This is a genomic window from Emticicia fluvialis (assembly GCF_024793945.1).
In the GTDB taxonomy this organism is placed as follows: Bacteria; Bacteroidota; Bacteroidia; order Cytophagales; family Spirosomataceae; genus Emticicia; species Emticicia fluvialis.
Map to the genome: position 1 here is coordinate 115,344 of NZ_JANUSD010000007.1, position 57,671 is coordinate 173,014.

The 57,671-nt window shown below is 40.5% G+C and carries 46 protein-coding genes, 2 tRNA genes and 1 riboswitch (2 of these 49 cut by a window edge); of the genes, 14 read left to right on the plus strand and 34 right to left on the minus strand.

The features are described from left to right. Nucleotides 1–831, minus strand: partial view of an efflux RND transporter periplasmic adaptor subunit gene (locus tag NZ848_RS09970; protein ID WP_259015370.1) — the 5' portion only. It extends 270 nt beyond the left edge of the window; 831 of the gene's 1,101 nt are visible here — the first part of the coding sequence; its start codon is at nucleotides 829–831; its stop codon lies off the left edge, out of view. Between the two features lie 251 nt (nucleotides 832–1,082). Here NZ848_RS09970 and NZ848_RS09975 point away from each other — a divergent pair, with 251 nt between their 5' ends. Continuing rightward, nucleotides 1,083–1,556: a lipocalin-like domain-containing protein gene (locus NZ848_RS09975; RefSeq protein WP_259015371.1), complete on the plus strand. Its 474-nt coding sequence runs from the start codon at nucleotides 1,083–1,085 to the stop codon at nucleotides 1,554–1,556. Nucleotides 1,557–1,615: 59 nt separating this feature from the next. On the opposite strand, the gene NZ848_RS09980 is transcribed toward NZ848_RS09975, so the two are convergent. From NZ848_RS09980 to uxuA, 6 genes are all read right to left on the minus strand, one after another. After that, a complete protein-coding gene (locus NZ848_RS09980) occupies nucleotides 1,616–2,077 on the minus strand; it encodes a regulatory protein RecX (RefSeq protein ID WP_259015372.1) in 462 nt (153 codons plus the stop codon). A 4-nt stretch (nucleotides 2,078–2,081) separates the two neighbouring features. Next, nucleotides 2,082–3,905: an ABC transporter ATP-binding protein gene (locus tag NZ848_RS09985; protein WP_253530901.1), complete on the minus strand. Its 1,824-nt coding sequence runs from the start codon at nucleotides 3,903–3,905 to the stop codon at nucleotides 2,082–2,084. A 208-nt stretch (nucleotides 3,906–4,113) separates the two neighbouring features. Beyond that, nucleotides 4,114–5,490, minus strand: coding sequence for an MATE family efflux transporter (locus tag NZ848_RS09990; RefSeq protein WP_253530903.1), 1,377 nt, complete (start codon nucleotides 5,488–5,490; stop codon nucleotides 4,114–4,116). Nucleotides 5,491–5,751: 261 nt separating this feature from the next. Further along, complete coding sequence (locus tag NZ848_RS09995) at nucleotides 5,752–6,420, minus strand: bifunctional 4-hydroxy-2-oxoglutarate aldolase/2-dehydro-3-deoxy-phosphogluconate aldolase (protein ID WP_253530906.1); 669 nt, start codon at nucleotides 6,418–6,420, stop codon at nucleotides 5,752–5,754. A 31-nt stretch (nucleotides 6,421–6,451) separates the two neighbouring features. Next, on the minus strand, nucleotides 6,452–7,459 hold the full coding sequence (locus NZ848_RS10000; RefSeq protein ID WP_259015373.1) for a sugar kinase: 1,008 nt from the start codon (nucleotides 7,457–7,459) through the stop codon (nucleotides 6,452–6,454). Nucleotides 7,460–7,525: 66 nt separating this feature from the next. Further along, on the minus strand, nucleotides 7,526–8,722 hold the full coding sequence (gene uxuA / locus NZ848_RS10005; protein WP_259015374.1) for a mannonate dehydratase: 1,197 nt from the start codon (nucleotides 8,720–8,722) through the stop codon (nucleotides 7,526–7,528). A gap of 258 nt (nucleotides 8,723–8,980) precedes the next feature. On the opposite strand from uxuA, the gene NZ848_RS10010 reads away from it, so the two are divergent. The 4 genes from NZ848_RS10010 to NZ848_RS10025 all read left to right on the plus strand — a co-directional run bounded on the left by NZ848_RS10010 (nucleotide 8,981) and on the right by NZ848_RS10025 (nucleotide 15,282). Continuing rightward, nucleotides 8,981–9,058 (plus strand) — tRNA-Val (locus NZ848_RS10010). 216 nt (nucleotides 9,059–9,274) lie between these two features. Continuing rightward, complete coding sequence (locus tag NZ848_RS10015; protein ID WP_259015375.1) at nucleotides 9,275–10,813, plus strand: type I restriction-modification system subunit M; 1,539 nt, start codon at nucleotides 9,275–9,277, stop codon at nucleotides 10,811–10,813. Beyond that, nucleotides 10,806–11,978: a restriction endonuclease subunit S gene (locus NZ848_RS10020; RefSeq protein WP_259015376.1), complete on the plus strand. Its 1,173-nt coding sequence runs from the start codon at nucleotides 10,806–10,808 to the stop codon at nucleotides 11,976–11,978. The genes NZ848_RS10015 and NZ848_RS10020 overlap by 8 nt, the downstream gene beginning before the upstream one ends. A 76-nt stretch (nucleotides 11,979–12,054) precedes the next feature. Then, complete coding sequence (locus NZ848_RS10025) at nucleotides 12,055–15,282, plus strand: type I restriction endonuclease subunit R (protein WP_259015377.1); 3,228 nt, start codon at nucleotides 12,055–12,057, stop codon at nucleotides 15,280–15,282. A 28-nt stretch (nucleotides 15,283–15,310) separates the two neighbouring features. On the opposite strand, the gene NZ848_RS10030 is transcribed toward NZ848_RS10025, so the two are convergent. From NZ848_RS10030 to NZ848_RS10110, 17 genes are all read right to left on the minus strand, one after another. Continuing rightward, nucleotides 15,311–16,615 (minus strand): TolC family protein, encoded by a 1,305-nt coding sequence (locus NZ848_RS10030; protein WP_259015378.1) that lies wholly within the window; start codon nucleotides 16,613–16,615, stop codon nucleotides 15,311–15,313. A gap of 10 nt (nucleotides 16,616–16,625) precedes the next feature. Then, on the minus strand, nucleotides 16,626–18,065 hold the full coding sequence (locus tag NZ848_RS10035) for an HlyD family secretion protein (protein WP_259015379.1): 1,440 nt from the start codon (nucleotides 18,063–18,065) through the stop codon (nucleotides 16,626–16,628). Further along, nucleotides 18,065–20,278, minus strand: a complete 2,214-nt coding sequence (locus NZ848_RS10040; protein ID WP_259015380.1) for a peptidase domain-containing ABC transporter — start codon at nucleotides 20,276–20,278, stop codon at nucleotides 18,065–18,067. The genes NZ848_RS10035 and NZ848_RS10040 overlap by 1 nt, the downstream gene beginning before the upstream one ends. A gap of 117 nt (nucleotides 20,279–20,395) precedes the next feature. Beyond that, nucleotides 20,396–21,577 carry a TlpA family protein disulfide reductase gene (locus NZ848_RS10045; protein ID WP_259015381.1) on the minus strand — a complete coding sequence of 394 codons (1,182 nt, stop codon included), beginning with the start codon at nucleotides 21,575–21,577 and terminating at the stop codon, nucleotides 20,396–20,398. 74 nt (nucleotides 21,578–21,651) lie between these two features. Continuing rightward, nucleotides 21,652–22,833: a TlpA family protein disulfide reductase gene (locus NZ848_RS10050; protein ID WP_259015382.1), complete on the minus strand. Its 1,182-nt coding sequence runs from the start codon at nucleotides 22,831–22,833 to the stop codon at nucleotides 21,652–21,654. A gap of 74 nt (nucleotides 22,834–22,907) precedes the next feature. Then, entirely contained in the window at nucleotides 22,908–24,089 is a 1,182-nt protein-coding gene (locus NZ848_RS10055; protein ID WP_259015383.1) for a TlpA family protein disulfide reductase, read from the minus strand. Between the two features lie 81 nt (nucleotides 24,090–24,170). After that, entirely contained in the window at nucleotides 24,171–24,368 is a 198-nt protein-coding gene (locus NZ848_RS10060) for a hypothetical protein (RefSeq protein WP_259015384.1), read from the minus strand. 27 nt (nucleotides 24,369–24,395) lie between these two features. Continuing rightward, on the minus strand, nucleotides 24,396–26,009 hold the full coding sequence (locus tag NZ848_RS10065; RefSeq protein ID WP_259015385.1) for a vitamin K epoxide reductase family protein: 1,614 nt from the start codon (nucleotides 26,007–26,009) through the stop codon (nucleotides 24,396–24,398). A gap of 367 nt (nucleotides 26,010–26,376) precedes the next feature. Continuing rightward, nucleotides 26,377–27,777 (minus strand): TlpA family protein disulfide reductase, encoded by a 1,401-nt coding sequence (locus NZ848_RS10070; RefSeq protein WP_259015386.1) that lies wholly within the window; start codon nucleotides 27,775–27,777, stop codon nucleotides 26,377–26,379. A gap of 791 nt (nucleotides 27,778–28,568) precedes the next feature. Continuing rightward, complete coding sequence (locus NZ848_RS10075) at nucleotides 28,569–29,675, minus strand: glycosyltransferase family 2 protein (RefSeq protein WP_259015387.1); 1,107 nt, start codon at nucleotides 29,673–29,675, stop codon at nucleotides 28,569–28,571. Between the two features lie 2 nt (nucleotides 29,676–29,677). Beyond that, nucleotides 29,678–30,130, minus strand: a complete 453-nt coding sequence (locus NZ848_RS10080; RefSeq protein ID WP_259015388.1) for a TlpA family protein disulfide reductase — start codon at nucleotides 30,128–30,130, stop codon at nucleotides 29,678–29,680. 42 nt (nucleotides 30,131–30,172) lie between these two features. Beyond that, nucleotides 30,173–31,294 (minus strand): TlpA family protein disulfide reductase, encoded by a 1,122-nt coding sequence (locus tag NZ848_RS10085; RefSeq protein ID WP_259015389.1) that lies wholly within the window; start codon nucleotides 31,292–31,294, stop codon nucleotides 30,173–30,175. Nucleotides 31,295–31,602: 308 nt separating this feature from the next. Beyond that, complete coding sequence (locus NZ848_RS10090; RefSeq protein ID WP_259015390.1) at nucleotides 31,603–33,003, minus strand: TlpA family protein disulfide reductase; 1,401 nt, start codon at nucleotides 33,001–33,003, stop codon at nucleotides 31,603–31,605. 182 nt (nucleotides 33,004–33,185) lie between these two features. Beyond that, the gene (locus NZ848_RS10095) at nucleotides 33,186–34,580 is read right to left on the minus strand and encodes a TlpA family protein disulfide reductase (RefSeq protein ID WP_259015391.1); all 1,395 of its coding nucleotides are present in this window, start codon (nucleotides 34,578–34,580) and stop codon (nucleotides 33,186–33,188) included. Nucleotides 34,581–34,916: 336 nt separating this feature from the next. Further along, nucleotides 34,917–35,186, minus strand: a complete 270-nt coding sequence (locus NZ848_RS10100; protein ID WP_253530992.1) for a hypothetical protein — start codon at nucleotides 35,184–35,186, stop codon at nucleotides 34,917–34,919. A gap of 28 nt (nucleotides 35,187–35,214) precedes the next feature. Then, nucleotides 35,215–36,834 carry a vitamin K epoxide reductase family protein gene (locus NZ848_RS10105; RefSeq protein WP_309600826.1) on the minus strand — a complete coding sequence of 540 codons (1,620 nt, stop codon included), beginning with the start codon at nucleotides 36,832–36,834 and terminating at the stop codon, nucleotides 35,215–35,217. Further along, complete coding sequence (locus NZ848_RS10110; protein WP_259015393.1) at nucleotides 36,831–38,189, minus strand: glycosyltransferase; 1,359 nt, start codon at nucleotides 38,187–38,189, stop codon at nucleotides 36,831–36,833. Before NZ848_RS10110 ends, NZ848_RS10105 begins: the two co-directional genes overlap by 4 nt. Nucleotides 38,190–38,502: 313 nt before the next feature. On the opposite strand from NZ848_RS10110, the gene NZ848_RS10115 reads away from it, so the two are divergent. Then, nucleotides 38,503–38,898 carry a helix-turn-helix domain-containing protein gene (locus tag NZ848_RS10115; protein ID WP_253531000.1) on the plus strand — a complete coding sequence of 132 codons (396 nt, stop codon included), beginning with the start codon at nucleotides 38,503–38,505 and terminating at the stop codon, nucleotides 38,896–38,898. 145 nt (nucleotides 38,899–39,043) lie between these two features. Here the strand turns inward: NZ848_RS10115 and NZ848_RS10120 are convergent, their stop codons facing one another. From NZ848_RS10120 to NZ848_RS10130, 3 genes are all read right to left on the minus strand, one after another. After that, nucleotides 39,044–39,571 carry a hypothetical protein gene (locus NZ848_RS10120; RefSeq protein ID WP_259015394.1) on the minus strand — a complete coding sequence of 176 codons (528 nt, stop codon included), beginning with the start codon at nucleotides 39,569–39,571 and terminating at the stop codon, nucleotides 39,044–39,046. Nucleotides 39,572–39,706: 135 nt separating this feature from the next. Continuing rightward, complete coding sequence (locus NZ848_RS10125) at nucleotides 39,707–39,955, minus strand: hypothetical protein (RefSeq protein ID WP_259015395.1); 249 nt, start codon at nucleotides 39,953–39,955, stop codon at nucleotides 39,707–39,709. Between the two features lie 9 nt (nucleotides 39,956–39,964). Beyond that, nucleotides 39,965–41,401 (minus strand): NADP-dependent isocitrate dehydrogenase, encoded by a 1,437-nt coding sequence (locus NZ848_RS10130; protein WP_259015396.1) that lies wholly within the window; start codon nucleotides 41,399–41,401, stop codon nucleotides 39,965–39,967. Between the two features lie 93 nt (nucleotides 41,402–41,494). Here NZ848_RS10130 and NZ848_RS10135 point away from each other — a divergent pair, with 93 nt between their 5' ends. The 4 genes from NZ848_RS10135 to NZ848_RS10150 all read left to right on the plus strand — a co-directional run bounded on the left by NZ848_RS10135 (nucleotide 41,495) and on the right by NZ848_RS10150 (nucleotide 45,196). Next, complete coding sequence (locus NZ848_RS10135) at nucleotides 41,495–42,412, plus strand: LysR family transcriptional regulator (RefSeq protein WP_259015397.1); 918 nt, start codon at nucleotides 41,495–41,497, stop codon at nucleotides 42,410–42,412. A 133-nt stretch (nucleotides 42,413–42,545) separates the two neighbouring features. Then, a complete protein-coding gene (locus NZ848_RS10140; RefSeq protein ID WP_259015398.1) occupies nucleotides 42,546–44,198 on the plus strand; it encodes a M20/M25/M40 family metallo-hydrolase in 1,653 nt (550 codons plus the stop codon). 35 nt (nucleotides 44,199–44,233) lie between these two features. Next, on the plus strand, nucleotides 44,234–45,058 hold the full coding sequence (locus tag NZ848_RS10145) for an aminotransferase class IV (protein WP_259015399.1): 825 nt from the start codon (nucleotides 44,234–44,236) through the stop codon (nucleotides 45,056–45,058). A gap of 67 nt (nucleotides 45,059–45,125) precedes the next feature. Continuing rightward, a tRNA-Gln gene (locus NZ848_RS10150) sits at nucleotides 45,126–45,196 on the plus strand. 67 nt (nucleotides 45,197–45,263) lie between these two features. Here NZ848_RS10150 and NZ848_RS10155 read toward each other — a convergent pair. Further along, the gene (locus NZ848_RS10155) at nucleotides 45,264–47,831 is read right to left on the minus strand and encodes a PAS domain S-box protein (RefSeq protein ID WP_259015400.1); all 2,568 of its coding nucleotides are present in this window, start codon (nucleotides 47,829–47,831) and stop codon (nucleotides 45,264–45,266) included. A gap of 369 nt (nucleotides 47,832–48,200) precedes the next feature. Between NZ848_RS10155 and NZ848_RS10160 the strand changes: the two genes are divergently transcribed. Then, entirely contained in the window at nucleotides 48,201–48,572 is a 372-nt protein-coding gene (locus NZ848_RS10160; protein WP_253531028.1) for a hypothetical protein, read from the plus strand. Nucleotides 48,573–48,645: 73 nt separating this feature from the next. Here the strand turns inward: NZ848_RS10160 and NZ848_RS10165 are convergent, their stop codons facing one another. The 5 genes from NZ848_RS10165 to NZ848_RS10185 form a co-directional block, all read right to left on the minus strand. Next, entirely contained in the window at nucleotides 48,646–49,569 is a 924-nt protein-coding gene (locus NZ848_RS10165) for a helix-turn-helix domain-containing protein (protein ID WP_101724631.1), read from the minus strand. Nucleotides 49,570–49,882: 313 nt separating this feature from the next. Beyond that, on the minus strand, nucleotides 49,883–51,046 hold the full coding sequence (locus NZ848_RS10170; RefSeq protein ID WP_309600827.1) for an acyl-CoA dehydrogenase: 1,164 nt from the start codon (nucleotides 51,044–51,046) through the stop codon (nucleotides 49,883–49,885). Nucleotides 51,047–51,180: 134 nt separating this feature from the next. Beyond that, on the minus strand, nucleotides 51,181–52,125 hold the full coding sequence (locus NZ848_RS10175) for an N-acetylornithine carbamoyltransferase (RefSeq protein WP_259015401.1): 945 nt from the start codon (nucleotides 52,123–52,125) through the stop codon (nucleotides 51,181–51,183). 141 nt (nucleotides 52,126–52,266) lie between these two features. Then, a complete protein-coding gene (locus NZ848_RS10180) occupies nucleotides 52,267–53,598 on the minus strand; it encodes an APC family permease (RefSeq protein ID WP_259015402.1) in 1,332 nt (443 codons plus the stop codon). 239 nt (nucleotides 53,599–53,837) lie between these two features. After that, on the minus strand, nucleotides 53,838–56,033 hold the full coding sequence (locus NZ848_RS10185) for a TonB-dependent receptor (RefSeq protein WP_259015403.1): 2,196 nt from the start codon (nucleotides 56,031–56,033) through the stop codon (nucleotides 53,838–53,840). 111 nt (nucleotides 56,034–56,144) lie between these two features. Beyond that, nucleotides 56,145–56,242, minus strand: a riboswitch (TPP riboswitch). A gap of 149 nt (nucleotides 56,243–56,391) precedes the next feature. Between NZ848_RS10185 and NZ848_RS10190 the strand changes: the two genes are divergently transcribed. Genes NZ848_RS10190 through NZ848_RS10200 form a run of 3 tightly spaced genes read left to right on the plus strand, consistent with a single transcriptional unit; the run spans nucleotide 56,392 to nucleotide 57,654 of the window. Beyond that, the gene (locus NZ848_RS10190) at nucleotides 56,392–56,688 is read left to right on the plus strand and encodes a muconolactone Delta-isomerase family protein (protein WP_101724636.1); all 297 of its coding nucleotides are present in this window, start codon (nucleotides 56,392–56,394) and stop codon (nucleotides 56,686–56,688) included. A 52-nt stretch (nucleotides 56,689–56,740) separates the two neighbouring features. Further along, the gene (locus tag NZ848_RS10195) at nucleotides 56,741–57,163 is read left to right on the plus strand and encodes a barstar family protein (protein ID WP_259015404.1); all 423 of its coding nucleotides are present in this window, start codon (nucleotides 56,741–56,743) and stop codon (nucleotides 57,161–57,163) included. Beyond that, nucleotides 57,160–57,654, plus strand: coding sequence for a GNAT family N-acetyltransferase (locus NZ848_RS10200; protein WP_259015405.1), 495 nt, complete (start codon nucleotides 57,160–57,162; stop codon nucleotides 57,652–57,654). Before NZ848_RS10195 ends, NZ848_RS10200 begins: the two co-directional genes overlap by 4 nt. A gap of 2 nt (nucleotides 57,655–57,656) precedes the next feature. Here NZ848_RS10200 and NZ848_RS10205 read toward each other — a convergent pair whose 3' ends face one another. After that, a protein-coding gene (locus NZ848_RS10205; RefSeq protein WP_253531054.1) for an aldehyde dehydrogenase family protein crosses the window boundary here: on the minus strand, nucleotides 57,657–57,671 show its end. It continues 1,461 nt past the right edge of the window; 15 of the gene's 1,476 nt are visible here — the last part of the coding sequence; its start codon lies off the right edge, out of view — the gene reads right to left on this strand; its stop codon occupies nucleotides 57,657–57,659.

The following is a 57,671-nucleotide window of genomic DNA, read 5'->3' on the forward strand; positions in this document are numbered from 1 at the left end:
TTTATTAAGCTTGGGGTAAAGTTTCGTTACCCTTGCTTTAAATACTTTGTTCTTGTACACGTCTATTTTCACCAGTACCTCCTGCCCGGGTTTTACTTTTGAAAAATCACCTTCATCAATGGCCAGTTGGGCATAAATTTCATTGGCGTCGCCTATTAATGCTATTTGTTCTCCTCTGCGCACCAGTTCTCCCTGTTTTTTATAAATCTCGTAAATCTTGCCTGCCTCAAAGGTTTTTATTCTGTAATTATCGCCTTCACGTGCATTTACTCTGAAGTTTGACTGCGAGTTCTGCAGGTCTACATATAACTGGCTTCTGGTTCTTTGCAATGCTTTCTGGCGAGTAGTAATTTCTGTTTTAGAGGTCTGATACGCCAACTCAGCCCGTTCATATTCTACGCGGGTGGTAGCGTTGCGGTCGTATAATTCTTTCTGACGAAAATAATTTACAGAGTCATTCGCCAGTTTGGTTCGGGCGCTCTGTAGCTGAGAGGTGAGCTCTGCCAGTACCGGAGAATTGGCACCGTAGTTAGTCTCTGACTGACGCAGAATATTGCCGGCTGCTTCCAGACGGGCGTCTTGAGAGATACTTTCCAACTGAAAAATCAATTGGTTCCTGGTAACCAGGTCTCCTTCAAATGCAGTCTGACGAATCAGAAAACCATCAGCATTGGCTGTAAGCCTGTATTCATTTTTCGGGTAGATATTCCCCGAGGCATATACAGCCTCAGTTAATGATTTATACGCAGGCGAGGTGGATTTCTCATTGCCGTTGTTGCAGGCAGCTATAAAAACCTGGATAAAAACCAGATAAATGAAAATCTTTTTCATGTGATGATGTCAATACAACTATTGATTGTCTTAAACCTTTTGAAACCCGTTTGCAGGTCCACTTTACAAATAGATAAGTAATATACAAAAGCATCAAGAAAACATGAACGAAACGGAAGAAAATAATAGTGAGACCCGTCTGTTTAACATTAATGAAAGGAAATTATTAAGCTGATTAAGAGACTACGTTTTGGTATTTTTTCGTTAAGTGATAGATTAAAACGTTTTTACTCACTAAAAGACCTTTATTAATGAATATTTCAGCATTTCGCAGAGTAGCGGTATTGTTGGTTTTGGCTACAGTTTTGTTTGCAGTAACTAATTGTTCTAAAAAAGATGAGCCAACGGGGCAAAGTACGGGTATAGAAGGAAGATGGAAGTTTACAGCCGTTTATACGAAATCTGGCAATGCAGCCGAAGTTGATAACTTTGGTTTAATAGTAGCCGCTTATCCCTGTTTTGCTAAAATTGAAATTACTTTCAAGTCTGATGGTTTTATATCAGCAAATGTGCCAACCGAATGTAAGGCAGTGGTAAATGACTTTGTGGGGAATGTAGACGGGAAAAAATACGAAGTAAAGAACGGGAAAATTACCATTCTGGATGGCTCGACCGTTATTCTGAATATGGACGTTACTTTTAAAGGTAACCAGATGGACTGGCTGGAAACCACCACATCGGGTGGCACTAGCAGTTCAACCAGACTAGTTTTAACAAAACAATAGAAACTGGCAGAACGTTAAATTTGAGGGCCTGGCATCTGGTAAATAACAGGCCCTCAAATTTAAGAAGCCATAGATTTGTTTATTGCTTCCCAAACCAGATCACTTTCATAACCTTTGCCTATGGCGTAGCGTGCCAGCTTTTGTTTCAGTATCTGTGGGTGTTTTTCGGTGCGTAGTTCGTGCCGTTTCTTAGAAATCAGCTCATTGAGCGTAGCCAGATAGTCATCGTCTTCAATTTCAGCCATGGCCTCTCTGATGGCGTGGGGCGATAATTTCCGGGCTTTCAGTTCATGCAGTATCTTTTTTCTGCCCCAATGTTTAACTCTGAACTTGCTTCCGGCAAATATTTTGGCAAAACGGCCTTCGTTCAGGTAATTCTCTTCTATCAGATACACAATTATTTCTTCGGCTTCGTCTCCATACACGCCCCATTGCTGCAAGCGCTCACGCACTTCTGCTTGTGTGCGTTCCTGATAAGCGCAGTAATTTGCAGCCTTCACGAGCATATCCTTCCGAATCATGGCTTTAAAGCGTCTGTAACAAACTCAGTTTCTTATAAAATCCGTTCTCAATTTTCAACAATTCTTCATGGCTGCCTCTTTCAATAATTTCGCCTTTATGCACTACCAGAATCTCGTCGGCACTTTGTATGGTGCTTAATCTATGCGCAATAACCAGCGTGGTGCGGTTCTGCATCAGCTTCGTGAGGGCATCCTGCACCAGTTTTTCTGATTCTGTATCTAAGGCCGAGGTGGCCTCGTCCAGAATCAGTATAGGCGGATTCTGCAGAATGGCTCTGGCAATTGACAATCGCTGGCGTTGCCCGCCCGAAAGTTTGGTGCCTCTGTCGCCGATTACAGTCTGGTAACCCTCCGGTTGCTGTATTATAAAATCATGTGCATTGGCTATTCGGGCCGCTTGTATTACTTCTGCCTCTGTAACTGTTTTTCCGAAAGCAATGTTATTAAAAATGCTATCATTAAATAAAACGGCTTCCTGAGTTACTATGCCCATTAATCCACGAAGCGACTGCTGCGATACACGTTTCATAGACAGCCCGTCAATGAGTATTTCCCCGGCTGTCGGGTCATAGAACCTTGGCACTAAATCGGCAATGGTAGATTTACCACCCCCTGACGACCCCACCAAAGCGATAGTTTTACCTTTAGACAAGCCAAAATTGATGTTCTTCAATACCTGAACCGTACCATCATACGAAAAGTCTACATTCCTGAATGTTACGCTCTCGTTGAAATCTGTTATATCAACCGGGTTTTTATCATTCACCACTTCCGAGTGGCTGTCAATCAGGTTCAATACTCTTTCACCTGACGCCAAACCTCTTTGTGCTGAACTAAAGGCATTGGATATTTCTTTAGCCGGACGCATAACCTGAGAAAAAATGCCAATGTAGGTTATAAACTCTGCTGCTTCCAGTGTCGATTCGTTTGATAGAATCAATGACCCCCCATATAATAAAATACCTATTACCACAAAAACCCCCATGATTTCAGAAAACGGTGAGGCCATCTCTCTTCTGGAAGCCAGACTAAAAATTGATTTACGATAAGCCTGGTTTTCTTCTTTAAATTTGTTTGTTACAAAGTTTTCGGCCACAAAGCCTTTTACCACGCGCATGCCGCCAAACACCTCGTCCATCAAACTAATCAGGTTACTCAGTCTTCTTTGCCCTTCGCCTGCATTGTGCTTCATTTTCTTTACCAGCGTAGAAATAAAAATGCCTGAAACCGGAATAACTAATAGCGCAAAGAGTGTGAGATTCCACGAAATGGCAAATAAAGTTACTATATACGACAAAAACAGGAAGAACTCTTTGGTAGCAGCCGAGAAGGTATTGGCAATTGAGTTTTCAACCTCTTGTACATCGGTTACAATACGTGATATCAGATTCCCCTTACGTTCGTTGCTAAAAAAGCCCAGATGTAGATGTATGGCCTTGCTGAATACGGCCTGCCTTAGGTTGGCCACCATATTAGACTTGAAGTTTTCGAGGAGCCTGACACTGATGTACTTAAATATGTTTGACAAAACTATGGTAACACCCACGGTGCCACAAACAAACTGTAAGGCGCCCTGCTTACCGTTTTCTTTCAGGAAAGTAGCAAAGAAAAAATTAAACTGCTGAATGGGGTTGATGCCAGTGGGTGGCTTCAGCATACCCTTCATCTCTTCAGGGCTTACCTGGTTAAAAAGAACTTTTAACAGGGGTATTAACAATGTAAAATTCAATACGCCGAAAACACTTGCCAACAGGGAGGTTATAAGAAAAGGAACGATGAAGTTTCCTAATGGACGAGCGTATGAAAGTAATCTGAGGTAATTCTTCATTGAGCACACATCGGCTACCGCCGTGAATTTCTAAATATTACAATTTTAAAGGCAGCAAAGTTCGGAAAGATACAGTGATAAAACTAAGGATTAGATTAAAAAGCAGTAGCTGAAGGCAATGCACCCCGGGTTAAAGCAATAAAAAACAAAATTACCGGTTAATTAATCTTATAAAAAACAAATGCCCGCCTGACGACGGGCACTCGTGCTACACCTGCATGGTTTTCCATTTACCTCTTCTGAATACAAAGATGGCAATTACTGCCAGGATGGATTCGCTGATGGCAATTGACCAGAAAACCCCCGATGGCCCCCATTTGAAAGTAATTGCAAAAAGATAAGCCAGAGGTATTTCAAGCGCCCAGAAGCAAATCAGATTCATGATAGTGGGCGTTTTGGTATCGCCGGCTCCGTTTAATGACTGCCCGATAACCATTCCAAAACCAAAGAATACATATCCCAGACAAATAATCTGCAAACATAAAACGCCTACTTCTATTACCTTCGGGTTATCATTGAAGATTCCGATAAACTCTCGGGCAAAAACCGAGAAAATGATGCCTACCAGAAGTAGAAAACCCATGTTATAAAGCGCGGTTCGCCAGACAGATTTCTCTGCCCTATCGGGTTTACCTGCTCCCAGATTCTGCCCTACCAGGGTAGAAGCCGCGTTAGACATACCCCAGGAAGGTAAAATGGTAAATACAATAATACGTATGGCTATGGTATAACCTGCCACTACATCGCTTCCAAAACTTGAAAGAATACGGGTCAGGAAAATCCAGCTGGCCGATTGTATCAGGAATTGGCCTGTACCGCCGGCGGCGATGTTAATCAGACTTCGGATAATTTCAGTATTAGGTTTAAACTGATCTCTGTCAATCTGCATATTACCATTGCCTTTAAAAATGGCATATAGCTGATAAATTACCCCAATGGTACGGCCGATACTGGTAGCTATGGCTGCCCCCTCTACGCCAAAGCCAAGAACGGGAATCAGCAGGGTGTCCATACCAATATTAATAAAATTGGCCAGAATGATTGATCTCATGGCCGTTGAGGCGTCGCCTGCGCCGCGTAGTGCGCCACTTAATGTGTACAAAAGTATGATAGACGGGCTACTGGCAAAAATTATCCGGGTAAAGCCTGCCCCCTTTTCAATCAGATGGGCGTCGCCTCCCATTAAACGTAAGATGTCTTCTGCAAAAGTAAAGCCCAGAATACCCACCGCTACACCAAATATTAACGAAATAATAATTACCTGCGCCATAGCCACACCGGCCCCTTTTTTGTTGCCTTCGCCCACACGGCGCGCCACAATGGCCGTAGCCGCAGTGCTTAAACCAATGGCTACCGAATAAATTAATGTTAGCACAGACTCAGTAAGCCCTACCGTTGCCACCCCTTCAACACCCACATAACGGGCCACAAAAAACGCATCAACAATAGCAAAGAGCGACTCGCCCACCATTTCCAGTATCATGGGTACCGATAATAGAAAGATTGCCCTGTTAATGTTTAACTCCGTATAATTTTGTTCTTCGCCACGAATGGCTTGTATCAATAATTTGAAAAATTTCCGCATGAATAAAACAGTTTATTGCCGTTTCAATACCATACCACCCCCGGCGGGAGACATAGAATAGAAAAATGAAAAAGAAAAAATGAATATAGCGCTACAACAAGTTATGAAGATAACTTATGTAAAAAACAAGAAGATAAGAAGATGTTCGCAATTAGCGAACCACAGCGGTAAATGACATGGGCTTTTTAATTTTTGTGCCGCAAAGATATATTTTTACGCTCACCACGCAAAATGTTTCAGAAAATAAAATACTACGCCATTTCAGGCCTTAACTTCTTTAATAATCTGTAGTGCATTGGCAACAATGCTGGTAACCTGTGCAAAATCTTTGGTTGCCAGCACTTCTTTAGGTACTAGTTGAGATCCGATACCAACGGCTGTTGCACCCGCGCCAAACCAGGTTTTCAGGCTTTCGGCGGTTGGCGAAACGCCTCCGGTAACCATTACCTGTACATCAGGCATTGGGGCTTTAAGGGCTTTTACAAATGCAGGCCCCAAAACCTCGCCGGGGAATATCTTGATAAATTCGGCACCGGCCTGGCGGGCGTTATAAATTTCTGTAACGGTCATTACGCCTGGCATCCAGGGTATACCCGCTTCTACACAAACGGCCCCTACTTCGGGGTTCATAATAGGCGCCACAATAAAATTGGTGCCGATTTCAATATATTTTTTTGCCGTAGCCGCATCATAGATAGTACCAATCCCCAGAATCATCTCGGGCATTTCGGTCTCTGCAATGCTGACAAGCTCTTTAAAATTATTAAATGAATTTTCGGTACGGTTCGTAAACTCAAACACACGCACGCCTGCCTGGTAGCATGCCCTTAATACCCCAAGACAAATGTCGAGGTCGTTATGCGTAAACAATGGAACAAGGCCTGTGGCGCTAACCTGCGCTAAAGTTGTGTTTTTATCGAATCGTGCCATATCTGTAACTCAAATTTCTAATGTAAGTTTATTATCTTTTCAATCGACCGGATTTGTCGCCACTCATAACGGCTTCTACTTCGGGCACTGTTACCAGATTCTGGTCTCCCTCAACGGTATGTTTCAGGGCTCCTGCAGCTACCCCGAATTGCAGCGATTTCAGGTCGTCTTGTAATACCTGTTGTCCGTAAATAAATCCACCTAAAAAGGCATCACCGGTACCTATTCTGTCTACAATGTGGGTAATATCCTGATAATCGGTTTCTATCAACTCTTCACCATTCCACATTTTTGCATTGTATTGGTTGTGTGATGCGCTCACCTGCACGCGGTCGGTATCTATCACCTTTTTCACGTTCGGATAATTCTCCATCAGTAGTTTACAAGCCTCCACAAACTTGCCTTTCTCGGCCGTTACTTTCAACGAGAAAATTTCTTCTATGTTCTTTCTGCTGGCCAGTATAATATCAGAGTACGAGGCCAGTTCAGGCAGAATATCCTGCGGCGTTTTGCCATACTTCCATAAGTTGCTGCGGTAATAAATATCAGACGAAACCGTGATACCCAGCTTTTTGGCGGTTTTAACGGCCTCCAGGCAAGCAATAGCTGCTCCTTCTGACAAAGCAGGAGTAATACCACACCAGTGAAACCAATCGGCGCCTTGCAGAATCTCTTCCCAGTTAAACCAGCTCGGGTCAAGATTGGCAAAGGCAGAGTCCATGCGGTCGTAAACAATCTGGCTGGCGCGCATTACGGCACCTGTTTCCAGAAAGAATACGCCTACACGGTCTCCTTCCAGTTTAACATGAGTGGTATCAATGCCTAAAAAACGCAGATACGCCTTCGCTTTTTGCCCCATCAGGTTGTTAGGAAAACAGGTAACGTGGGTGGCATCAAAACCGAACTTTACCAACGAGGCCCCCACATTCATTTCAGTGCCGCCAAAGGTAGCATTGAATGATTGAGCCTGCTCAATTTTCTGGAAATTGGGAGTTGATAACCGTAGGAGTATCTCACCGAATGTAACTATTTTAGGCATCTGTATTTGTGCTGAATCTTTTTAAAATCTTTAATTATCTGCAATACCCAACAAAGGTAAGCAATATTAGCTACTGAACGAAGAACGAATAATTCCTAATTCAAGGCCTCTTAACTCAGCCAGGCCACGCAAACGGCCAATGGCAGTATAGCCGGGGTTGGTGCGCTTAGCTGCGTTCAGGTCGTCAAGCATTTTATGGCCGTGGTCAGGTCTGAATGGCAGCCTTATGTCTTGTCTGCCCTCATCTATTCTTCTTTTTTGCTCGGTAAGCAGGGCTTTCATTACTCCATACATATCAACATCACCAGCCAGGTGGTCAGCTTCATGGAAGTTCCCTTCGGCATCCCGTTTGGTTGCTCGCAGATGGATAAAGTTTACTCTGTTACCCAATCTTTCTACCATACCCACCAGGTCGTTATCGGCTCTTACGCCATAGCTGCCTGTACAAAAACACAAGCCATTGTATTTGCTCTCGGCTGCTGCCAACAGTTGTTTAGCGTCAGCTTCAGTACTCACCACACGTGGTAAACCTAAAATCGGATACGGAGGGTCGTCCGGGTGAATAGATAATAAGACACCGTTTTCTTCGGCCACCGGAGTAATGGCCTGAATAAAGCTATACAGATTCTTGCGGAGTTCTGCCTCGCCCACATACTTGTAGGTATCAAGTGTATCGCGGAAAGCATCAATCGTGAAGCTTTCTTCACTGCCCGGCAGCCCGGCTATGATATTTCTGGTAAGCCGATGAATGTCAGTATCGCCGGCTTTATCAAACCATTCTTTGGCTTTTTGCAGCTGATTCTCTGAATAAGACTGTTCGGCATTGGGTCTTTTAAGGATATACACCTCAAAAGCGCAGAACTCGGTCATGTCAAACCTCAGGGCTGTTGAGCCGTCGGGCATCGGGAAGTCGAGGTCGGTGCGGGTCCAATCCAGTATCGGCATGAAATTGTAGCAAACCGTATCAATGCCGCAAGCGGCCAGATTAGCAAGGCTCTCTTTGTAGTTTTCGATATACTGTTTGTAATTGCCGGAAGCCTTCTTGATATCTTCATGCACAGGTACGCTTTCTACCACCGACCACGTAAGCCCATGTTTTTCTATTTCTGTTTTTCGGATTTCAATTTCAGATTTTGTCCAGACTTGTCCGTTAGGAATATGATGCAGAGCAGATACGATTCCCGTTGCTCCTGCCTGTTTCACATCTGACAAACTCACGGGGTCATTTGGGCCGAACCAACGCCAGGTTTGCTCAAGAGCCATAAGATTAAAGGTTGAAATGGTAAGCTACAAAATTATGTTTTAGGGGCGGAGTCTTCAAATAATATTTTGATAAAAATAAGTACTTTTTTGACGGCAATAAAAACTGACGTGATTGAACACCCGGCCATTTTTAAACAAAATAAATATGAAATATGATTTTATAAAGAAATTTAAAATTTTTAAACTTTTTTTTGGCGAGGATTTGGATAATTAAAAACAAACCTGCACCTTTGCAGTCCCAAATCACAACGGGGATATGGGAGTTTAGCTCAGCTGGTTCAGAGCATCTGCCTTACAAGCAGAGGGTCACAGGTTCGAATCCTGTAACTCCCACCAAAAAAGGTCTGGAAGCATCGCATTTCCGGACCTTTTTTTTGCTCCATTCTCCCCGGCTTGTTGCTCAAATGCCGGTTTTTAAGTTTACTCTCCACCCTCACCTGTATATCTTGGCGGTATCATCAGCATTGCCTCAATACTTTTATAGATACGTCATTCGCACAATCAGAAATAAAATTTTAATTTAGCGGGATATAACCAACTGACACCAGCCCGATGAGTAAACAAAAAGTAGCAGCCGAAGAACCCCTGGAAAAGCAATTGTGGAAAGCTGCAGACAAACTCCGTAAAAACATTGATGCCGCCGAATATAAACACGTAGTTTTAGGGCTTATATTTTTAAAGTATATTTCTGATGCTTTTGAAGAGCGGTATGCCGTGCTGAAAGCCGAAGAAGCAGAGGGCGCAGACCCCGAAGACCGCGACGAATACAGTTCGGAAAACATATTTTTTGTGCCGCAGGAGTCGCGCTGGAGTAATTTACAGGCCAATGCCAAACAGCCGGAAATTGGCAAAATGGTAGATAACGCGATGGATGTGATTGAAAAAGAAAATCCGTCGCTGAAAGGCGTTTTACCCAGGGTATATGCCCGGCAAAACCTGGACCCCACCAGCCTGGGCGAACTCATTGACCTGGTGAGCAACATTGCTCTGGGCGATGCCAAAGCCCGAAGCGCCGATGTGCTGGGCCATGTTTTTGAGTATTTTCTGGGTGAATTTGCACTGGCCGAGGGCAAAAAGGGTGGGCAGTTTTACACCCCGCGTAGTGTGGTAGAGCTGCTGGTTGAAATGTTGGAACCCTACAAAGGCCGCGTGTTCGACCCCTGCTGTGGCTCTGGCGGTATGTTTGTGCATTCTGAAAAATTTGTAACCGAGCATCAGGGGCGCATCAACGATATCTCTATATACGGGCAGGAAAGCAACCAGACCACCTGGCGGCTGGCTAAAATGAACCTGGCCATCAGGGGTATTGACAGCTCGCAGGTACAATGGAACAACGAAGGCTCGTTTCTGAACGACGCCCACAAAGACCTGAAGGCCGATTATATCATTGCCAACCCGCCTTTTAATGTGAGCGACTGGGGCGGCGAACAGCTACGTACCGACGGCCGCTGGCAGTATGGCACCCCGCCCACAGGCAATGCCAACTTTGCCTGGATGCAGCATTTTTTATACCACCTGGCGCCAAGCGGGCAGGCAGGGGTTGTGCTGGCCAAAGGCGCGCTGACCTCTAAAACATCAGGCGAGGGAGACATCCGCAAAACATTAATTGAAAAAGGCTTCATTGACTGCATCGTAAACCTGCCGGCCAAGTTGTTTCTGAACACCCAGATACCCGCCGCGCTGTGGTTTATGAGCCGCAACCGCAAAAACGGCAAGTACCGCGACCGCAGCCAAGAGATACTGTTTATTGATGCCCGCAACCTGGGGTACCTCATTAACCGCCGCACCCGTGAGCTATCTGCCGACGATATACAGAAAATAACTGCTACCTACCACAACTGGCGTAACCCCGGCGGTAATTATGAAGACATACCCGGTTTTTGTGCCGCTGCCCCCCTTAGCAAAGTGGCCGAGCTGGACTACGTGCTGACACCCGGCCGATACGTTGGCCTGCCTGATGATGAAGACGATTTTGATTTTGCCGAACGCTTTAGCACCCTGAAAGCCGAACTGGAAGCCCAACTGAAAGAAGAAGCCCAACTGAACGAAATCATTGCCGCTAACCTTTTAAAAATTAAAATCAATGAGTGAAATATCAAACAAGATTCTTTCGGAAATTGGTTGTAGTTTCTTATCAGGATTTGCTTTTAAGAGTTCTGATTATGTAAATAAAGGAATACCTCTAATAAAAATAGGTAATATTCAGAATCGAGTGGTAACAATTGATACCAATGGAAATTATGTACCTGAAGAATTGGTTAATTTTCAAACTCAAAGATATCTTTTAACGAATGATGATCTTTTGATTGCAATGACTGGACAAGGAAGCGTTGGAAGAGTTGGAAAACTAAAACTTCGTAAAGGTGATAAAGCCTTCCTGAATCAACGTGTAGGAAAATTCATTTGTGATGAAGTCCATCTTAATAAAGACTACCTTTATTATATTTTAACAACAGATAAATTTCAAGATTATCTTTTTAATACTGGTGCGGGAAGTGGTCAACCAAATTTAAGTCCGGATTTGATTTTACAAACAGAAATTCCTTGGATTGAATATTCCGAACAAACCGCCATTGCCTCCATCCTCAGCAGTTTAGATGATAAAATAGACCTGCTGCACCGCCAGAATGCCACCTTAGAAAAAATGGCCGAAACGCTTTTCAGACAGTGGTTTGTTGAAGAAGCAAAGGAGGAGTGGGAGATGGGAAGTATTTATGAATTAGTTGAAATTGTTTATGGCTTCCCTTTCAAATCAAAATACTTCAATTCAGAAAAAAAAGGGTTGCCATTAATTAGAATTAGGGATTTGAAAGATGGGCAATCTAATGTTTATACTGAAGAAGTTTGTGATTTAAAATTCAATTTGGAAAATGGAGACTTAGTTGCAGGAATGGATGGTGAATTTAGACTTTATATTTGGTCAGGAATAAGATCTGCACTCAATCAAAGAGTATGTAAGTTTGTTCCGAAACACAAATACGTTCCTGACTTTTTCATTTTCTCCTTAATGAAACCCTATTTACATTATTACGAAAACACAAAAGTTGGAACAACAGTAATTCATCTAGGAAAGGCGGACTTCGACGATATTAAGATTTCAATTCCACCCATATCATTACTCGTAAAATTTGGAGAAGAAACAAATGAATGGTTTTCTAAAGTGAAAAATAACAATAACCAAATCAGAACCCTCACTGCCTTGCGAGATACCTTGTTACCCAAACTGATGAGTGGTGAAGTAAAAGTAGAATATTAGACGAACGCCCAAAACCTGTAACACCGGGCTGAAAATAAAGTACAGCGCAGGGCTGGTCTATAAATATAAATGCAGCATGACTAAATTAACAGAAACCCATATAGAAAACCTGGCCATTGAGCTGCTCTGCCAGCTCGGTTATGCGTATATCTATGCACCAGACGTAGCACCTGACAGCCCAAACCCCGAACGGGAAAGCTACTCACAGGTTTTGTTAATGAGCAGGCTGCAAGCGGCTGTTCAGACAATCAACCCCGGCATACCGGTTGATGCACAGGCCGAGGCCATCAGGGAAATCCAGCGGATAGCATCGCCGGATATGCTCACCAACAATGAAACGTTTCATCGGTTCCTCACAGAGGGCGTACCCGTTACCGTACGTATAGGCGGTGAAGACCGGGGCGACAGAGTATGGCTGATAGATTTCAAAAACCCGGCTAATAACCAATTTGTGGTGGCCAGCCAATACACCATTGTTGAAAACAACCACAACAAACGCCCCGACCTGCTGTTGTTCGTCAACGGTATTCCGCTCGTATTGCTCGAACTCAAAAACGCCACCGATGCCAACACCACGCTGCATTCGGCTTTCAGGCAGGTAGAAACCTATAAGGCCCTTATACCAGGCTTGTTTACCTACAACGGCTTTGTGGTTATATCAGACGGCCTCGAGGCCAAGGCTGGCACCGTTTCATCGGGTTTCAGCCGGTTTATGGCCTGGAAAACAGCCGACGGCAAAGCAGAGGCCTCGCATTTGGTAAGCCAGTTAGAAACCCTCATACAGGGCATGCTGAATCCGGCCACCCTCATTGACCTGATCAGGCATTTCATTGTTTTTGAAAAATCAAAAAAAACCGATACCGCAACGGGCATTACGTCTATTACAACCGTAAAAAAAATAGCGGCGTATCACCAGTACTATGCCGTAAACCGGGCGGTAGAATCTACCCTGCGGGCAAGCGGATACAGCCCTGCGCCCTACCAGACAGGCATGGCGGTAGTGGCAGAACCACCCGAAAGCTATGGCGTGGCGGGTGTAAGCCAACAGCCCGCGGGCGACAAAAAAGGCGGCGTGGTGTGGCACACCCAGGGCAGCGGGAAGTCGTTAACCATGGTGTTTTATACCGGCAAAATAGTATTAGCCCTCAGCAACCCCACCATTTTGGTAATAACAGACCGCAACGACCTGGACGACCAGCTGTTTGATACCTTTGCGGCATCGAAACAACTACTAAGGCAGGAGCCCGTACAGGCCGACGACCGCAACCAACTGAAAGATTTGCTGCGGGTGGCGTCTGGCGGGGTAATTTTTACTACCATACAGAAGTTTCAGCCCCAGGAAGGCAACGTTTATGAGTTGCTGTCTGACAGAACCAACATTGTGGTAATAGCCGACGAAGCCCACCGGACACAGTATGGTTTCAGAGCCAAAACCATTGACGATAAAGATGCCGGCGGAAACGTAATTGGCAAAAAAATAGTATATGGCTTTGCCAAATACATGCGCGACGCCCTGCCCAACGCTACCTACCTGGGCTTTACAGGCACACCCATTGAAAGTACCGACGTTAATACTCCGGCTGTTTTTGGAAACTACGTAGATATTTATGACATAGCCCAGGCCGTTGAAGACGGAGCCACCGTGCGTATTTATTACGAAAGCCGCCTGGCCAAAGTAAGCCTGAGCGACGAAGGCCGGCAACTGGTAGAAGACCTGGATGATGAGCTGGAACAGGAAGATTTGAACAATGCCCAGAAAGCAAAGGCCAAATGGACACAACTGGAAGCCCTGATAGGCAGCCAAAACCGGATAAGCAATATTGCCAGAGACATAGTAACCCACTTTTGCCAGCGACAGGAAGTGTTTGAAGGGAAAGGGATGATAGTTACCATGAGCCGCCGGATTGCCGCCGAACTGTATGAGGCCATTATTGCCCTGAAACCAGCTTGGCATTCGGATGATTTGAATAAAGGCGTGATAAAAGTGGTGATGACCTCGGCCTCATCAGACGGCCCCCAGATAGCCAGGCACCATACCACCAAAGAGCAACGAAGGGTTTTAGCTGAAAGAATGAAAAACCCGGACGACGAATTGCAGCTGGTAATTGTGCGCGATATGTGGCTGACAGGCTTTGACGCCCCCAGTATGCACACCCTCTACATTGATAAACCCATGCAGGGGCATAACCTGATGCAGGCCATTGCAAGGGTAAACCGGGTCTACAAAGACAAACCCGGTGGATTGGTGGTTGATTACCTGGGCGTAGCCTCAGACCTGAAAAAAGCCCTGGCGTTTTATACGAATGCAGGCGGCAAAGGCGACCCGACCGAGCTAAAGGAAAAGGCGGTGCAACTGATGCTGGAGAAACTGGAAGTGGTGGCTGCCATGTTTCATGGTTTTGAATATAAGCATTATTTTGAGGCTGATACGTCGAAGAAATTATCGCTGATTCTGGCTGCCGAAAACTTTATTATGCAGCCCCCAGACCAAAAAATACGGTTTATTAACGAAGTAACGGCGTTGTCAAGAGCCTTAGCACTGGCTAATCCGACTAATGAGTCTATGGATGTCATAGACGAGATTTCGTTTTTTCAGGCCGTAAAGGCTTGCGTAGTGAAGTTTGTAAGCAGGGGTTCGGGGCGAACGGATGAAGAAATTGAAACCACCATCAGGCAGGTGATAGACAAAGCGCTGGTTTCAGAAAAAGTGGTTGATGTTTTTGATGCCGCAGGTATTAAAAAACCGGATATATCGATACTTTCGGAAGAGTTTTTGATGGAATTGAAAGGAATGCAGCATAAAAATGTGGCCTTTGAGTTGTTAAAGAAACTACTGAACGATGAGATAAAGGCTAGAGCCAATACAAATATGGTGCAAAGTAAACACCTGATGGAGATGCTTGAAAACTCTATCAGAAGGTATCATAATAAAATAATTACCTCTGCCGAAGTGCTGGAAGAGATAATTACCATAAGTAAGGAAATAGTTAAAATGGACAATGAGGCCAAAGCAATGGGCCTTACCAAGTATGAATATGGATTTTACACAGCAGTTGCCAATAACGATAGCGCCAAAGAACTGATGCAGAAAGAAAAGCTGCGGGAACTGGCCATTGTGCTGACAGAGACCATCAGAAAAAACGCAACTATTGACTGGACAATCAAAGAAAGTGTAAGGTCTGGCTTGAGAGTAGCAGTAAAACGATTATTAAGAAAATACGGATACCCGCCAGATATGCAATTGCTGGCCACTGACACCGTACTGAAACAGGCAGAAAAGATGGCCAATGAAATAGCAGGCTAAGTTTTTTATGTCAGCAATACCCTGCCATCTACCGGTAATAATCCAGCAGCATTTTGCGGAAAAGCAATTCATATTTGGCCTGTATGAAGTTTGAATTGGCTTTTTCGAGATTCAGCCGGAAAGTATTAAGCTCAATGGCATGAATCAGGCCTTCCAGAAATCGCTCCCGGGCCGAATCAAACGCTGTCTGCTGCGCATTCAATTGTCTTTGGGCGCTGGTGAGTTTTTCCTGGGCTATTCTGGCGGTAAGGTAGGCTTGTTCTATCTCCTGCTTTAGCTGAAGTCTCGATTGCGACAACTGGGTTTCTGCCATCTGCTGGCTGATAATGGCATTGTTTATTCTGCCCTTCACCTGTCCGTTGCTGTAAATAGGTATGTTTATATTCAAACGGGCATATTGATTCAGATTGAAATTCAACTGATTAAAATAATTATACTCTCTTGCTGCCGCGCTTGAATAGGCCGTTCCCATGCCCGCCCCTAACGATACACTAGGATACCTGGCCGCCTGCGCTATTTTTATACCTACAACCGAACTGCGCAAGCGCCAGTCGGCATTTTTTATAACTGGCTGGTCATTGAAGGCAGCCGTTACCTCCTGCAAATATTGTTCATCAATAACGATGTTTTTTTCATAAAAAGGCACTGGCTCAATTTCAAACGAGCTGTAAGTCGGGTAAGCCATCAACTGCGCCAGTGCCAGCCTGGCTAACTCAATATTACTTTTCATGTTTAAAGCCTCATACTCAGCCGTTGCCAGTTGTGCGTCCAGGTCAGTCAGGTTAGTATGGGGCATATTGCCTTCTTTTACCAGTTCTTTTACTCTATCTATCTGTAGCTGCATACTTCGCACCTGCTCCTGGTTAATTTTCCATAGTTCCTGGCTCATTAATACCTGCATATAAGCAAGGGTTATGCGGTTGCGCAACTCTACTTTACCCCGCTGCATATCCCATTCGTCGGCCTGTAGATTATATGAATTCTGCAATATCTGATTCTTCAGCGCGAAACCGTTAAAAAGCATAACGTTAGTGCCAAAACTAACTGAATTAGAAGAAATGGTATGTTGTATGAAATCGTTTGTAAAGGGGTCAATGCTTCTTCCGGAGCTTAAGCCCTGAGAAAAAGACCCTGACAGATTAGGATATACCGCTTGCTTTGATTGCCGCAAGGCGTTTTCGGTCTGCTTTATTTTTAAAAGCCGCTGTCTGATATCAAAGCTTTGTTTGTAGGCATATTCTACACATTGCTCAAGGCTGAATCTGTTTTGTGCAGATACCCCCATTGCCCAACAAAAAAACAAAAGCAGGTATACTAATTTACGAAATGACATAAGCTTGGGATTAACGTTTCATGGTTTTCCGGATATCATAAAACAATTTCTCAATCAGTTTCAGATTCTCGGTTATTATTTCCCCTGTGGCTGTCATACCATTTCTGAACGGCAGTTTCTTGTCGGCAGTGGTTACTAAGCCACCCGGAAAATTAACCCTTACTACATACACAGTGTCTTTGGGAATATCCGATATATACGCCACTCTGCCGGTAACCGTCCCGAACTCCTGAAAAGGGTAACTCTGAAACTTCACTATCACCTCCTGATTCGTTTTTACTTTGCCAAAATTGTATTGCCCCAACATCATTTCTCCGTGGTATCCGGTGCCATCAGGCAGAATATAGAGCAACTCCTGCCCGGCTTTTAAAATCTGGTTTTCTTGCAGACTAGTCAGAAAATTCACTTTGCCACTAATGGGCGCTATGGCAACGTAGCGCTGTTTCCAGGCCTCTATGTCGCTTTTCAATGAGTTGATAGACTGCACCAGGTTATTTTTTTGTTCTTCAATGGTTTTGTCTAGTTCTATCAACTCCTGCTGCTTCTGATTCCTGCTCATTGAGTTGTTATCAAGCGAGCCTTTGGCCTGCTCAAAGGCCTGCTTTTTGCTGAGGTAGCGGCTTTGGGCATTGCGTGCCTCCTGTTTAGACACAAAGCCTTTGTCGCTCAGCCTTTGTTGGCTTTGTGCCTCTTCTAATGCCATCTGAAGATCTTTTTCCTGTAGTTCAAGCTGGGCTCTGGTATTCTGCTGAATACGCTCCAGGGTATTGATGTCTCTGTTTACGGCACTTTTTTTCTTGAGATAAGAGCCGTCAGGCATGGACGATTGTGAGCGCACCAGCGCTTCCTGAAAGGTCTGAAATGATTTCTGTAACTCCCCCAATGAAAAATACAGCGGAACCCTGACCCGGTGGATACCGGCAAAATCGTTTTCAAGCGATAATTGTATCAGTTGATTAACGTTTGCTTCTAAAGAAAACACTTCATCTACATTGGCCGTACTCTCCAGATACGCCAGGTGCGCGCCTTGCTTCACCGTCTCTCCTTCTTTTACCAGTAGCCGGGTCAATCGGCCATCAGTTCTCACATTGACAGACTTAGGGGTATTGTCTGACACAACCATCATGGGTGCACCCACCAGGTCCGGGTACTCAACAAACCAGGCAACACCCAGCAAAATCATTAAAACAAAAAAGAACACGCTTACACCCCAGCGCACCAGCCAGGCAGGCGGCTGATTCAACACCTCATCAACCTGGCTATTACGTAGCTCCGGCAGGTTGGAATGGTTGTCGCCTCCCCCACCCCCGCCTTTATAGAAGACCGGAGGCACAGGTGGCCCGTCAGACCCACTATTCAGCAAATCTGGTGAGCTTACGTCTTTACCACCAACCAACTCTGTGAGACTACTTTCTGATAATTCTCCTGCTGTATCTTTGTTGTTTCCCATCAGTTTCCTAGTTCTAATTGGTTTTTCACAAGTTCAAAGTATTTGCCATGCTTTTGGGTAAGCTCGGCATGGGTGCCGGTTTCAACAATCTCGCCTTTTTCAAGCACCACAATCTGGTCGGCATTTTTTACCGTACTGAGGCGGTGCGCCACCACCACAACTGTTCTGCCCTTGAAGAACTCGTTCAGATTTTGCATAATTACGCTCTCATTGTTGGCATCAAGTGCATTGGTGGCTTCGTCAAGAAATATGAAATCGGGGTTTTTATAAACCGCGCGTGCAATTAATAACCGTTGTTTCTGCCCCTGACTGATTCCGCTACCCTCTGCGCCTATGTTGGTGTTATAACTCAATGGCAGCTCTTCAATAAATGACTGTATATTGGCCACTTTTACGGCATGCAGCAATTTAGGTATGTCGGGGGTTTCGTCACTTACGGCAATATTATTGGCAATGGTATCAGAGAAGATAAAGCCATCCTGCAAAACAGTTCCGCATACACTGCGCCATACACGCGGACTGATGTTATTAAGGGCAGTATCGCCCAGTTTAATCTCTCCCTTGCCGGGGTTATAAAATTTAAGCAGTAATTTAAGCAAAGTAGTTTTTCCGCTGCCACTGGTACCTACAATTGCTGTTACTTTGCCATTGGGGATGCTCAGGCTGATATCCTTCAAAACAGGTTCATTACCTGCGCCTGTATACGTAAAACTCAGGTTCTTAATTTGTATATCTTTGTTTTGCGGCAGATACTTTACAAAGGTTTTTTCTTCCGGTTCTTCATTGTCAATTTCATGTATTTCATTGAGCCGCTCAATGCTGATCTGGGCGTCCTGCCAATGCTGTATAAACTGTATCAATTGTTCAATCGGGCCATTGAGCTGCCCCATTATGTATTGCATGGCCATCATGCCACCGAGTGTCATTTGCCCGTTTACTACGGCCGTGGCCGCAAGAAAAGTTATCAGGATATTTTTGCCTTCATTAATAAAGAGAGTGCCCGCTTGCTGGTATTGCCCTATTGCCAGGCTTTTGATACTCCATTTAAATTGTTTAACCTGCAGATTCTCCCATTCCCAACGTTTCAGGTATTCGGCATTATTCATTTTTATTTCCTGCACCCCGGTAATGAGCTGTATCAGGCTGCTCTGATTCTGGCTGGCCAGCGCAAAGCGCTTGTTATCCATTTTCCGGCGATACCGAAGAAAAACGGTTATCCAGAGGGTATATAAAATGCTGGAAACAATGAAAATACTAAAAATGGTGAGGTTATAAAAAGCAGCTATAAAACTGAAAATTACCAGATTGAACATCGAAAACAAGACATTGAGCGAAGACCCCGTCAGGAATGACTCTATCCGGTGATGGTCGCCGATGCGCTGCAGGATATCACCAGTTTTTTTTGAGTCAAAAAATGCAATCGGGAGTTTCAATAACTTGCCCAGGAAGTCAGACAGGATGGATAAATTAATGCGCGTACTGATATGCAACAGTATCCAGCTTCTGATGAAATCAACCGATACCTTGCCCAAAAACAGCATGGCCTGGGCAATCAGAATGAGGTAAATGAAATGCAAATTGCGTGTTTGAATACCCGTGTCAACAATAGATTGGGTGAGAAAAGGGAAGATAACCTGTAAAATTGAGCCAATCAGTAAACCCAGACCCAACTGAACCAGTAAGCTTTTATATCGCCAGACATACTGCCAGAGCATGCCAATGGCAAGCCCCCTGTTTTTTTCGCCTTCATCTTCATAAAACCGGGATGTGGTTTCCAGAAGCAATGCTATACCTTCTTCTTCATTGTTCTTCTTTGAGGCCAGCCAGCCCTGACAAAACTCATCTTTTGAGTACGTTAGTAAACCTCTTCCGGGGTCAGCAACATGTACCATTAAATCTTTACCAAAACGGCTTTTGGTAATTTTATACACAACCACAAAGTGATTCTGCTGCCAGTGAATAATACATGGCATAGGTGCTTCTGTAGTCAGCTTCTCAAAACTTACCTTAACAGCCAGCGTTTTGAAGCCAATGTCTTCAGCGGCTTGCGCAATACCCAACAAAGAAACCCCCTCTTTGCCGATTTCTGCTTTCGTGCGCAGTGTCTGAATAGATAAATTTTTCTTGTAATGCTTCGCCACCATGCGCAGGCAGGTGGGTCCGCAGTCCATCGCATCCAGTTGTTTATAGTAGGGGAATTTATTATTTAGCACATTTTTAGTCAATTAGTTTTTCATTCAAAAGTTTTTCCAAGGTTTTCTACTAGATTTAGTCTAATATAATGAGCCTTTTTCCTGAAAAGTTAATATCCAACCCAGTATTCTTGTTTATCATAAATTCTTATCTAAAAACCTAATTATTTCTTCGGGTTCTAAATCTTTCTTAATTATCGTTCCTGAGCTATCCACTAAGAAATTAGCCGGATAAGCTATTATGTTTATAGCTGTAGTAATCTTTCTGTTTTCATCAAGATATTCCGGCCAAGGGAATTTGTATTTTCTTAATGCTATATCTAATCTATCAAGATTACCAGTCCAATCTCCGGGAACAGAAATAATCCGAAAACCCTTAGCTGAGTATTCAGGATAAATTTTTTTGTATTCACGTAACTGTTCAACGCAGGTTCCACAGGCAGAATGCCAAAAGTCGATAAGCGTGTACTTCCCTTGTTCCGTATTTATCTTTTCAAACTTTCCGGAGGTCAGATTTTTATATTCGAAATTTGTAGGAAATTTTTTACCTATTCCTACGATATTGGCTTCATTTAGTTTTGCTGCCAATATTTTCCCAATAAAGCTTCTGCCAATAACAGAATCGGACATATATCTTTCCAAAAAATACTCATACCCTGGCTGAATACCTCTTTGGTAAAAATGAACGTATAAATACCAAAAAGAATAATTGCGGTCCTTCATAGAGCAAGTATTATTTTCTATCACGCTTGCTCTTTCAATGTGATTTTCTTTGATGAGCTTGCATACGTTTGCCAGGCTGTCTGGAATCAGCTCGGGAGTCGGGTAAGCAGCCGTGATACTATCAGAAAATGTCTGCAACCAAGTAATATCTTTCAATAAACGTTTGTAATTTGAATAAGCGTAAGAGTCATAATAACTTTTCATTATCTCATTATTGACTAACGGAATAGGAGATTTTAAATCAATTTCGGCCATCTGTGTACCTTCTCTAACTACAAAAAAATCAGATGAATAACGGCATGTATCTTTGCTGCAAAATTTAAAAATAAAGGGATAGGTCGGATAACCTAACTCGCCTTTAATAGTAAAGCTTCCATTGGTTATATTTGCAGCGTAGCTTCTTATATCCAAAGTTGCATCAATTGAGTCTGAAGGAATAGCCGGAATGAGTAAAATTTGCCCATCAGAAACATTGATTTTTCCTTCAACTACAAAATTATGTTGCCCGAAACAACTCATTGACTCAAACAAGATGGTTGAGTAAAAACATACGTACCATATTCTTTTAATACAAAAAGATAGAAAAATAGAATTCATATATTTTTTAATTTGACAAAGTACATAAGTACCATTTATTGGGTATCTTATGCACTTTGTAATGAAATTCATTATCATAAATTCATATTTAAAAACCTAATTATTTCTTCGGGTTTTAAATCTTTCTTAATTATCGTTCCTGAGCTATCCACTAAGAAATTAGCCGGATAAGCATATATGTTTATAGTTGTAGTAATCTTTCTGTTTTCATCAAGATATTCCGGCCAAGGGAATTTGTATTTTCTTAATGCTATATCTAATCTATCAAGATTACCAGTCCAATCTCCGGGAACCGAAATAATCCGAAAACCCTTAGCTGAGTATTCAGGATAAATTTTTTTGTATTCACGTAACTGTTCAACGCAAATTCCACAGGCAGAATGCCAAAAGTCGATAAGCGTGTACTTCCCTTGTTCCGTATTTATCTTTTCAAACTTTCCGGAGGTCAGATTTTTATATTCGAAATTTGTAGGAAATTTTTTACCTATTCCTACGATATTGGCTTCATTTAGTTTTGCTGCCAATGTTTTCCCAATGGAGCTTCTGGCTATATCAGAATCGGACATATCGTTTTTCAAAAAATACTCATACCCTGGCTGAATACCTCTTTGGTAAAAATTAACGTATAAATGCCAAAAAGAATAATTGCGATCCTTCATAGAGTAAATATTATTTTCTATCACTCTTGCTCTTTCAATGTGATTTTCTTTGATGAGCTTGCATACGTTTGTCAGGCTGTCTGGAATCAGCTCGGGAGTCGGGTAAGCAGCCGTGATACTATCAGAAAATGTCTGCAACCAGGTAATATCTTTCAATAAACGTTTGTAATTTGAATAAGCGTAATCGTCATAATAATTTTTCATTATCTCATTATTGACTAACGGAATAGGAGATTTTAAATCAATTTCGGCCATCTGTGTACCTTCTCTAACTACAAAAAAATCAGATGAATAACGGCATGTATCTTTGCTGCAAAATTTAAAAATAAAGGGATAGGTCGGATAACCTAACTCGCCTTTAATAGTAAAGCTTCCATTCTTTACATTTGCAGCATAGCTTCTTATATCCAAAGTTACATCAATTGAGTCTGAAGGAATAGCCGGAATGAGTAAAATTTGCCCATCAGAAACATTGATTTTTCCTTCAACTACAAAATTATGTTGCCCGAAACAACTCATTGACTCAAACAAGATGGTTGAGTAAAAACATACGTACCTTATTCTTTTAATACAAAAAGATAGAAAAATAGAATTCATATATTTTTTAATTTGACAAAGTACATAAGTACCATTTATTGGGTATCTTATGCACTTTGTAATGAAATTCACCATCATAAATTCATATTTAAAAACCTAATTATTTCTTCGGGTTTTAAATCTTTCTTAATTATCATTCCTGAGCTATCCACTAAGAAATTAGCCGGATAAGCATATATGTTTATAGTTGTAGTAATCTTTCTGTTTTCATCAAGATATTCCGGCCAAGGGAATTTGTATTTTCTTAATGCTATATCTAATCTATCAAGATTACCAGTCCAATCTCCGGGAACCGAAATAATCCGAAAACCCTTAGCTGAGTATTCAGGATAAATTTTTTTGTATTCACGTAACTGTTCAACGCAAATTCCACAGGCGGAATGCCAAAAGTCGATAAGCGTGTACTTCCCTTGTTCCGTATTTATCTTTTCAAACTTTCCAGAGGTCAGATTTTTATATTCGAAATTTGTAGGAAATTTTTTACCTATTCCTACGATATTGGCTTCATTTAGTTTTGCTGCCAATGTTTTCCCAATGGAGCTTCTGGCAATATCAGAATCGGACATATCGTTTTTCAAAAAATACTCATACCCTGGCTGAATACCTCTTTGGTAAAAATTAACGTATAAATGCCAAAAAGAATAATTGCGATCCTTCATAGAGTAAATAGTATTTTCTATCACTCTTGCTCTTTCAATATGATTTTCTTTGATGAGCTTGATTACGTTTGTCAGGCTGTCTGGAATCAGCTCGGGAGTCGGGTAAGCAGCCGTGATACTATCAGAAAATGTCTGCAACCAGGTAATATCTTTCAATAAACGTTTGTACTCAGTAAAAGAGTAACGGTCATAATAATTTTTCATTATGCCATTATTGACTAACGGAATAGGAGATTTTAAATCAATTTCGGCCATCTGTGTACCTTCTCTAACTACAAAAAAATCAGATGAATAACGGCATGTATCTTTGCTGCAAAATTTAAAAATAAAGGGATAGGTCGGATAACCTAACTCGCCTTTAATAGTAAAGCTTCCATTGGTTATATTTGCAGCATAGCTTCTTATATCCAAAGTTGCATCAATTGAGTCTGAAGGAATAGCCGGAATGAGTAAAATTTGCCCATCAGAAACATTGATTTTTCCTTCAACTACAAAAGTATGTTGCCCGAAACAACTCATTGACTCAAACAAGATGGTTGAGTAAAAACATACGTACCTTATTCTTTTAATACAAAAAGATAGAAAAATAGAATTCATATATTTTTTAATTTGACAAAGTACATAAGTACCATTTATTGGGTATCTTATGCACTTTGTAATGAAATTCACTAATCTGTATCAACTGCAAGAACCTGGTGTTTTTTCATCAGATGTAGAGCAAGTTGTGCAACCAGCAGGTACACAATCTTTATTAGAACCCAAGCAAGCCGCTGCCCCACATGCTTCTCCTGCTAAGCTTTCTGAGCCACCTTTTACTTTTTTCATTTGCTCTCTTGAAAGTAAAGACGCACCAATACTTATAATCATTTTTTTCATTGTTGTAAAAATTTAAAATGTTAAGATTTATTTATGGTTGATTTGCAAATCCGTTGTTGGTAAATACTTTAAGATACCTTTTAGGTCTGTTAAACGATATTGCTGAGGCAACTTATAGCCGTCTAAGTATAGAGTTGGGGTAGCCTCTACTTTGGCAACTTCACAAAAGGTTTTATGCTGTTCAATAATGTTTTCAGTCTTTCCATTTCCAATTGTACCCAATTGAGTCTGCCATTTTTCAATATTCCGTTCTTCATTTTCATACCATTGATGTAAGGCGTTTGCTTGTTGGTCTTTGGGTAGTGAAAGGACTGTGCTCGCCACAATTCCTCGTTTGTCATCTTTATGGTTACTTGCCAAAAAAATCACTTGGCATTTCAAATTTTCGTTGGTAAATAATAATTCCTCAACAATTTTATGAGTTTTAGCACATGGTTGGCAAAATGGGTTTGTTACCATTGTTAGATTGTGTTCAGCGCTCGGATTACCAAATAGAATCATATCTTGAGGTAAATATGGTATTTCCGCCTGATTTTGCAATAAACTCAGAAACAAGTCAGGGTTATTTTTGAAGCGTCTAAGGTCGTTTTTCAAGGGGCTTACCTGCTGGCTTTTTTGTATGAGCGGCTTTAGAAAAAGCCACACTAATACCGATACTGACAAACCGAATAAAGGAGCGGCTATGTCAGTAAAAACTATATTAGCAAAATGTAATTTTAATTGGGGAAGAAACTGAATATGCAACAGAAACTCAATAATAAATAGCGATTGAATGGCCAAACACAGTGTGCACCATTGCTTTGCCACAAAGGCCTGATAATAGACCGACCAAATAGTATAAACCAAGGCGGTTGCGCCAACTGCCCAGAGCAAAAAGACTGATGCAGGATTGATTAATAAGGCTATAAAACCACCGGCAAAGTAGAAGAAGCCAACCTCTGCCCAGCTCAGCCACGAAGTAACCTGAGCCGCATTTGAACTTAAAATAGCATTGCAATTGGCTTTGTCGCCAGCCTGGCAAAGGCTATTTATAAACGGATTGTTTTTATCAATGCCTTGCCAAAGCAATAAACCGCTAATGATAACACCGGTGAATTTTGTAGCCAATAGTGCATTATAGTGCCAATCGGTTGTGAAACTATAAATAAATAAACCGATAATGAGTAATGAAGTGCCAATCAGAAGGGTAGGTATGCGCAGATTTTCGATAAATTCTTTTTTACGATTTTCGGCATAATTTTTTTCGCCTGATGCTTCGGTGGTTTCGGCCATTAAAGCAACTCCATTCCATTTTCTCAAAAAATCCTGCTTTTTTTCTCTTTTTATGCCTTGCTTTGGATGTATCCACTCAACGGTATCATCTTTCACGGCTTTTACCAATGCAAAAATGCCACCGTCTAAATACAGGTGAGTCAGGAATGGCACAGGCAGTGCAGCTATTTGTTCGGGCTTTATTTGTAGGGCCACGTTTTCAATATGCCACTCGTTCAGGGCATCACTGGTAGCCAACAGGCTTGGGTAATCGGGGTGATTTTTTAAAGTTTCTTCTACAGTTTCAGCGGTTACTTTGGCACCAATCGATTTCAGATATAAATAAGTAGCCGCCACAGCATTGTCATTAGATAATGGCGTTGTAAACATGGCAAGGTTGAATTTTATAGTCAGGCAAAAGACAAATATGTGTGCTTACATGGTTAATTCCTATCAAAACACTAATAATAAAACTGATAATTCCAGAGGCAATCAGTACCGCATAATAATTTATCCGTTTTCGATTGAACTTATAAAACTCTAATTATCATTAGATTACGAATATATGTAAATTATACATACCGAGACAATAAAAGAAAAACTTTTTATTTAACGTTACCTTTTTCTGTTTCAGAGGCCTGAATTGCAGCTGTGGTGAAAACTGGATGGGAGAAATGCGAAGTAATTATTTATAAATCACACAATATATAGCTGTTGCTTTGGTGGATGGTATACAAAATCAACTATTAATCAACCATTAATGAATTAGCTTCTCAATAGCCGAATAAATCTCATTTACCTCTTTTGCCGGGTCATAACCTATTTCAATAAATCTGATGTCCCGGTTTTTGTCAATTATCACAACCGCTGGAATACTATTTATTTTAAGGTCAGTTTCCAGGCTGTTTTTTTCATCAAAAAGTACCTTAAAGCTATATCCTCTTGAGCTGATGCTGTTTAAAATCTCATTTTGACTGATTCCCAATCTTTCTTTTGAATTGACAAATAGAAAGGCAACATCTTTATTGTCTTTATAGTAATCAATGAGGTGCTGCGTGGGTTTGAACTTTAAAAAGCACGGACCACACCAAGAAGCCCAAAAATCTAAAACTATTACTTTTTGACTTAGCTGTTTAATATCAATGAGGCTGCCTGATGTATCGTGAAACTCCAGCTCTGGTAGTTTCTTTTTTAAGAGTTTTACATCAGTAAGCTGGAAGCCTATAGTTTTTTCATCTATCTTATCTTGCATGTTTTTTATTAGCGCAAGCTCTTTTTCTGCCAATTCGGTTTCACCGGTTTCTTTAAGAAAAGAAATATAACCTGCATTAATATCTTCATACTTTAAAAAACCGTAGTCAAAGGCGGCCTTTCTAAGATATTCTTTTGCTTTGCGCTTATCACCCTCTAAAGCAAGTATTTGTCCGTACGTATGATACCTTCCTGCAAGAGTAGTTTTTCTTATTTCTTTTATCTCAAAATCTGGCAAGGTAAATGGTTCTCGCCAGTCACGGTTCCTATTGAGCAAGGGGGTCTCGCCTTCCATTGACTTTTCAATAAGCTCTTTGGCAACCGGCAGGTATTTTTTTTCTTTCACTAAATGAGACGCCGTCAGGGCGAAGCAAGCATACCTTCTTTCTTCTTTCAATAATTCCATTTGTTGTTGCCATGCCTGATAAGCATCCGTTTCAATATAGTCGGGCAGCAAGGCAGCCAAAAGTAAAGATAGGTGTAACTCTAAGGCATCCCGATTTTCTGGTTTTATTTCCGTATATTTATTTTTATATGATTCATAAAGGCGAATTCTTTCATTTGAGGTTTTTAATTTCAGGAATGGCCGGTGATAATCATAAAAATATACATGATTTATTGTGTATTTATCTTCAGGAAAGTTTGATAGCGCTTTTGTTCGCCAGTTCTCTGCCATTTCAGTCATACCCAGATTTTGATAAAACGTGCACAGAGTCCAGGTTTCGGTTGAATTCAGGCTGTCCTGGGTTGATAATTCAACCAGTTCGTCTTCCATTTGCAATCTGTGCAGGCCGTTACCTGGCTCAAATGTATGTAAATACGGCAGATAGAACTTTCTTTTCAGGGAGGGTTGAAAAATAAACGCTTCTTCAAATAGTTTTTTGGACACTTCTTTATTACCATCCATTTTAAATTGCCATGCAAAATTGGGCGACTTATATTTTGCGACATAAGCCTTTGACTCCGCCTTTACGTTGTCATTATCAATAAAATAAACAAAGTTGTTTTCAGGCTTATCGATAAACTTTTTATTTCTTACTACTCTGAAGAACAAGAATCTTGTATTAGCGTTAGCAGAAATTTCAAATTTCTGGCCCTCCTTACAATTACCAATCAATTTTCTTTCCAGATAACATTCCTTATCAAGTTCTTGCCGGTAAATAAATAGTTCAACAGAATCATGAGGTGCCCCATGATAAGTAATAGAAACACTCTGGCCGGTTAATGCATTGGTAGTATTGAAGCTCAATGCTGTTTCCTGCGCATACAGAGAGTAGTTAATAAGCAGAATTATACCCCAAAGCCACGTTTTCATAGTTTTAATACTTCAGTTACTTGAGTATCGATTGATTTAAAAAACAGATATGTAGCCTCAACAGCATTGTCTTTAGAAAATGAAGTTGTAAACATGGCAAGGTTAAGTTTTATAGTCAGGAAAAATTAAAAACAGTTATGACTGTATGATTAGCTTCAATCAAAACTTTAATATTCATTACATTACGAATATACGTAAACTATTCATACCCAAACAATAAAAGCAAATTTTTATTCAACGTTACTTTTCTGTTATTTCAGAAGCATGAATTATGGCTTAAATGAAAACTGGCAGGGAGAAATGCGAATTAATGGTCAGAACATTACGCAATATCAAAACCCACTTTAGAAGCGGGCTGGTATGCAAGGGGCTAATGCGTCTATTTACTGTTGCGTTTGTTGATTGTCTGGCAAATCATCATGTGTCTTTTTTTCTTTTAAAGCAGAGCAAAACTGTTCATATTGCTGACTAGTCTTCATGATACCAAGGCTTACTAATTGGCGGGAATCGACGTACCTCACTGAGCCTTCATAATGAAAACTTATTTCAGGGTTCTTCTTGATGCCATCTTCAAAATGTTTGTAGTAAAATGCGCCACCATAGTGTTCTCCTCTTTTTACTTCTTCGTTTACCTCACTGATGAAATCAGACAGGAATTTAGTATGAAAAACCGCCCCCTGAATATCACTGACTTTCGCACCATTAATTGCGTGCATACCTTGTACTAAATAAGTACCTGTCAAGTTTTTGAAAAGCGGTATTTTCGACAAAATATGAGGCGGATTTATTGCTCCGAAAACCCTTTCTCTCATGCCTCCGGTAAATATAACAGACCTGAAATTCAAGAACCTGATTCGGTCAAAAAAACCAAAATAACTTTCCTGGTATTCTCTATCAAAGTACGGAAGATACAAGAGCGGACTCCCCCCGTCATAAGCAGAAGAACCCACTTGTTCTGCCGGATACATATCCAGCAAGAAAGTCCTGATAGCCGTAGAACCCTCTTCTTCCATATATTGTGTCAGCGCGCGAATGTTCAGGCTTTCTGCGTTTGGAAACCAAAAAAGTTCATCAATATCTACTACTACACACCAATGGTTTTTTCCGTAATTATCCAGCAAATGCTCCATCCAGTACCAATGGTTAACATAGGTTTCGGAGGTATTGAAGATATGTATGTTTTCTTCTTTTGCAATAACTGCTTGCGAGTTATCAGTCGAGTTATTATCAACAAGAAAAAATCTATCTACACCCAACTGCTTATAATACTCAATGAAATGCGGTAGCCGTAATGATTCATTTCTAAAAATGGCAAAGAGGCGGATTTCATTAGTATTATCACTTATTGCCCCGACATCAATCCGTTGAATTTTGCTGACAGATTTTTTCAATTGTTTTAAATACAATCTTTTATGCTTTCTTAAAGCCATGTATTCTTTCAGTTGCCTGCGCCAGGTTTTAAATTGATATTTCAGGTTGTGAAGCAGCATAATTACTTTTTTAACAATTCATCAAAAATTTCTCTGATTTTGGGGTCTGATGGGCGTGGCGCATCAGTATTGATAATTTTACCTTCTTTATCCATTATCATGTAGCGGGGAATAAAATTTACTTTCAATTTCTTTGCTATCTCTGGATCATTTCCCTTTGGCAATAAATAATTATGCGTTTCAGATAACCCAATCTGTTTTATTGCCTTTTGCCATGCCACAGGGTTGTCATCCATAGAGATATAAATAAAATTAATCCCCTTATTTTTGTAATCAATTGCCAGTTTTTTTGAGTCAGGCATTTCTTGTCTGCACGGAACACACCAAGACGCCCAAAAATCAATATAGGTTAATTGGTTGTTAAGAATTTTAGCGAGTGATTTTACTTGTTTATTGGTACCGATCAGGTCGTCAGTCTTGTGACTGATTTTTTTTAGGCTTAGGCTCTTACACAATTTATAATTATACTAAGGTTTTTGCTGGTAAAGAAAGAAATATCAATTATTTAAGTTAAAATATTTATTAATGATTTGCTCGGTTTGTGTAGGTCCATCTTTCGCATCAAAACCTCTGATTTTATGAACTATTTTACCTTTTCCATCTATGAAAAGCGTTGTAGGAATACTTCCGTCAAATTGAAATAAGTCGTTTTGATACGCTTTTAATTCGGGAGTAATAATAAATTGCTCCCAATCCATTTTTTCTATAGCTAATGCTTTTTTCCATGCTTTTGAATCTTCATCTAGCGATACCGATACCATTCTAAAATATGGGTTGTTTTTATTCTTTTTATAAATTTCTTTGAGCATCGGAATCTCCTTACGACATGGTCCACACCAAGAAGCCCACAGAATAAGCAACGTACTTTTTTCTCCTTTAACTAATACGGGTTTTAAAGAATTATCATTAGAAACTAATTTTGTATTAAAACTTAATATTAAACTATCTTTAATAAAACTATAGCTTTTAAGTTTTTGAGCAGTATTACTTAATTGAATTTGTTTGGAAAAGAGGCTAAGTAGCGAATTGATATTTTCTTTCGTGAAATCATGTCTATTTCTTTCTAATTCATAAAGCAAATAGAATGAATCAGGATACTTTTCAATAGATTTTTTCAGCTTAGTGTAATCTATCCTTTTTAGGAAATAAGTCGAGAAGTAAGCCTCTGTTTGTTCTCCTGTTTCTATTTCTTTATTCGGGAAAACAATCTTTAGTTTATCTGAATAAGAAATAAATTCCTCTAATTTCCCATTTATTTTTATCCCATCTTCCAACATGAAATTTGAAAGAAAATGTGGCTTCCCATTTAGGGTTAATCTTGTTTTAAATCCAAACAATCTTTTGACATTATTTGAATCTATGTGTTCTAAAGCTACAATTATTGGCTCTCCAAATTCTGCTTTTTTAAGAAAAAAATGGAATTTGCCTTTAATTGTTGTTGTGCTGCAAATTATAGATCTATCTAATCGAACTAGCTGTATTTTTCCATCAGGAAGGTTGTCTAAGTTTCCCACTATTTTTAGTAAGTCTTTATTAGAATCATTCTTGCAAGATGAATTAATAATAACTAAACAAATAAAAAAAATAAATACTTTTAACAACTTAACTAAATTCTTCATTTTTATATTCTTAAATATTTGTATCTAAATTTTTAATTAAGCTACTGCCCTACGTAACCTTCATCAACAACGGGGCATTCTTATTCATTGCTCTTTTTGCACGAAAGCACGATTAATAAGGTAAATGCAAAACTGAAAAATCTCATTGCTGCAATTTAAGTTGTTGGCTTGCTATCTTAAGCCTAAATATCTATTACTAACAACCTTTGCACCAAGTAGCTGCCTTACAATGAGACCAGCAATCATGTACTCCTTCAACTGCTTTGTATAGGTAATAAATGTTTACTTCAGGTTGACAAGTCGATATCTTACTTTTTCAACAATCCATCAAAAATTTCTCTGATTTTAGGGTCTGACGGGCGCGGCGCATCAGAATTGACAACTCTACCCTCTTTGTCCATGATTATGTATCTTGGAATAGCCACTATTTTTAGCTTTTTGGCTATCTCTGAATCATTTCCCTTTGGCAATAGATAATTATGCGTTTCTGATAACCCAATTTGTTTTATTGCCTTTTGCCATGCCACAGGGTTGTCATCCATAGAGATATAAACAAAATTAATCCCCTTATTTTTGTAATCAATTGCCAGTTTTTTCGAGTCAGGCATTTCTTGTCTGCACGGAACACACCAAGACGTCCAAAAATCAATATAGGTTAATTGGTTGTTAAGAATTTTAGCGAGTGATTTTACCCGCTGACCGGTACTGATTAATTCATCACTATTAAATCTGATTTTCTTTAAACTGAGGCTCTTGCGTAAGTAATTATTATATTCAGATGTTTTGCTGGTGGCATAAAAAACATTGGTTAAGCTATCATATTCTTTTTTAGAAAATCTAATCCGGGTGGTTTGCTTATCGACCCAAAATAATAATTTAAACTGCAGATAATCTTTAGTATCAGCCTTAAAGTTCTGGTCAATGACAGCAAACATTTTTTTTAGTTCTATGGACTCTTTACCATACTTAAGGTAATAAAGCAGGTTTACTATACCCCAGCAACTTTTGCGATAATAAGGCATATTCAATAAACGGTGCTGGTTCAATTCTGAAACACTCTTACTCAGTTCCTCCAGATATTTCCTGTCCCATTTTTCATAGTTGCCAAAATACGTTCTCCTATATAATTTATCATACTTAATAATGTTCATCCAATCGTTTAAAAATGCTTTGTCTAAGTTAAACTGCTTGCAATACTCTTTTAAATAGTTCTGTTTTTGTTTAAATTTTTTGTCAATTTTTTTTTCTCTCAATGCATAGTTATTTAAAAAAGTACTATCTAAAAAAAATGCACTTAAAAAAGTATTATCATTCTCAGAGTCAGATTGGCATCTATAACTGTAATCAAAATTGAGTTCTTTGTTTACTTTTCCATTTTTCGTTCTTGCCACTATCAATTTTGGCCTGGTACTATCTGCTTCTATTTCAATTATTTCATCATAATTTCTCATTAAGATATCCTGAGAACGCCAGTGTGAGGTAGAGATTAACCCTGATTCCGGAATCGAATTACGGCCTTCCGTTAAATCATTTAACTCGTCAAAAATGTCTTCATAAGCCAATACATGGTTATTTAATACATCTTTTTTTACCATAACGTTTACAGAATCAATGTCAGGATTTGCCAAGGCCTTATCCTGCATTTTATTCTGCTCGCTTGCACAACTAAAAAAGATAATTGCTAAAAGATTACAATAAGTAAATTTCATATTTGTAAGCATTAGTCAGAGCTTTACTAACCCCGAATTGTATCAGGGTTAGTGTAATTAAACAATTTACCACGACTTATTGGTATGAGAAGAACAGTTATCACAACTGTAATAAGCATGTACCCCGCCACCCCAGGATGCAACAGTAGTTGCTTCATTTTTGGCCACTTCAAGACGATATCTTACTTCCTCAACAACTCATCAAAAACTTCTCTGATTTTCGGGTCTGATGGCCGGGGTGCATCACTATTGATTACTTTGCCAGCTTTATCCATAATCATGTATCGAGGTATGGCAGATACATCAAACTTTCTGATAATTTCCGATTGGCCAGCATTCATTAGCAAAAGACTTCCCTGATTGCCTAAGTTCAATTGGGTGTTAGCTTTTCTCCAAGCATCATGACTCTCATCTATCGACAGATACAGAAATTTAATACCCATATTTTCATATATTTTCTTTAATTGAATAGACACAGGCATTTCAATTCTACATGGAACACACCATGAGGCCCAGAAATCGAGATAATAAAACGCTTGTTTGTCTGTCTTGATTACTTCATTAAGATTGTCGAATTTTCTTCCTTGTAAATCAATAATCTTTGCCTGCCCCGCTGCCTTATCAGATTGAAAGTACGTAGCATGCAAAAAACTTCTGATTGAGCTATCGGCAGTTGAGTTATAAAAACGCCTCGCCAGCTTTTGGGCTTCGTTCCTGCTTTGTGAATGAACCATTCCTAAGGCGTACATAAGCACACCTGTTTTTGATTTACCTGCATAAATTTCTTCGCACTTCTCAAAATATCTGATATGATTACTGGAAGTAAAATCTTTTTCAACCAGATATTTAGCCCAATTGTAAAGAAACTGGATATAGTATAGCTTATTTACCAGGCTATCATTAATCAATTGTTTGGTAATGTGTGTATCAACCTGGATTTTATTTCTGCTTTGAAGCACCCCGCTATAAAAATTGTATGTTTGTCTTTGTTTGGTTTCCTGATAGAACTTTTCTGAAACGAGGTTATTTCTATAAAGGCTATCCAAGAAATGCTGACTATATTGTATGCTTTTCGTTGGACTCAGAAATTCTCCCTTCAATATCCTTGCTTTAGAGTCTGACTCAAGCGCTACTGTATTTGAAATTTTCTGATCGAAATCATCAATTCCTATACTTTTCAGATTCAATAAGGTGTAATAGTTCATCTCATTAAAGTTAAAACTCCGATTCTTTAATCTAAAAATCGGATAATCCTTTTTATTGAGTGCAATTTCTACCACATCCCCTTTTCTGAATTCCTGCGAAATATTATAGGTAAACTCTTTATTCATTGAGTTTATAGTTACCATTAAATTGTCGCCGGAAAGAATCGAATCTTTTAATTTATTTTTATTCAGGTTAACCAGCGCATATCCATCCCGAGAATTACAATTCAGTAATAGTTCTCTGGCGGTATTGGCTTCTAATGTGAAGTATATATAACCCGGAGTTTTCTGCGAGTAACCTTTGTCGGCTGATTTCTGGACAACCTTAAGCTTATCATTCCTTGCTTTATCTGCCGAACACGAAAAAAACACAAAAAGAACAAAATAAACGATCGTAAGCCAAAGTGAATGCTCCCAAATTGGCAAGCATCTTTTTTGTAAAGCGTAAGAATTACTAATGGTAAAAAAAAGTCTCCACCCCGCTGATTTTCGCATTTCATTAACGGTTGATTGGTCTAGTAAAAAAAAGATTTTTCGGTATCATGTTAATTTGTTTTTTGGACACTGCCCTCTCTGCACCACAGTGCCTTTCAAGAGTAAGTAGAAACCTACTTACTCTTTGTTTGAACTACTTTTAACTTATTATACATCAGATAAAAGTATCAAAATCATGAGACCAAAAGTATTTACCAAGTTTTAACAACTCCATTAAACTGGATAATTCCAGGGGCAATGATCACAACAATAATGTGTTCCGTTTTGACCTGCCAGATATACGGCATTCTTTTTTGAAACACCGTTCGAATCATAAGGGGCAGGTTTCCAATAAGTGGTTACAACCGTAGTATAGCTTTTGAGGTAGGCATCCCACATAGTATGATAAACTTTCTGTTGATAGCCGCATTGACCACCCCCCAGAATTTTTGCCATTTCTGATTTTGACAATGAAGAACTTTTGAATTTTAACAGTTTTTCCATGATTCTTAAATGTTAAATTGAGAATTATTTAAGTTTGATTTGCAAATCCTAGATTGAATTGATTCCTGACTATTTTACCCAGATCATCGGCCTGATATGTTTTAGGGATAAACCTGTTATTAAGGAATCTAACTGGTGCTTCTCTGATATTTGCCATTTCCAACCATCTTAAATGCAGAGCCATTTGTTCTCGTCCATTTTTGTTATCATTTTTTATTCCAAATTTTGCCTCCCATTTCTCTATGTCTTTGTTATTATCGTTAAACCATTCATCCAAAGCAGTTTTTATATCAATACCGTTGGCCTGACCCAATATCTGAGATGCAACCTTACCTCCCTCATCGTGTGCAGCCATTGATGCGGCCAAAACTATATCAATCTTTATATTACCCTCGTTCTCTATCAATCTTTTCGCGGCAAAATAAGATTGCCTACAAGAGCCACACCCGGGGCTCAATATCAAGAGTAAATGATTGCCGGCATCATTGTTGCCCATTTGTATGGTCTGCATTCCATCAAAAAACGGAGGCAGAAATGTTTCTTTACTAAATATTGAATTCATAAAATCGGTGTTGAACTTTAGTTTTTGTAGTTCAACGTAAAGACTATCTGCCCGCAATGATTTTATAAGGAGGCCTTTTATTAATACCCAGAGAACAGGGGTAATCAGAAAAGCTATTAGTGCAATTTTATACGAAAAAGTTGCAGGTAAACCAGTATTTACTGGCCAATTGAATAAAAACTCTACCCATAATAAAACTTGTATACTAAGGCATAAGACACACCATTTCCGAACAACAAAACCTTGATAATAAACAGACCATAGGGTGTAAGGCATTACCAAAACCCCAAGAATCTGAATGAAAGGTATGGCACGTACTCCATCAAAAAGCAGCGCTAAAAAACCACCTGAAAAATAAAAAAACCCGATTTCTGCCCATGATATCCATCCAAATAGCTTTGCCGCCGGAGAATTTAATACAGAATCACAGTTTGATTTATTATTTAATTTACACACACTTTGCAGAAATGAGTTGCCGGCATCAAGACTATACCAAACCAACATGGCAGAAATAGTTAATCCGATAGTTTTAGATAGCAGCAAACCGTAATACAGCTGGTTGTTATGAAATAAAATCTCCTGAAAAGTTTCAAAGCCCATCATACCCAAGATTACTAGCAGACCTACCACAAAAAATGGCAAACGCAAACCATTCAGAATTTCATTTCTACGATTTTGCTTAAAGTTTGGCTCACCAGATTCTTCATTGGGTTCTATTAATAAAGTTATTCCCTGCCAATTATGCGTAAAGTTGGTAATTGATTCTTTACGTATCCCTTCCATGTCATGTCTCCATTCAATTGTATCGTTTTCAACTTTGGTAATCGTCACAAAACTGCCACCATTGTCGTCAAAATATGCAATAGCAGGCAACGGAATTTCGTAAATCTGCCCGGGGTCAAGTCTGGTTGCCAGATTGGGTATATGCAGTTCATTCAGTATTTCACTTATACCTAGTATTGAAGTCGGATGATTATGCTGAAGAATGGCACTTTTGAGGCTTGTTTCAGTAACCTTAACTTTTGAAATGGTTAATAATTGCCAAAGTGCTTCAAATACATTTTTTTCATTCATGTTTAATCTCATAGTCCTAGCTGATTAAGTATTACCTGATTCCTTTGATGCGAATAACAGCTTTTTATTTTTTGCAAACTTTCGGTGGTTTTTTCTTTAAATACCGCGTGATTTAAAAGCCTTTCAATTTTTGATTTCATATCATTTGTACGTTCATAGGCAAAATTCCCCCTCAACCCTATACCATGATACTCCACCTTCAAGCCGTTTCCATTCTGGTCGTAGTGCATATCCAGCGGATAAACCAACATTGGCACCCCAAACTCAATGGCTTCTTTAATTGAACCCAAACCGCCATGGGTTATCAATAAATCGCTCTCTTTGAGTACCTCAAGCTGTGGTACTCTTGAAAAAAAACAGATGTTACCCCCTGCCTTTAACTGAGATTTGAATGTCTCAATAACAAACCGGTTGACAGATATGATAAGTTGAATATTACCAAGCTCATGTATTACCTCAACCAGATTGGAGACAAAATTCAGAAGTGTTCTATCCGGCCCGGCATAATAGGTACCAAAACTGCAATAGATAATTTTTTGCCCGTTTGCCCGATGCTTTTTAATATCTGGCCATAATTCGGCAAAAGAAGTGTCCAATTCAGTATCCTGCCTTTGCGAGCGGGTACAAAGACCCAGATAATGCTGCCATTCCTGCCTTACATGAGGCGAAAACTCAAATTCAAGCGGTGCTGCAATCAACTCCGGCACCCCCCGGAACATCTTTGTGAAATGATTTTCTTTGTCTAGCGTGTTCTCTGACACTCCGCTTTTTTGAAATATGTGCTTTTCCTGTCGCTGGTTCAGGTATGCAAGAATGCTTCGTTTAGGATGGGTAAAATTCCACCAGAAACCCGGCTTTCCTTTTATTTTCTTAGGCTCAATTGCTCTGTTTTTTAACCAGGCCCCCTCTGATACTATCGGATAACCATTTACCCTATACGTAGACAACATGGGATTGAAAAAAACTATATTCAGGCTTTGATTGAGTGATTTCAGTACCAGATAGTCGGTACTACTAAATATGTCAATAACAACACTTGCGGGTTTTACTACTTCTAAAATATGGCTTAATTCATTCTGCCGATACCTGAATAGCTCGTTGTTCCAGTAGGCCTTTGATAAACTCCAGAAACTGACCTTTTTTTTCTTTTCAATGGCAATAAAAGTACTTTCCATGTTGAACATCACTTTTACGCCACTTTGTCTGATTGCCTTATAACTGTTTTTTTCAACTAAATCTGCCAGTATATCATCGGTTACTGCAAAGTAAATTTCGTACTTATCGGCAAGTAAATCGGCTACATACATAGCAGGCATTACGTGGCTACGAATAGAAGCCGGTATAAAAAGTAAACCGGGGAGTTTCATAAAAGTAGTTTGATAGTCACATGTAAAAGTTAAAGGCTGTTTTCTAAAAACAAACTGTTCTAAAACCTTTACAAATCAAATTTGTGGGTTTTGATTTGTAAAATCAATCAAAACACTAATAATAAAATAATAATAAATCTTAATAAAATTCTATATTTGTAATACCCGCAGTTATTAATTTTGTACAGCTGCCTGACTATAAAGCACTTAACTTAAATACCGAATTATTAACTATTGACTATTCAAATAATATTTTTTACTTTGCGTTACTCTATTTAGTTACTGAATACTAATCCTTAACTATATTGCTGCGATGAAACCTATAGAAGAAGCTCTCTTTAATTATCAATTAGAGAAGAGATTAACACAACATGAAATGGCCGCGTTACTCAATGTTTCGCAAGCCACCTACAACAACTGGATTAACCAAAAATCCACTGTTTCACCCAAGTATTATCCCGTAATCACCAAGGTTTGCGGCATAGAGGTCTCTTACCAAACTTCAGGCAAGAAGCGTGCTGATTCTATTGAAAACAAAACCCATGAAAATGAGCTTAAATTGTATCAGAAATTTACTCAGAATTTAGAAGAACAAATTGCTTACCTCAAAGAGCGGGCAGGTGAATTGCAGTTTAAGTTGCAGGAAAAAGAAACAATTCTCAGAAGTCAGCAGGAAGAAATTAATATGTTAAGAAAGCAGCTGGTATGAACTGTGCATTTTATAACAGGCTATTATGCAATTAATTGCCGGCAGATAATGCCCTGAGGTTAGGATACACGCTCACTTTTTTGTTTTGTTGGCCTCTTCTTCAAAGAAAGAAAACTACAGGCTTCTTCTTTGACGCTTGGCTTTTTTATACTTTCAGGCTAAAACAGGTAAAATTAAGGGCACTCCTTGCAGACTTATCTTTCTCTATTTCTTTGAGGGTCTTGGCTTTTTTGTTTGCGACAAGCCCTTTTACCTCTACGCTGGTAGGCTGACTGCTGCCATGCGTGAAGCCTAAATAACTAATTACCCTTGCCACCTGCTCATTTACGTTCAGCTCTGCCAGTTTAAACTGCTGTTCAGCTGATGGCCTGTCTTTGAAGCAAGAAAAATAATGCTCAATGTATAGCTCTTCCAAAGCTTGTTCGTGAGGCAAGCCATTCATACCTTTTTTTTCAATTACACTCTTAATAAACCTGCAGTCTGCATCATTTACCAGATATATGGTTCTGATGCTCTCTTCAGTAATTAAATAATTAATGACCGAATCAAAATCTTCTGCCTGCAGCAACGAAGCGCCGGGATAAGACAGAAAGAAAGCGTCGACCCCGAATCTGGATTGCAGAAAGGCCTCCATATTTGAAAACGGACAAACAATAAATAGTTTTGCGGCCATGTTTTTTTTAGATGAAATTTTATCAACAACAGCTTGAGGAACTAAGGGCACGCCGTCATTTCAGCAAGCGCACCCTTCCATTCAATGGCACATAAATATGTTTATTAGCTCTTCATATAGGCATAAATATTATGCTTACATAAGCCGGGCAGATATAACGGCATCCAGCTTTATATTGCCACTTTTACTCATGACCAGATTCCTGAACTCAAACAGTTCTTTCTGAAGACCTTTTATTCTTGACTCCCGGTATTTTATGTCTTCTTCAGTGCTGTCTAAAGCAATCTTACTTTCATGATACCTGATTTTGGCATGTATCATTTGCGTTACAAGCTGCAGGGCATCATTACAGCTGAACTCTCCATTTATAAGTTGAATGTTCATATTTTTAATTTATTGACCTTGTCCTAATGAGTAAGCCGGTTTGCCATCAAAGGCATAAAGGTTTTCGGTTTTTATGGTATCTATATTCTCAGCCAGCGCCTTGCTCAGCAATTCAATAATATCATTTTTATCTATTGCTTTGCCTTCAGCTGGTTTAAAACGGCATCGCCAGTGGTCGGTGCAGAAGGTCTCTTTAAACCCGTTCGGCCATACTTTTATACCGCGGTTGGTAATCATGCTTAACACGGCTGCCTCACTTTCAATTTTCTTAATAATCGGCGCCAGTTCCTCGGGGTCTGTACCTGACCAGTGAACAAAAACATCAACCCCGACCAGTTCTTTATTAGCGGCAGGCTTACGGACGTATTTAGGGAGATTAAGCGTTGAATTTCCGGCGTAGCTAACCGGCTTCAGCGTGGCTGGTTTACAGCCCAGATTACCAATTACTGCCTGGGCAAATTCGTTGGTTCCTACTTTTTGCTTACTTACGCCTTCTTTAAAAATATCATAGGTATGTATGCCATCTTCAAGTGTTTTCAGCCAGGCGTTATGTACTTTCTCGGCCACCTCTGTTTGGCCTATATGGTTAAGCATCATAATGGCTCCATTGAGCAACCCAGAAGGATTAGCCACGTTTTGCCCTGCTCTTCTGGGTGCTGAGCCATGAATTGCCTCAAACATGGCGCATTCTTCACCGATATTGGCAGAACCCGCCAGGCCCACTGAACCCGTTATCTGAGCTGCCACATCGCTCAGCACGTCACCGTATAAATTGGGCATCACAATTACATCAAAGGCTTCAGGGGTATCGGCCATTTTTGCCGCACCAATATCAATTATCCAGTGTTCGTTTTCTATTTCCGGGTATTCTTTGGCAATTTCATCGAAAACCTGATGAAACAAGCCATCGGTTTGCTTCATGATATTGTCTTTCGTAAAACAGGTTACCTTTTTCCGGTTTTGCTGTCTGGCGTACTCAAAAGCATAACGTACAATTTTTTCGCAGCCAGGTCTGCTTATCAGTTTCAGGCACTGAACCACCTCGTCGGTCTGCTGATGCTCAATACCTGCGTATAGGTCTTCCTCATTTTCACGGATAATCACAATATCCATTTCAGGATGCTTCGTATTCACAAAAGGATACAAGCTCATGCAGGGTCTAACGTTTGAATATAAACCCAAAAATTTTCGGGTGGTAACGTTCAGACTTTTATAGCCCCCACCCTGCGGTGTAGTAATGGGTGCTTTTAAAAAAACCTTGTTGCGTATAATGGTATCCCAGGCTTCAGCAGCTATACCAGAGGTATTGCCCGCCAGATATACTTTCTCCCCTACCTCTATTTCCTCTGCTTCAATTTCAGCGCCTGCCGCCATTATAATTTCTAGTGTGGCATCCATTATTTCAGGCCCTATGCCGTCTCCTTTTGCAATCGTTATTTTTGTCATTTTCAATTGGGTTTATTTTTAACGACACAAAATTCTGTATTTTAAATAATAAATTTTTATTTATGTTTGTAATGCAAATCATAAATAAAACTTATGAATTATACGCTTAACCAATTGCAGATTTTTTTAAAAGTAGTACAAACCCAAAGTGTAACTAAAGCTGCAGAAGACCTGCACCTGACCCAACCGGCAGTATCGATACAACTCAAGAATTTTCAGGACCAGTTTGATATTGCCCTTACAGAAGTAGTAGGGAGAAAAATTTACATTACCGATTTTGGAAGAGAAATTGCCGATGCAGCAGAGAACATCATTAATCAGGTATATGCTATTAATTATAAAACACTGGCTTATAAGGGCCAGCTTACTGGCCGGCTTAAAATTTCGGTGGTATCAACAGGCAAATACGTTATGCCGTACTTTCTTACTGATTTTATGCAGCAGCACACAGGTATAGAATTAGTGATGGACGTAACCAATAAAAACAAGGTAGTAGAAAGCCTTGAAAACAACGAAGTAGATTTTGCACTTGTTTCTATCTTACCCACCACACTTAACATTGAAAAACTTGACCTGCTGCAAAACAAACTCTATCTGGTAGGCAAAACAAGCTTAGAAAAAAGCCTGGCACCGCAGGAAATTTTCACTCAATACCCACTTATTTTCAGAGAAAAGGGCTCTGGCACCAGGCAAACAATGGAGAGCTTTATTGAGCGAAATCATATTGAGGTTTTGAAAAAAATGGAGCTTACATCAAACGAGGCAGTTAAGCAGGCATTGCTGGCGGGTCTGGGGTATTCTATTATGCCCCTGATTGGCATCAGGAATGAACTGCAGAATGGCGAATTACAGATAATTAAGACAGAGGGCCTGCCCATCAAAACCACCTGGAGCCTTATATGGCTGAAAGGCAAAAAACATGCACCGGTTTCTTTGGCGTTTCTGTCGCACCTCAACAACAAAAAATCAGAAATTGCCGAGGCCAAATTCAGTTGGTATGAGCAGTATTAATAAATAACATGGGCAATTTACTCTGTATTACTGATTAATTTAAACATAGGCTCAAACTGCCAACTTAACATTTTTACGTAATTTAGCGAAAAAATCATCTGAATTAACAAACTAAACCTGACTGGATCATTTCATGAAGCACCTGCTTAACCTCTTCTTTACTTTATTGCCTTTCATTTCAATAGCGCAAAAGCCCCTGAACAACGATGCCCGAATGGCCATAGAGCAGATTGATTCTAATCGCATTAAGGCTCATGTGATGTATCTTGCCGACGACAAGCTGAAGGGTCGCCAGCCCGGAAAAGAGGGTTTCCGGATGGCCGTAGATTATGTGCAGAAGCAATATAAAGAAATGGGCTTACTGCCTGCCGGAGAAAACGGCACTTACCTGCAAAAGGTAACTTTACGCAAAAGCCGCCTCATTAAAGAGCAAACAGCCTTGACAATAACTTTGGCCAACGGAGCAAAAAAACCATTGACGCTGGGTAATGAGTTTTTTGTGTATCCGCATCCCGAACGGAAATCTATTGATTTTGATGCGCCTCTGGCTTTTGTAGGCACTGGTTTTGATGCCCCCGCCATTGGTATTCAGGACTTTAAAAACCTGGATGTGAAAGGCAAAATAGTGATTGTGCTTCGTAAAGTGCCAGACCACCTGTCGGCCAATGTGAAACTACATCTGCAATACCCTGCTACCCTGCAGGAATACGCGGCTAAAAACGGCGCCATCGGCGTTTTGGTTTGTAACTATACCAGCAACAATGTTCAGTTTAAAGCCCTGGCCAATAATATGTCTGTAAATGGTATTGGTGCGGCCATTCTGCCCGACGGCAAAAGGGCCAGTTCGGCATCGGTTTTGGGAGGAAAAATACAGATGGCCGGTGGTATTACTGTACCCTTTCTGAAAGAACTGATGCAGGCTGAAGGAGAAAATCTAGATACAATATGGCAAACGCTGGAAAAAGGGATATACGTAAGTAAATCGTTGAAGGGTTCTTTAAGCGGGCATTATGAATCTGCTTTTGAAGACACCGAGAGCTTCAATGTGATAGGTAAAGTAGAGGGTTCTGACCCCAAACTTAAAAACGAATTTGTTATTCATTCTGCCCATCTTGACCACCTGGGGGTAGGGAAACCTGTGAACGGAGACTCTATCTATAATGGTGCGCACGATAACGCCTCTGGTGTTGCCTGCGCGCTTGAGATTGCCCGTGCCTATACCAAACTGGCCACCAAACCCAAACGCTCGGTGGTATTTGCCATGATGACAGCCGAAGAATTGGGCTTGCTGGGCTCGGGTTATTTCAATGCGTTACCCACCTTACCCAAACAGCAGATTGTAGCCGATATAAACACCGATATGCCTACCATAATGGCTCCGCTGGAGTCGGTAGCTCCTTTAGGCGCCGAACACAGCAGCTTACAGAAAGTGGTAGAAGAAGCTGCCAGCTATGTGGGGCTGAACGTTGAGCCAGACCCGGACCCGTCTGAAGGACGTTTTGTAAGAAGCGACCAGTATAATTTTGTAAAAGCAGGCATACCTGCACTCCATATTAAATATGGCTACAAAAAAACTACAATTGAGAAAAACCTGGCCGAAAAGGTGAAAGTGTGGAGAGAAGCCAATTATCATAAACCATCTGACGAGGTAAATGATACCTTTGTGTGGTCGGCAGGGCGTAAATATGCACAGGTAAACTTTCTTATAAGTTATTTGGTTGCGCAAAACCCCGCAAGACCCACCTGGAATAAGGGAGATTTTTTTGAGACAACGGCCGGAAAATGATATTTTTGTAGAATTAAACCAATTAACCAGCACTAATGGCGCATCATTGCTACTTTAATGGCCAAATCGGCTCTTCTGAGCAGACATCAGTACACATTACCGACCTGGGGCTCTTGCGTGGCTATGGTCTTTTTGATTATTTCCGCACCTATAATGGCCGCCCGTTTCAGTGGGACTGGTACTGGGAGCGTTACGAACGCTCGGCGAGGCTTCTGCGCCTGCCTAACCCGGTTCAGAAAGATGAGGCCTACAAAATAGTAATGCAACTGGTTGAGAAATCTGGTCTTGACGACTGCGCCATCCGTTTTATATTGACCGGCGGTTATTCTGAAGACAGCGTTTCGATGAGCAAACCGAATCTGCTGATTATGAGCGAAGATATTCATCCCGTAAAACCGGAAGAGTATGTAAACGGCATAAAAGTAATTGCTTATGAGTTTGTAAGAGATCTGCCAGAGGTAAAAAGTACCGACTACAAGCATTATATGATACTCCAGGCTGATATTAAAGCAGCGCAGGCGTCTGACGTACTGTATCATAAAAATGGCTTAATAAGTGAGCTGAGCAGAAGCAATGTATTTATTTTTAAAGGTGATACGCTAATAACCCCCGATACTGATATTCTGAAAGGTATTACCAGAAGAACAACCCTTGAACTGGCCAAACCTCACTTTAAAATAGAAGAAAGAGGTATTTCGTTTACCGAAATGCTTGAAGCTGATGAAGTATTTACTACCAGCACTACTAAAAGGGTGTTGCCTATTACCCGGGTTGACAATAATGTATTAGGAACCGGGAAAATTGGTGCAAAGACACAGTTTTTATTAGACCTGATTAACGAAATGGTAAAAAATTGGTAAAAAATTTATTGCCATGTCTTGCGTGGTTTGGTAAAAACTATTACTTTTGCACCCACAAGTTCAGGATTGACCCATAGTATAAGGGTAGTACAACAGATTTTGGTTCTGTATGTCTAGGTTCGAATCCTAGTGGGTCAACAAAAAACAAAAGAGGTAATTATTTGAAAATCAAGTAATTACCTCTTTTGTTTTAGGTCTGCCCGGCTCATTCTTCAGTTGAGTTTCCGGCCTTACTACCCTCGTATGAAATGGTATTGATTTTTGAAATCACTTCGTCAAGTTCATTGGCTGATGTTTCCAGATAACCTATCATCTGCTCAAACTCTTCGCTTTTTACGTCTCCTTCTTTTATTAATGATGTAATTGCCAGTATACGCGCTAAAGGCGCCCTTACCAGATGAGACTGAATCCATGAGATTTCCTTAAATTGCTCACTATTCAGCTTTTGCTCTGTAATATCTTTTGCCACACAAAATATGATGCCTTCTTCTGATGCCGGAGTGACTGCCCAGGACAGCCATTTTACTTTGCCAGATTTACATATAAATCGATTATCAAAGAAAACTGTCTTGTTTACCGTTCTTATTTCATTCACATAATTCGATACAGTTGTGTAATCGTCAGGATGTACAAAAGACATATAGGGCGTCATTAAAAGTTCTTCTTCACTATACTCAAAGGCTTTTAATGCAGCAGGGTTTAACTTCTTAAAGTTTCCGTCAAGCCCGGCGGTTACAATAATATCAGGGGCAAATCTGAATATCTGGTCTAACTCAAGCTCTACCTGTTTCCGGTATATTTCGTTACCCAGTTGCGGCCCCACACTTACAAACAGAGAATGATAGATTTTGTCAGGATTTAGGTTTTCATCCGAACCAATCAGTAAAACCCCCAGAGTTTTTCCCTGATGCGAAATAGGAATACCGTACGCCGACTTCAAGCTTGCTCGTCTGGCGTTTTCACTTCTTAAAAAATCGGTTCTTTTGTCTATATCAGACCAAAAAACCGGCTGTGATTCCATCCAAACAGTACCAGGCAAACCAGACCCTAATTCAAAACTATTAATAGAATCTGCCTCTCTGTAAAACTTAAGCGCAATATCCGTAGTAGCAAACTTGGCTGCCAGATTAATCTTTGTTTTATCAGAAGCCACCATCCAAATTTCAGCAAACTTAAAATCTCCGAACGAAACCAGTTTTTGCAAAACACTGGCCAAAATTGTATTGAGCGATTCTTCAGCACTAAATATCTTACTTATTTCTGATAAAAGCGTTTCACGGAGTTCTTCCTGCTTGCGTTTGGTTACATCTCTCTGAATGGCAATCCAGTGCGTATGTTTACCTTCAGAATCCTTCAAAGGGCTGATTGAGAAGTCGGCCCAGTAAGTTTGCCCGTCTTTTTTATAATGCAGCAGTGTAGACTCGCAAGGCTTTTTTCTCATCATAAATTCGGAAATCCTGTTAACCTCTGCTTTATCTGTCTTAGGCCCATGCAGAAATGACGGCGGCTTACCCATTACCTCTGCTTCGGTAAAGCCCGTCATGGTGCAAAAAGCCTCATTTACATAAACAGTAATTGGTAGTTTACCGGGGCTTTCGGCTACATTTGTAACCAGAACTGCATCTTTGGTATTAGTAATTACCGATTCCATCAGTTTCAATCTGTGTTCTTCGGTTTTACGCTTAGATATATCTCTTACAAACAAAACCAGGCCACTTTCAGAAGGGTAAATGCGGTTTTCTTGCCATAAATTCAACGGAGCAAAGTAATCTTCCATTACGATGTCTGTATGTTTCGTATGCGCTTCCTGAATGGCCTTGTAAGTAGCACTACCAACGGCATCCGGAAAAACCTCCCAAACGTTTTTTCCTATTAGCTCTGCCGCTGTTTTGCCAACGATTTGTTCCAGACGATTGTTGACATATACGTAGCAAAGGTTGTGGTCAAGCGCAGCAAACCCGTCTGTTATACGGCCAAGAATGCTGGCTATTTCCTGTGTTTTGGTTACAGACTCCTGCAAGGCCTCTTTCAGGTCTGTCATATCAAATACCAGAGAATAAAACCCGACTACTTTGCCATCTGCTACGTCTGGCACGTACTGTGTATGGCTTATTATTTGGGGTTTCCCGGGCCGTTCAAGCACCCGCTCAAAAGATTGCGCTTCGCCTTTTAGCACCGCATCCATCCAGGGTTTAAGTACTTTTACTTCTTCTTCTGTTAGTAAATCAGACAAATAGACCCCATCCATCTCTTCAATCGTTTTGTCAAACCACGTCCGGTACGCATTATTGGCAAACAAACATTTAAAATCGGTAGTCCAGTAGGCAATCATGGCCGGCACATTATCTGTAATGTTTCTCAGGAAACGCTTCCTTTCCCTCACCGCCTGTTCAGTTTGTTTCCGTTCGGTTAAATCAAACCGTATAGACAAATACTGCGTGGGTTTACCTTCTGTATTCAGAAAAGGAATAATGGTGGTATCAACCCAGTAATAACTCCCGTTTTTTGCTTTGTTTTTAATTTCACCTTTCCATACTTTACCATTGGCTATGGTTGTCCATAATTCTCTGATAAATTCTTTGGAATGATAGCCTGAGTTAATGATGCGATGGTCCTTTCCGATAAGTTCAGACTCCGAATAGCCTGAAATTTTGCAGAAATTGTCATTTACGTACGTAATTCTTCCTTTCTGGTCAGTTATGGCAACTATAGCCGCCTGATCAAGCGCGTACTTGTAATCAGAAAGTTCTTTTTGAGCAGACTGCTTTTCCATCAGGCAAATGGGCTTAATTGATAGGTGTTTACAGGTAAAGTATTAGTTGTAATGGTATCACAGCAGGGAGTTGAAAAATATTATAAAAGCCTGAAATTCAGAGCCTTTTACAAATATAGTAAAACCTACAAAATTAAAAAGCCTTGGAGGAGATGTTTGTGTACCGAAAAAAAAGGCAGTCTGCACAACCTGTTCTACTATTTTAGCCTTGCCCCTATAAAAGTTAGTACATCTTTACGCACACAATAACCCTACATATTTGTATATTTGGCTATACTTTTAAGTAACAATACAAACCAGACAATGAGGGATTTTTGCCGCTGAGGCAGTTTAAAGAATACTAAACTATTTATTTAACTTTTTACCAGAATGAAAAAATTAGTTTTTGCGCTACTATTGATGTGCCCCTTGAGTATGGCATTTGGCCAGACAGACACCCTTACCAGCGATAAGGCAGCCAGCTATGTTGATAAGCAGGTAACTGTAAAAGGAAAAGTAGCCGGTGCAAGACGCTTTGATTCAGGCAATGAGCGTGCACCATTTTTGCTGATTAATTTAGACGAGAATTATCCGAATAGCCCGCTTACAGTGGTGGTGTATAAAGAGGTACTTGAAAAAACCACACTGAATGCCGAAGACCTGACAGGCAAGAAAGTAGTAGCCACTGGCAAGATTAGTGTTTTCAGAGGCAGAAACCAGTTGGTGATTGAAAAAATTGAAGACCTGAAAATACTGAATTAGAAATTACACCCGATACTAAAGCAAAAGCCACTGCAAATCTTAATTACAGTGGCTTTTTTATTTGAGGTGTCTGTTATCCTATCATTAATGATTCTCTGCGGCGCATCTTTCCTGCAGGTATGCCAAACATCATTTTGAAACGACGACAGAAATAGGCAGTGTCTTTATAGCCCACTTCGTGCCCAATGGCCCGGATACTTTTCTTTGACGTACGCAGCAGATTCACGGCCGCTTCCATACGTTGGTATTCTATATAATCCTGCGGATTAATACCTGTCAGCATCTTGAAATACTGGCCTACGTAATCTTCAGAAACATTGGCTACGTTTGCCAGTTGCTTGTTAGACAAGTCTCCGGCCAGGCTGTTTTTGATGTAAGTAAAGATGTCTATCAGACGAGGGTCTTTGAAATACGTACTGTTGGTTGCCAACTGCTCAACAAACATTCTGTTTTTCAGAATATGGCGTACAATTTCAATAACTATTTCTTCTGTTTTGTTTCTGATAACACGCCCGCGGCCTACTTCATCAGAGAAATCCTCCAGCAAAATATCATGTATCAAAGATCCAAGTTTGCTGTGTTGTTTTATAAAAAACGGCGGAATGTCCAGAGATGTAAAGAAGTTTACCGAATCAAACACTTTGGCTTCAAAATTAATCAAACCAAAAGAGTTAGGTACTTTACCAATACTTGAAGAGTCTGTCATGGTCTCGAAATAACTTTCCCGACGTGTCATAAACTCTTCAAAAGAAATATTTTTAGGTTCGCCCACACCATAACTGATCGTTGCTGCTTTCCCTCCGGGAATAAACAACAAATCACCCGGCTGTACGCGCTCGTCATTCCCGGCCAGTTTCACATCACCATCGTACAAAACCAGAATTGAGTTTTCAACATCATAAACATTCTTGATCTTGATGGTTTGCAAGATTCTGATATGACGCGCTTTGGCGAATTTTACACCAAGAGATTCGATAATCTTATTGTAATCTTCCATGTTGAAGGAGCATTTTCGTGATAGCTTAGAATACTAAACGCAATGTATTAACTAATATTGGACAAAACTAATATATTTTCTCTTTTTTTGTAACAAATAGAAAACAAAAGATGTTCCTTTAATTATATTTTTTTACAACATTAAGACCTTTTTTCTAGAAAAAGTCTAATTTAACCCCTTTACAGGCCTGTTTTTTTATTATAAGTGCAAGGTAATATTCCAATATTTTTGATGTTTTATACATAAAAAAAGGCTCGAAAAGAGCCTTTTTTTATCCAACGAAATATGTGTTTTGTACTAAAGAAACCGCTGTTTACTTTAAAATTTCGCGTGCAATTACCAGCTTTTGAATCTCTGATGTGCCTTCATAAATCTGGGTAATTTTAGCGTCACGCATTAATCGTTCTACATGATACTCCTTTACGTATCCGTACCCGCCGTGTATCTGAACGGCCTCGGTAGTGGCCCACATGGCTACTTCTGAGGCAAACAATTTGGCCATGGCTGCCGCCTGAATATAATCTTTGTCTTCATCTTTTAACCGGGCAGCCTTGTATACCAGCATTCGTGCGGCTTCAATTTTGGTGGCCATTTCGGCAAGTTTAAACTGAATAGCCTGGTGCTCTGCTATTCTCATTCCGAACGCCTTTCTTTCTTTTGAATATTTAACCGACAGCTCATAGGCTCCGGAGGCTATACCCAAGGCCTGCGCAGCTATACCGATTCTACCACCGTTGAGGGTTGTCATGGCAAATTTAAAACCGAAGCCGTCTTCGCCTATTCTGTTTTCTTTAGGCACCTTTACATCAGTAAACATCAGCGAATGGGTATCAGATGAACGTATCCCCATTTTATCTTCTTTTTTGCCTACTGCAAAGCCATCCCAGCCCTTTTCAACAATCAGGCAGTTAATACCTTTGTGTTTCAATTCTACGTTGGTCTGGGCAATGACAAGCGATATAGACGATGAGTTACCGTTGGTTATCCAGTTTTTAGTGCCATTCAGCAGGTAGTGGTCGCCTTTGTCAATAGCGGTCGTTTTTTGCGAAGTGGCATCAGAGCCGGCCTCCGGTTCTGACAAACAAAACGAACCTATTACTTCGCCACTGGCCAGTTTGGTAAGATATTTCTGTTTTTGTTCTTCTGACCCGTATTTCTCAAGCCCCCAGCATACCAGTGAGTTGTTCACAGACATGATTACCGAAGCTGAAGCATCTACCTTTGATATTTCTTCCATGGCCAGCACATAAGAAATAGTATCCATACCGCCACCGCCGTATTCAGGCGATACCATCATACCCAAAAAGCCCAGCTCGCCCATCTTCTTTACTTGTTCGGCCGGGAATTTTGAATGTGTATCACGTTCAATGGCTGTTGGGAGTAATTCAGTCTGGGCAAATTCACGAGCGGCCTGCTGCACAGCCAGGTGCTCTTCTGTTAGATTAAAATTAATACCTTCTATAGTTGTAGCTGCCATGAGATTTTAGTATTGACTTTATAGTTGATGATTGGATTTAACAAAATTACAAGGAAATAAAATAGTATGCAAGCATACCATAGTACTTGCAAAGTAAAAAGTCAGCTGGTTTGCCGGCTGACTTTCATGATGGCTTATAAACCTTTGAGGATTGTCTTTAAAACCGCCTGAGCCGACCACTCCCGGTTGGCAGCCTGCTGAATAACGACAGACTGATGGTCCAGCACCTCATCGGTTACTTTCAGATTGCGGCGCACGGGCAGGCAGTGCATAAAAAGGCCATTATTTGTGAGATCCATTTTTTCTTTAGTAATCATCCACGAGGGGTCCTGGGTAAGCACTTTACCGTATTCGTTATAAGACGACCAGTTCTTACCATACACAAAATCGGCGCCTTTCAGAGCTTCATTCTGGTCATAAATCACTTTGGCATTACCTGCAAATTCAGGAGCAAGTTCATACCCATGCGGATGCGTAATCACAAACTCATAGTCTGTCTGGTTTACCCATTCGCAAAAAGAATTGGCCACAGCCTGCGGCAATGGTTTAAAATGCGGCAACCAGGTAAGCACTACCTTTGGCTTTTCTACTTTTTTATGCTCTTCAATGGTAATCAAATCGGCCAGCGACTGGCATGGGTGGCGCGTAGCCGACTCCAGATTCACAATCGGAACCCCTGCATATTGTCTGAATTTCTCCATCACCAGCTCGCGGTAATCTGCCTCTCGGTTTTGCAGGCCTGCAAAAGCTCTTACGGCAATAATATCGCAATAACTGCCTATAACAGCAGCAGCTTCTTTTACGTGTTCGGCTTTATCGCCATTCATTACTACACCGTCTTCCATTTCAAGCTGCCAGCTATCCTGCCCTACGTTCATCATCAGCACTTTCATGCCCAGGTTTTCTGCGGCTTTTTGGGTACTCAGGCGGGTTCTTAAACTCTGATTAAAAAAGATTAAACCAATGGTCTTGTTTTTTCCCAGTTCCTGTTCTGCAAAAGGCGCTTTTTTCTGACGAATCCCTTCATTCACTAAATCCCGGATATTCTCTACATCTTTCAGCGAAATAAAATTTCTCATTTTCAACTTGGCAAAAATCGAATAGTATAATTAATAAATAACGATTGTATAGTGGTTTGAATCAGGCTAACCCCGGGTCATCAGGTCTGGGGCAGGCAAATTCGCCACAAATATGGCTATTTGAAAAACAATAACAACAGGCTATTGGTTTAATTTTTTTGTCAGCAAAAACAAAGGATAACTGATAATGAGAAAGATCAGTGCATAACCGCTACTGCTGATGTCCTGATACACTGCGCCAATCAGAAACAAAATTGATATTACAATCAGTAACCAGGGTATAAAAGGATACCCCGGCACCTTGTAGGGTCTTGGTAAATCAGGCTCTTTTTTGCGTAGCATCATAATGCTGGCAAACCCCGCAATGTAGCACATCACAAAAAAGAAAACCGCAATATCTGATAGCTTCTCGCAGGTATCTTTCCCGCTTAGAATGAGCAATATTGAACAGAGTCCGGTAAGTGGCATGGCAATGGCGGGCGTGCCTCCACTGTTTACTTTTTGAGCAGCCTTGAAGAAAAGTCCGTCGCGACTCATGGAATAAATCACCCGTGGCGAGAACATAATCTGCGCATTAAGAATACCAAAAATTGAAATAGTAAGAAAGAATGTTACAATGCTGGCAGACTTGCTACCGAAAATCAGCTTTATGGCATCTGAAGCCGCCAATTTAGAGCTGGCCAGCGTTTCTATTGGCATAATGTAAAGTATTGCCAGATTTACCAGCAGGTAAATGGCTATGATTACCAGCACACCGCTGATCATAGACTTGGGCAAATTACGGGCCGGGTCTGTACTTTCTTCTGAAAAATACGCGGCCGTATGCCAGCCATCAAAAGTATAAAACACTGATTGGAGCGAAACTATGAGGCCTGTTAACAGACCAGGGCCTGCCACTTTCTGAGTGGTTTCTACCAGTTGCTGACTTTTTATTTCACCGCCATATACAAAACAAACTATTACAAAAGCAAAAAGGCCTATGGCTTTCAGAAAAGAGATAATTTCCTGAGACCTGCCGGCCGACTTGGTACCCAGCCAGTGGAAACTCATCAGCAACAACAGAATACCAATAGCCACATAGCGGACGATGGGTTCAACATCAGGCAGCATTAAAGCTATAAATTCGCTCATGGTATAGGCGCCAAAACCCAGGGCAGCCACTGTACCCAACCAGCTGGTGATACCGGTTACAAAACCCACGTAATCGCCAAAGGCACGGCGGGCATATACATACCAGGCGCCTGCTTTGGGTACCGACACGCCCAGTTCAATAGCGCACAACACACCTAAAAAAGCATAGATGCTCACCAGTATCCAAACAAGCATAATTAATGATGGGTCGCCCAGATTAGCCGCTATAGGGCCTGGTTTACGCAAAATGCCTGTTCCTATCGTTCCGCCAATGGTAACGGCAATACCAAAACCTACGCCTAGAAGTTTGAGAAGTTCACCCTTGTTTTTTTCAGAAGCCATGCTTTTGCGTCATTAATTAGAACGAATATAGCAAATAATGAAACAAATAGAAGAAAAGCAAGAATGGAAAGCCCAGAAGAATAAGAAAAACTGATTAACAGAAACAGATAAACGTCTAATTATAAAACGCTTACATACGCAAACATTTACAGAATGCTTGTTACAAAAATTTATCTATTTTGATATTAAACCCCACCCTGGCCTATATCAACAATGGGGAAGCCAGGGTGGGGCAATAACTACAACCTTACTCTTACCGCCAGCAGAAAATTGGTTCCTGCCTGCGGATAATAGAAGTTTTCTGTAACTACCTGTTGTTCATAAATATAGCTGTAGGTATAGCCATTTGATTCGTACAGATGATTGAGAATGTTATTAACCAAAAGGCTAAAGGTCATTTCTTTCACAATTTTCGGATGCACCGTAAAATTGGCACGCAAATCATTCACAAAAAAGGCGTTCAGTTTACGTTTTTGGTCTGCTGTATTATCCATGTACTGCTTACCTACATACTTAGGCAGCCAGGTGAATTCAAGATTTTTTACCGGGGCAAAAGACAACTGCCCACCAGCTATCACATTAGGCGAAAACGAAATATCTGTTTTTGTGTACTGATTAACTTTATCGGCGCCACCATCGTAATTCACCACGGTTTCGGTAAAATTTTTAATTTTATTCTGGCTGAATGTAGCATTGGCGTTTAGTCTCCATTTTGGGGCAAAATTCCAGTTGGCTACCAGCTCAATACCTGCTCTGTAGCTTTTCGGAACATTCACCCGTATGGCCTCACCTACTCCGTTTACCTGCCCGGTCAATACCAGCTGGTTACGGTAGTTCATATAATAGAAGTTGGCATCAAAGCTCAGTTTCTGGTTTGCCCAGCGATACCCGGCCTCTAAATCTTCCAGATGCTCGGGTTTCGGTGCTTTTACGTTATCCACAAAGTCGGTGCGGTTAGGCTCTTTATTACCTACGGCATAAGAAGCATATATAGATGCCCCGGCGCTTAACTGATAATTCATCCCGACTTTTGGGTTAAAGAAAGAAAAAGAAGTATTTCGGGTAATATCCTGCAGTTTGTCGGCAATTCCTTTCATATCATACCCAACGGTGCGGTACTGCACGTCGCCAAACAGATTGAACCGGTCTGATAACTGATAATATACCTTACCGAAAATGTTAAAATCGGTTTTAAGAGACCTGCTGGTGTACCATCGGTAATCGTTAGCAGGTGTTTCGGCCAGCTTTGTCCAGATTACTTCGCCGAAATGATGCCCATCATATTTGTTCCAAGCCCCACCTATATTGGCTGAAAGCTTCTTATTACTCTGGTAATCGAAAGAGTAAGTTATTCCATAAAAATGATTGTCGAGCCATTTACGGCGCACCAGGTTGGTAGAGGTAATGGTATCTCCGCCTATTATCACATTGGGTAGTTTATAGCTGGCAAGTGCGTCATCTGACCTGAACTGCTCATAGTAACCTTTACCACGCGTATAATGCAAAGTCGGATTGAACGTCCAGCGCTCGCTTAATTTAAAAGACGAAATCAATTGGTAATTATCCTGCTGATAATTATCAACCTGGTTAGGATACGTGTAAGGGTTGTATGTACGATTGGTTTTCAGAAGTTTCTCGGGCACCCCCTCCCAGGCCTGATAAGTAACTTCTTTCCCTGAGAAGATATTCAATCTGATAAAATTACTTTTGTTGTAGTAGCCCGTTGAAAAATAGAAAGATTTCAGGTCTGAACTGGCTCTGTCGATGTATCCGTCTGAAGATAATTTCGATAACCGGGCATCAACCACAAAATGGTTGTTTAGCAGCCCTGTACTTGCCAGCACATTGGCTTTCATGGTGTTGAAAGAGCCATAAGACAGGTTAGTCTCGCCAAAGGCCTCACGCTCATATCCTAAAGTGCTGATGTTCAGGCTGGCTCCGAAAGCCCCTGCGCCATTGGTAGAAGTACCTACCCCTCGCTGCACCTGAATACTTTGAACACTGGACGCAAAGTCTGGCATATTTACCCAGAAAGTACCCTGAGACTCTGAATCATTGTAAGGAACACCGTTAAGGGTTACGTTAATTCGGGTGGGGTCTGACCCACGGATCCGGATACCGGTGTAGCCTACCCCCGCTCCGGCATCAGAACTGACCACTACTGACGGCAACTGATTGAGCAGAAAAGGTAAATCCTGCCCCAGATTCTGCTTTCTGATATCCCGCTGATATACGTTTGTGAACGCCATACCGGTTTTTTCGTTGGCACGTGTAGACCTCACCACTACTTCGTTCAGCTCTTTGATTTTGGTAGAGTCCTGAGCATTGGCTGAAAAAACTACCATGTTCATCAGCAAGACAACCGAAACGGTTCCCTGAAAAGATTTAGATAGGTTTAAAAGAAAACTGGTAACACTTTTTGTTAATTTTTTCATTGTATCACGAAAATTTTAACAAGGCAAAGGAGTAAAATCTTGTGAGCCCATGAGGCTCATTTGGTTAAACAAAATTTTAAATGGAAAACAATAGTTCTGCAGGTGCGCATCCTCCAGTACTATTCTCTGTCCCTTCGGCAGAATTACCTGCATCAGGTTCAATGGGTATAATCTCAGCCCGTTATATTAAGGCACCCCTTTTGAGATAAGTTGTGCAAAGAAAACGTTTTTTTTAGAAATCTTGTTTATATTAGTGATAGAAATTTATAGCACAAATGGAATTGTTGACGTAATCCGAAAGTAAATTACCCTGTGTGGTATAGATTTTGTGCTGTTTTTATTTTAAAGAGAAGATACTATGACTCAGTTTATGGTGGAATTTGATTTGCCAGTGCCTTTCCCTGAAAGTTTCATTGCAAAAATTCCTTATCAAAGAATTGCTGTTAATCAATTGCTGGAAGATGGCAAATTGCACTCTTATGCGTTGTCTTCAGACAGAAGCAGACTATGGTGTATTGTAAACGCCCAGGATGAACTGGAGGTAATGGATATTATTTCTGAATTTCCGTTAATAGATTATATGTCTCATACCATTACCGAATTAATGTTTAATAATTCGGTAGTAATGAAAGTTCCTACTTTTTCACTGAACTAACATCTTTTGGTGGCCTGCTTAACAGGCCACTTATATTCTTGCCTAAAATCTCATGCCCAATTTTCTTATCACTAATAATTTAGCTCTTCCAGAGAATTACTCGATTGTTGAACTGGATGGTAATAAAACACAGACACTCAGAGGCTTTTATGAAGAAATTGCCGATGCACTGGCGTTTCCGGAAGAGTTTGGTTTCACGCTTGATGAACTAGACGAAATGCTAAGCGATTTGTCGTGGCTGGAAGACGAAAAAATTGTACTGTATATTTCTCCTTCCGACGTTTTCATTGAAAAAGAGAGGAACCCCGAGAAAACCGGAACCCTGCTAAATTTGCTGGATGCCATTTGTGAAGACTGGCGTTGGGCAGATGACGAAGAAGACTTGCCCAAAAAAGAACTGATTTTTGCTTTTTTAGAAAGTGCCAGAATTAAAGAACTATTGACTAAACAGGAAATTACTTTTAGAAGCGAATGAATTTTTTCTTGAGAAAATGGCAGGCAGGAGACGAGCCATCTTTGGCAGAAAACGCAAATAATTACCGTATCTGGAGGAATCTGAAAGATATATTTCCGCACCCTTATACCATTACTGATGCTTTTGAGTGGGTTAAACTTGCCCGAAATACAGCAGAAAACCTGGCTATAGTAGTAGAAAACAAGGCTGTTGGCGGCATAGGTATTCTGCTAAAGGAAGATATTTATTGCCGAAATGCCGAAATTGGGTACTGGCTCGGAGAACCCTACTGGAACAAAGGCATCATGTCTGCAGCCATTGAAGAAGTAACTGACTTTACCTTTGCCAACTACCCCATTCACCGCATCTACGCCGGTGTTTTCGAATATAATACCGGTTCGATGCGTGCCTTGCAAAAGGCGGGTTACGAAAAAGAGGCAGTTCTCAAGCACGCTCTGTTTAAAGAAGGGCAATTATATGATGAACATATTTTTGCCCGTTACCGACCCTGACATCAAATTGCTTCAAC

Bases quoted from the DNA above. Each gene is read 5' to 3' on its own strand.
- NZ848_RS09975 (WP_259015371.1), top strand. From the start codon at position 1,083: ATGAATATTTCAGCATTTCGCAGAGTAGCGGTATTGTTGGTTTTGGCT.
- NZ848_RS09980 (WP_259015372.1), bottom strand. From the start codon at position 2,077: ATGATTCGGAAGGATATGCTCGTGAAGGCTGCAAATTACTGCGCTTAT.
- NZ848_RS09985 (WP_253530901.1), bottom strand. From the start codon at position 3,905: ATGAAGAATTACCTCAGATTACTTTCATACGCTCGTCCATTAGGAAAC.
- NZ848_RS09990 (WP_253530903.1), bottom strand. From the start codon at position 5,490: ATGCGGAAATTTTTCAAATTATTGATACAAGCCATTCGTGGCGAAGAA.
- NZ848_RS09995 (WP_253530906.1), bottom strand. From the start codon at position 6,420: ATGGCACGATTCGATAAAAACACAACTTTAGCGCAGGTTAGCGCCACA.
- NZ848_RS10000 (WP_259015373.1), bottom strand. From the start codon at position 7,459: ATGCCTAAAATAGTTACATTCGGTGAGATACTCCTACGGTTATCAACT.
- uxuA (WP_259015374.1), bottom strand. From the start codon at position 8,722: ATGGCTCTTGAGCAAACCTGGCGTTGGTTCGGCCCAAATGACCCCGTG.
- NZ848_RS10015 (WP_259015375.1), top strand. From the start codon at position 9,275: ATGAGTAAACAAAAAGTAGCAGCCGAAGAACCCCTGGAAAAGCAATTG.
- NZ848_RS10020 (WP_259015376.1), top strand. From the start codon at position 10,806: ATGAGTGAAATATCAAACAAGATTCTTTCGGAAATTGGTTGTAGTTTC.
- NZ848_RS10025 (WP_259015377.1), top strand. From the start codon at position 12,055: ATGACTAAATTAACAGAAACCCATATAGAAAACCTGGCCATTGAGCTG.
- NZ848_RS10030 (WP_259015378.1), bottom strand. From the start codon at position 16,615: ATGTCATTTCGTAAATTAGTATACCTGCTTTTGTTTTTTTGTTGGGCA.
- NZ848_RS10035 (WP_259015379.1), bottom strand. From the start codon at position 18,065: ATGGGAAACAACAAAGATACAGCAGGAGAATTATCAGAAAGTAGTCTC.
- NZ848_RS10045 (WP_259015381.1), bottom strand. From the start codon at position 21,577: ATGAATTCTATTTTTCTATCTTTTTGTATTAAAAGAATATGGTACGTA.
- NZ848_RS10050 (WP_259015382.1), bottom strand. From the start codon at position 22,833: ATGAATTCTATTTTTCTATCTTTTTGTATTAAAAGAATAAGGTACGTA.
- NZ848_RS10055 (WP_259015383.1), bottom strand. From the start codon at position 24,089: ATGAATTCTATTTTTCTATCTTTTTGTATTAAAAGAATAAGGTACGTA.
- NZ848_RS10060 (WP_259015384.1), bottom strand. From the start codon at position 24,368: ATGAAAAAAATGATTATAAGTATTGGTGCGTCTTTACTTTCAAGAGAG.
- NZ848_RS10065 (WP_259015385.1), bottom strand. From the start codon at position 26,009: ATGTTTACAACGCCATTATCTAATGACAATGCTGTGGCGGCTACTTAT.
- NZ848_RS10070 (WP_259015386.1), bottom strand. From the start codon at position 27,777: ATGGATGGTAATAAAGAAGTGTCCAAAAAACTATTTGAAGAAGCGTTT.
- NZ848_RS10075 (WP_259015387.1), bottom strand. From the start codon at position 29,675: ATGCTGCTTCACAACCTGAAATATCAATTTAAAACCTGGCGCAGGCAA.
- NZ848_RS10085 (WP_259015389.1), bottom strand. From the start codon at position 31,294: ATGAAGAATTTAGTTAAGTTGTTAAAAGTATTTATTTTTTTTATTTGT.
- NZ848_RS10090 (WP_259015390.1), bottom strand. From the start codon at position 33,003: ATGAAATTTACTTATTGTAATCTTTTAGCAATTATCTTTTTTAGTTGT.
- NZ848_RS10100 (WP_253530992.1), bottom strand. From the start codon at position 35,186: ATGGAAAAACTGTTAAAATTCAAAAGTTCTTCATTGTCAAAATCAGAA.
- NZ848_RS10105 (WP_309600826.1), bottom strand. From the start codon at position 36,834: ATGAGATTAAACATGAATGAAAAAAATGTATTTGAAGCACTTTGGCAA.
- NZ848_RS10110 (WP_259015393.1), bottom strand. From the start codon at position 38,189: ATGAAACTCCCCGGTTTACTTTTTATACCGGCTTCTATTCGTAGCCAC.
- NZ848_RS10115 (WP_253531000.1), top strand. From the start codon at position 38,503: ATGAAACCTATAGAAGAAGCTCTCTTTAATTATCAATTAGAGAAGAGA.
- NZ848_RS10120 (WP_259015394.1), bottom strand. From the start codon at position 39,571: ATGGCCGCAAAACTATTTATTGTTTGTCCGTTTTCAAATATGGAGGCC.
- NZ848_RS10125 (WP_259015395.1), bottom strand. From the start codon at position 39,955: ATGAACATTCAACTTATAAATGGAGAGTTCAGCTGTAATGATGCCCTG.
- NZ848_RS10130 (WP_259015396.1), bottom strand. From the start codon at position 41,401: ATGACAAAAATAACGATTGCAAAAGGAGACGGCATAGGGCCTGAAATA.
- NZ848_RS10135 (WP_259015397.1), top strand. From the start codon at position 41,495: ATGAATTATACGCTTAACCAATTGCAGATTTTTTTAAAAGTAGTACAA.
- NZ848_RS10140 (WP_259015398.1), top strand. From the start codon at position 42,546: ATGAAGCACCTGCTTAACCTCTTCTTTACTTTATTGCCTTTCATTTCA.
- NZ848_RS10145 (WP_259015399.1), top strand. From the start codon at position 44,234: ATGGCGCATCATTGCTACTTTAATGGCCAAATCGGCTCTTCTGAGCAG.
- NZ848_RS10155 (WP_259015400.1), bottom strand. From the start codon at position 47,831: ATGGAAAAGCAGTCTGCTCAAAAAGAACTTTCTGATTACAAGTACGCG.
- NZ848_RS10160 (WP_253531028.1), top strand. From the start codon at position 48,201: ATGAAAAAATTAGTTTTTGCGCTACTATTGATGTGCCCCTTGAGTATG.
- NZ848_RS10165 (WP_101724631.1), bottom strand. From the start codon at position 49,569: ATGGAAGATTACAATAAGATTATCGAATCTCTTGGTGTAAAATTCGCC.
- NZ848_RS10170 (WP_309600827.1), bottom strand. From the start codon at position 51,046: ATGGCAGCTACAACTATAGAAGGTATTAATTTTAATCTAACAGAAGAG.
- NZ848_RS10175 (WP_259015401.1), bottom strand. From the start codon at position 52,125: ATGAGAAATTTTATTTCGCTGAAAGATGTAGAGAATATCCGGGATTTA.
- NZ848_RS10180 (WP_259015402.1), bottom strand. From the start codon at position 53,598: ATGGCTTCTGAAAAAAACAAGGGTGAACTTCTCAAACTTCTAGGCGTA.
- NZ848_RS10185 (WP_259015403.1), bottom strand. From the start codon at position 56,033: ATGAAAAAATTAACAAAAAGTGTTACCAGTTTTCTTTTAAACCTATCT.
- NZ848_RS10190 (WP_101724636.1), top strand. From the start codon at position 56,392: ATGACTCAGTTTATGGTGGAATTTGATTTGCCAGTGCCTTTCCCTGAA.
- NZ848_RS10195 (WP_259015404.1), top strand. From the start codon at position 56,741: ATGCCCAATTTTCTTATCACTAATAATTTAGCTCTTCCAGAGAATTAC.
- NZ848_RS10200 (WP_259015405.1), top strand. From the start codon at position 57,160: ATGAATTTTTTCTTGAGAAAATGGCAGGCAGGAGACGAGCCATCTTTG.